Genomic DNA, 53,477 nt, shown 5'->3' on the forward strand with positions numbered 1-53,477 from the left:
GATCCGGGCGCGAGTTCGATGCACGAGAAAGACTGGCAGTCCGCCGACCTCGTCTTCGACCTCGACGCCGACCATCTGCCGGGCGTCACGCTCGGCGAGGACAGCTACGCCGAGATGCTCGCCCAATGTAAGGACGCCCTGCTCCGACTGCTCGACTTCCTCGAGGACGACTTCGCCTTCGAGGACCTCGAGATCGTCTTCTCGGGCGGGCGCGGCTATCACGTCCACGTCCGCGATACGAACGTCTTGCACCTCGATCGGGAGCACCGCCGCGAGATCGTCGACTACGTCCGGGGCATCGGCCTCGAGTTCGACGAACTGATCGAGACCGAGACCGTCGCCGGGCTGGGCCGGAAGACGCCGACGGAACGCCGAACGCTGCGGGTCGAGGGCGGCTGGGGCGCTCGCATCCACGACCACTTCATGGCCTTCATCGACGAGTTGCTCGCGGCCGACGAGGACGACGCCCTCGAGCGACTGCAGGCGTTCGACGGCATCGGCGAGGGGAAGGCCCAAGCCACGCTGAACGCGGCCCGCAACAATCGGGAGCAACTCGAGGCGGGCAACGTCACCGTCCACACCGCGGTCGCGCAGTTAGCCGAGCGGTTCGCGAGCACGGCCGTCGAGCGGGACAACGCACCGATCGACGAACCCGTCACGACGGACACGAACCGGCTCATCCGCCTCCCGGGCAGTCTCCACGGTGGGAGCGGGCTGAAGACGGTGCGACTCGAGCGCGACGAAATCGCCGATTTCGACCCGCTGGTCGACGCCGTCCCCGAGACGTTCGTCGGTCACGAGATCACGGTCGACGTCACTGACGGCGGCGAGGTCGAACTCGGAGGAGATACCTTTACGGTCTCCGAGGGTGACCAGTCACTACCCGAGTACGTCGCCGTGTTCCTGATGGCACGCGGCCGCGCCGAGAAGGAGAAAGAATGAACCTCGACGAACTGCGTTCGGTCCAGAGCAAGGAGCGCCAGAAGGACAGCCTCCAGAACCTGCGTCCCTCGTTCTATCAGGAGGTCGGCGAGTACATCGCCGATCTCGAGGACGAACGCGACCGCGTCGCCGAGCAGGCCGAGGACCCCTTTTCCGCGCCCGAGGTCGGCCGGCTGACCGACGAGATCGAGACCGCCAAGGACGTCGTCGAAGCGATCTACGAGCGCCGGATGGGGAAACTCGTCAAACAGGCCAGCCTCGCCGCGGCCGGGATGGCGGCCGACGACGAGGGGCTGACCGCCGAAGAGGCCGACCTCTTCGACGATCTGGTCGACCGCATCGGTTCGAACAAGAGCCGGGTGCTCGACGTCCTCGAGGGCGTCGAGGGCGCGGCCACCGACCCCGACGCGGGGTCCGACGCTGCGGCCGGTGGACCCGGCGCCCGCGAATCCCGTCCCGGCGACCCGTCACCGTCCGGCGCGGCCGGGGACGAGACTCCGCCGGCACCGCCCGAGGAACCGGTGGGGGACGGAGCCCCCGAAGCGGGCGGGAAACCGGGGACGGACGGCTCGAGCGCCGTCTCCCCCGCCGATGTGATGGGCGGGAACGGCCCGTCGGCGGCGGATGCGCCGGAGACGGACGCCGTCGATCGGAGCGAGCCCGCCGACCCGTCGAACGGTCCACCGGACGGCTCCGGCGACTCGCAGGGCGACAGTGTGCCCGACGGGGCCGCTGGGCCGGACTCCGACCCGGTCCCGCCGAACCCCGACGCGGAGCCAGCGGCCGGCGAGCAGGACGCCGGTGCAACCGCCGACGTCGATCGGACGACGGTTCGGATCACCAGCGACATCGGCTCGATTCTCGGCGTCGACGACCGCGAGTACACGCTGACGAGCGACGACGTCGTCACCCTTCCGGAGCAAAACGCGGCTCCCCTCGTCGAACGGGAGGCCGCCGAACGGCTCGAGTGAGTCGGCCTCGACCCACTCGCCGTTTTCTCAACCCCGCTCGGTTTTCGTTCTCGAACTGTTTCCCTCGGACGCGTAGCCGCGTGAAATCGCAACGTATACGGCAGCGGTCGCTAACTCGCATCCATGCTCGATGTCGGCGACGAAGCGCCGGAGTTCGAACTGCCAAACCAACACGGCGAGACGGTCAGCCGCTCCGATTTCGAGGGGCGGCGGCTCGTCGTCTACTTCTATCCCCGCGCCAACACGGAGGGCTGTACCACCGAAGCCTGCGGGTTCAACGACGCGCTGTCGCAGTTCGAGGACCGCGACGTTTCCGTCGTCGGTATCAGCGACGATCCCGTCGACGACATCGCCGACTTCGCCGACGACTACGACCTCGCGTTCGATCTCCTCTCCGACGAGTTCGGCGAAGTCGCGACGCTCTACGACTCTTACGGCGAGAAACGGATGTTCGGGAACACCTTCGACGGCGTCTTCCGGAACACCTACGTCGTCGGTCCGGACGGCCGGATCGAGGCCGCCTACGAGGGCGTCTCGCCGGACGGCCACGCCGACGACGTCCTCGCGGACCTCGAGCCGGCGGACATCGCCCACTGACGGGGATCAGCCCGCGTTCCGCTCCCGTTTCCGTTACCCGTTCGATTCCCCCTCGGAATCGGTCGGGCCCAGAACGCGAACGCAACCGCGGTCGGAAACGCGGAGCAGGTGCTCGTTCAGCGATAGTTCGACGGTAACGCCCGCGTCCTGCCGATTCTCGTCCATGAGCGCGTCGAGGGCCTCGGGATCGACGTGGTCGTACAGCGTGAATCCGTGCTCGGTCGTACACTCGATCGGATCGGTATCGAGCGCGGCAGAAATTGCGTAGACGACGGCGATGCTGGCCGGCGTCGTTTCGTCGTGGGACCGTTCAACGAGGATCGGTCGCTCGTCCGAGGGATCGCGATCGGGTCCAGGCATTATCCGCTCGCCCTCCTGCGTCTCTCTCGTCGATCGTCGATTCCCCCGCCCCGGTCGATCGGTTGTCCGACCATTACCAGTGGTAGCTGATCATTCACTACGAAGCTTTGGCTTGAATAGGAGAGTTCGATCGACGTACCAGTGGTGTCACGCCGGTCGTGACACGCGCAGTCCGCCGATTCGAGTAAGCAGATGCTACTCCCCGTTCGCCGGGCGCACGTCCCGATTTTACCGGACTGAAGAAGTGGAATACCTTTTCCGTATTTCGCACCGATTACCCCCACACTATGGCTCCCTCAACGAGCGGTCGGTTCACCCATGTCTGAAGCCGATGCCATCGAAGCACTGGAGGAGCTGGGGCTTCGCACCTACGAGGCCCGGTGCTTCGTGGCGCTGACGCAGCTCTCTGAGGGAACGGCAAAGGAAATCAGTCAGGTCGCCGACGTTCCTCAGTCGCGCGTCTACGATGTCGTCGACCAGTTACACCGCCTCGGCCTCGTCGACATCCAAGAGTCCGACCCGCGAAGATATGCCGTCGTCTCCGTGGACATCGCCCGGAAACGGCTCCGACAGGAGTACCGCGACCACCTCGAGACCGCGACGACGAACCTCCGTGAACTCGAGCGGCGGACGACCGACGACGACGGTGTCTGGAAGGTCGCCGACCATCAGGACCTGTGCAATCGGACGGTCGCGGCTGTCGAGGACGCGACGAGCGAGATCTACCTGCTCGTGGCGGATGCGGACCTGCTCGAGCCCGCCCTCCTCGAGCGACTCGCCGCGGCGCACGACCGAGGCGTCGCGGTGTTCGTCGAGGTGCCGTCGACATCGGCCCGGGGTACCGTTCGAGAGGCCGTCCCGACGGCTCGCGTCTCCGTCACCGACTTCGAGTTCGATTCGCAGGGGCCGGCGGATCGGTCGCTGGGTCGTCTCCTGCTGGTCGATCGGGAGACGGTCGTGTTGAGCGCGCTGACGGAAGGGATCGTTCCGCGCGAAACCGCGGAGACCGGGATCTGGGCCAGCGAACGCGGCCACGGACTGATCGTCTGGTTTCGATACGTTCTCGAGGAGCGGCTGGCGACGGTCGAGTTCGAAACCGGCGATCCGGTCGAGCCGCGCGATCCGAACGCGGAGTGTACGGCCTGCGAAGAATAGGGAGAGAAGACGTTTCCGACCCGGTCAGCGGTCCGGGCGTGGTGACAGCGGGCGGCGACCTTACTGGAAGGTCCGTCCGAGCTGTTCGTCCTGTCCGGGCTCGGCCTGCTGGAACTCCTCTTCGAGGTCCTCGTACTGCTCGCGGGTCTCGGGGGTGACGCTCGGGTTGACCTCCTCGAGGGCCGTCTCGAAGTGTTCGCGGCTGATGCGGACGTTGCCGATGGTGTCGCCCATGTCCTCGGGGTCGACCGAGTTGATGAACTCGCGGCTGGCGGCCATCGACGCCTCGCGGCAGACCGCTTCGATGTCGGCACCGACGTAGCCGTCCGTCCGACTGGCCAGCCACTCGAGGTCGACGGATTCGGCCAGGGGCTTGTTGCGGGTGTGGACGTCGAAGATCGCCTTGCGCGCGTCCTCGTCGGGGACCGGCACGTGGACGTGGCGGTCGAGCCGTCCGGGACGGAGCAGGGCGCTGTCGATCAGGTCCGGCCGGTTGGTCGTGGCGATCACGACGACGTCCTCGAGTTCCTCGAGGCCGTCCAGTTCCGTCAGGAGCTGGGAGACGACGCGTTCGCCGACGCCGGAGTCACCCTGACGCTGCCCGCGTTCGCCCGCGATCGAGTCGATCTCGTCGAAGAAGATCACGGTCGGTGCGTTCGACCGCGCCTTCTCGAAGACCTCGCGGACGCCCTTCTCGGACTCCCCGACGTACTTGTTCAGCAGTTCGGGGCCCTTGATCGAGATGAAGTTCGACTGGGCCTCGTTGGCGACGGCCTTGGCGAGCAGGGTCTTCCCGGTGCCCGGCGGGCCGTACATGAGGACGCCCTTGGCGGCCTGCATGTCCATCTGCTCGAACACCTCGGGGTAATCGAGCGGCCACTGGATCGTCTCGCGCAGTTGCTCTTTGGTGTCGCCTAAGCCGCCGACATCGTTCCACGTGACATCGGGGACTTCGACGAAGACCTCGCGCATCGCCGAGGGCTGGATGCCCTTGAGCGCCTCCTTGAAGTCCCGTTCGGAGACCTCGAGTGAGTCGAGCACGTCGGCATCGATCTCCTCGGACTCGAGGTCGAGTTCGGGGCGGATGCGCCGGAGCGCGTTCATCGCACTTTCGCGTGCGAGCGACTCGAGGTCGGCACCGACGAAGCCGTGGGTGTTCTCGGCATACTGATCGAGGTCGATCCCCTCGTCGAGGGGCATCCCGCGGGTGTGGACCTGCAGGATCTCCTTGCGGCCCTCCTTGTCGGGGACGCCGATCTCGATCTCGCGGTCGAAGCGACCGCCGCGCCGGAGCGCGGGGTCGATGGCGTCGACGCGGTTGGTCGCCGCGATGACCGTGACGCGGCCCCGTTCCTCGAGGCCGTCCATCAGCGAGAGCAGTTGGGCGACGACGCGTCGTTCGACGTCACCGCCGGCCTCCTCGCGCTTTGCCGCGATGGAGTCGAGCTCGTCGATGAAGATGATCGAGGGGGCGTTCTCCTCGGCCTCCTCGAAGACCTCGCGGAGTTGCTCTTCGGACTCGCCGTAGTACTTCGACATGATCTCCGGCCCGGAGATCGTCTCGAAGTGAGCGTCGATCTCGTTGGCGACGGCTTTCGCCATCAGCGTCTTCCCGGTGCCCGGCGGGCCGTGCAGGAGCACGCCCTTCGGCGGCTCGATGCCCAGCTGCTGGAACAGCTCGGGGTGGCGCATCGGCAGCTCGATCATCTCGCGGACCTGATCGAGTTCGTCGTCCAGACCGCCGATGTCCTCGTAGGCGACGTTCGGGACGCCTTCGGCGGACGCACCGCCGCCGGACTGGACCTGTTCGGCGGGCGTCTCGGAGATCTCGATGCTCGTCGAGTCCGTGATGACGACGGTGCCCGACGGCGAGGTGCTCGCGATCTTCAGCGGCACCGACTGGCCGGAGCTGGCCATGGGACCGAACGAGAGCGAGAACGGTACGGTCTGGCCCTCGGTGACGGCCTGTCCGGAGAGCTTGTCGCGGACGAGCGGCCCGATGTCCCCGCGAATGCGGAGATTTTGGGGCAGCGCGACGGTGACCGACGTGGCGGGTTTGACGTCGGCGGGTTCGATCGTGACGTTATCGTCGATCCCGACGTCAGCCTCCTGGCGCAGGCGACCGTCGATGCGGACGATGCCGCGTCCTTCGTCTTCGGGGTAGCCGGGCCAGACGCGAGCGACGGCCTGACTGTCTCCCTTCCCCTTGATGACGATGTAATCGCCGTTCTCGAGGTCGAGTTCGTTCATCGAGACGCGGTCGATCGCGGCCAGTCCGCGGCCGGCGTCTTTCTGTTTCAGTGGTTTGACGGTGAGCTTCATAGTTCCTCCTCCAGTTCGACAGTGAGCACGCCGTTTTTCATAAACGTGTGCGCGTCGTCGGCGTTCTCGGGCAGTTCGATTTCGTACTGATCGTCCGCGAGGACGACGATAACGGTCCCGTCGACGACGTCGACGGAGGCGTCGGTCTCCTCGGTTCCGAAGTCGACGGCCATCACCGTACCGTCCTCGTACTCGTATCGGCGGGCCACCTGCCCCTCTTCGCGGGTGAATTGTTCGAGAGTCATGCTGTAACTAACCCAAGGTAAGCACTGCTACTATATAAGCCTTTCTACGGTTAATCGCAGTAAGGCGCGATGGTCACTCACGAGTCCATTGTTCGTAGTTCACAGCGAGAGTATCCGCGCTCGATCGATCGAGCGGTACTCAGTATGTAACCCGGAACGAGCATAGTCCCGTTGCTGGCGTTCTCCAGTCGGCTCGAATCGAGTCTTTATGCCCGCCCCGCTCGTGTCCATTCGTATGGACACGGTATCACACCACGGACGGGAGACGGCCTACGACGTCGTCGACCGCGGCGGCGACGGCCCGCCGATCTGCTGTATCCACGGCAGCGGCGGCTCGAGCGATCTCTGGACCGGCCAGCACCCGCTGGCGGACCACCACCCGATCGTCTCGGTCGACCTCAGCGGACACGGGGAGTCGGACGACATCGATGCGAGCGCCGGCTACACGACGCTGTCGGCCTACGCCGACGACGTACTGGCCGTCGCGGAAGCGACCGACGCGGAGATCCTCGTCGGGAACTCCCTCGGCGGTGCCGTCGTCCTGCAGATCCTGCTCGAGCGCGACTTTTCCCCCGAGGCGGCCGTTTTGACGGGAACCGGTGCCCGGCTCGGCGTTCTCGAGGACCTGCTGTCGTGGCTCGAATCGGACTTCGAGCGGGCGGTCGAGTTCCTGCACGGCCCGGATCGGCTCTTTCACGACCCCGATCCCGAGATCCGAGAGCGGTCGATGGAGCGGATGCACGACTGCGGACAGGCGGTAACGCGGCGGGACTTCCTGACCTGTCACGGGTTCGATGTCCGCGACCGCGTCGGCGAGATCGATGTCCCCGTCCTCGCGATCTACGGGGAGTACGATCAGCTGACGCCGCCGTGGTTCCACGAGTATCTGGCCGACGAGATCGACGGGGCCGGACTCGCCGAGATCGAGGACGCGGCCCATCTGGCGATGGTCGAGCAATCGACCGCGTTCAACGCGGCCGTCGAGGAATTTCTGGCGACCGTCGGCGAGGATCGCGACCGGGACTGGTACTGAGAGTCGACTGGCCGCCGTTTCCGGACGATGGTCTCAGTAGATGTCCTCGAGGTCGCGCTCCTCGTGGCTGTGTTCGTCCGCGGGAAACTCGCCGGACTCGACCGCCGACACGTACGCGCCGATCGCGGACTCCATCTCCCCGCGGACGTCGCCGAACTGTTTCGAGAACGAGGGCGCCCACTCGCTGAGTCCGATCGCGTCGTCGACCACGAGCACCTGCCCGTCGCAGTCCGGGCCGGCACCGATCCCGATCGTCGGGATGTCGAGCGCCGCCGTCACGTCGGCCGCGAGGTTCGACGGCACGTGCTCCAAGACGAGCGCGAACGCGCCCGCGTCCTCGTGGGCCTCGGCTAACTCGAGGATCCGCTCGGCGGCCTCTTGGTCGGTCCCCTGTCGCGGGTAGCCGCCGTACTGGTTGACGTGCTGGGGGGTCAGCCCGAGGTGGGCCATCACCGGAATCCCGAGCTGGACCAATTTTTCCGTCAGATCGACGGTGTGGGGGCCACACTCGAGTTTGACCGCGTGGGCGTCCTCCTCTTTGAGCATCCGTCCGGCGTTCTCGACGCTCGCTCGCTCATCGACGCCGACGGAGAGAAACGGCATGTCGGCGACGACGAGGGCGTCGTCGGTCGCCCGCGCGACCGCGCCGGTGTGGCGAGCCATGTCGTCGACGGTCACCGGGAGCGTGTCCTCGTAGCCCAGACTGGTGTTTCCGAGGCTGTCTCCGACGAGGATGATATCGACGCCGGCCTCGTCCACGATCGACGCCGTGGGCGCGTCGTAGGCCGTCAGCATCGTGATCGGTTCCTCGCCCGCCTTCGCTCTGAGATCCCGCACGCTAGGCATACCCACAGGTCGGTCCCCCGTGATTAAACCTCGTTGCTCTCCGGCAATCGTCAGTTCGAGCGCCGCGTGCCCTCCTCGGCGCGCCGACCCGGAGCAACCCGGCGCGCTTAAGAGGGGCCGGTCGCCATACTCACGCGTGCCAGAACGCGTCGAGACGAGTTCGCCCGACGGGGTCGACTACGGCTGGGTCATGCAGACCACGTTCGTCGCGACGATCCTCGTCGGCGCGCCGCTCGTCGCCGCGCTGTCGACGACCGCGACCCTCCCGACGTGGGCCGACCGCGTCGAGTTCGCGATCCGGGTCGGGGCCCCCATCTGGTTAGTCACGTCGATCGCGGTGTTCGCCTACGCGAAACGAAACCAGACGTAGCCGACGCGGCTGCTCGAGGACCGTTCGAAACGTCGATCGACCGCAACGAGTTCACACGCCCGACGGTCCATCGCCGACGTACTCGAAGTCGACGCCGGCCCGTTCTGCCGTTTGCTGATCGCGCGCGGAGTCGCCGATAAACAGCGCTCGCTCGGGTTCGGCCCCGAGTTCGTTCACTGTCGCGAGCAACGGTTCCGGATCCGGCTTCCACGTCCCGACCGAGTCCCGGCCGACGACGACGTCGACCGCCGCCGTCAGCGCGTGTTCCTCGAGCGCGATCCGACACGCCCGCTCGCAGTTCAGCGAGCAGACGCCGGTCGGCAGCGACCGCTCGAGGAGGTCGTCGGCGTGGGCGAGCCGATCTGCGGTCCGCGCACCGTCGTGTTCGTGGGCGGCGATCGCGGCCTCCACGTCTTCGGCTAACCCCGCGTCGGCGGCGGCCTCGAGCATGTCCCAGAGCCCGTCGCTCGGCGGGTCGACGGCCGCGCTGTCGTACACCTCGCGGACGTCGAGGGCGACGGCGTTCCAGTCGACGTCGAGATCGACGAGGGTGCCGTCCAGATCGTAGACGACGGCGTCGTAGTCGGTCACAGCCGGCTCTATGGGCGGCAGGAGAATAGGAACTTCGATCACACCAATTACCGGTACGATCGCGGATCGATGTCGTGTAGCTCGAGGAGTTCGCGGAGCGACACGCCGTCGACGAGTTCGACGGCAGTCGCCTCGGCGGCGAACCGCTCGGCCGGCCCGGTAAAGGACGCGGTCGTCACGAGCGCGGCGCGGTCGAAGTCGAGTTGGAGTTGGCCGGCGATCTGCCGGGTGTCCGGGCTACCGACGGGGCTCGATAAGAACCGTTTCGCTTGAATCGCGACCCGCTCGTCGTCCGTCGTCGCGATCACGTCGATCCCACCGTCGCGAGACGCGGGTGTCACCTCCGTCCGATACCCCATGGCGTCCCAGAGGTCCGCGACGAGCGCCTCGAACGCCGTCGGCGACACGTCCTCGAACGCCGCGGCGGTCCACGAGTCGGCCGGATCCGCCCCCGTCGATTCCCCCTCGAGGCGATCGAGTGCCCACGCCGCCGCCTCGCGGACGTACTGCGACTCGTCGTGCAGTCGATCCTCGAGCGCGGACTGCGCGTCGCCCGCAGTGAGATACCCCAGTGCGAGACACGCGGTCCCCCGAATCCGCGGGTTCAGATCGTCGAGCGACGCCCGGAACGCGTGGGTCGCCCCCGCGACCGCTCGCGGCCGCCTCGCGGCGAGGTGATAGAGCGTTCGGAGCGCGAGCCCGCGCTTGAGTTCGGAGCCGTCGGCGAGGAGGGCGAGCAGTTCGTCGACGTGCGCTTCGAAGGCCGCGGGCGGCTCCTCGGCGACCGCGCTGAACGTCTCCAGCATCCCGTCGTCGAACCCCTCGGTCGCGAGTAGCTCGTCGAAAAACGTCTCGGGATCGGCCACGAACAGCGCCGGCTCGTCGTGGAGCCACGCGTAGATCTCTTTCGTGAGCCGTTTCTCGAGGTCCGGATCGTCAACTTCGTCGGCGAGACGGTCGAGTTCCTCGAGCGTCGCTCTGGTCCGTTCTTCCTCCTCCCCCTCGAGACCGTCGAGGAGCGCTTCGGCCCGTCGATCGGCGTCCATCGCGTCGCGGTTGTCACTCGCGACGAATGAATCTCCCGACTGCCTCCTCGAGGTGCTCGCGGCCCCCGAGCCGGCACGATCACTCGAGCAGTTCCCGCGCGATGACCGTTTTCTGGATCTCCGTCGTCCCCTCGTAGATTTCGGTGATCTTCGCGTCGCGGTAGAGCCGTTCGACCTCGCCCTCGGTGACGTAGCCGTAGCCGCCGTGGATCTGTACCGCTTCGTTCGTCACGAACATCGCCGCCTCGCTCGCGAAGTACTTCGCCATGCTCGCCTCGAGCGCCGCGCCGCCGCCGGCTCGTTTTTGGGCTGCATCGCGGGTCAATAGCCGCGCGGCGCGGGTCCGCGTCGCCATCTCCGCGAGTTTGTGCCGGATCGTCTGGATGTCCGCGATCGGGCCGCCAAATTGATCGCGCTCCTGACTGTAGGCCGTCGCTTCCTCGAGCGCGCGTCGTGCGAGCCCGACGGACTGGGCGGCGATGGCGATCCGGCCGCCGGTGAGGATGTGGAACGCGGCCGAGAGTCCGTTTCCTTCCTCGGTGAGCCGGTTTTCGGCCGGAATCCGTACGCCGTCGAAGGTCAGGCTCGTGGTGTCGCTCGCGCGCAGGCCGAGTTTGTCCTCTCTCTCGCCGACGGTCAGGCCGTCTGCGTCGCCGGGGACCAGAAACTGCGTGACCGAGTCCGGATCGTCCCGGTCGGTCTTCGCGAAGAGGACGTAGACGCCGGCGCGCTGCCCGTTCGTGATCCACTGCTTCTCGCCGTCGATGACGTATTCGTCGCCCTTCCTGCGCGCCTCCGTCGACATCTCCGCCGGGTTCGACCCCGCGTGGGGTTCCGAGAGCGCGAAGGCACCGACCGGCCGCCCCGCGGCCATCTCGGGGAGCCAGCGCTCCCGCTGGTCCTCGCTTCCGAACTCCGCGATGCAGGACGTGGCGAGCGAGTGGACTGACAGCGCCGTCGCCACGGCCAACATCCCGTAGGCCACCTCCTCGTTGACCACGGCGGCCGTCACCGGATCCGCGTCGTAGCCGCCGTAGTCCTCGGGGACCGTCAACCCGGTCAGATCGAGGTCGGCGAGCCCGTCCCAGACGGCCTCCGGGAACCGCTGGTCCCTGTCGGCCTCGAGCGCGGTCGGCTCGATCTCCTCGCGCGCGAACTCCCGGACGACATCGCGGACCGCCGCCTGTTCCTCGGTGAGTTCCATGGCGGCCATTCGACGGCCGTGGCAAAAATCTCCGTGTCGGACTCGCGTTCGGTCTCGGTCCCGGAATCGTCGGCGAAGCTCAGAGTCCCTCGAGATCGAGCGCCCGAAGCGATTCGCGCAGTTCCGCCGCGCCCTCGTCGTCTTTGAGTCGCAGCGGGCTCCGCAGCGGGCCGGCATCAAAGCCCCGTATCCGGAGCGCGGTCTTGACACCGGACATGTACGCGCCGCCGGCCTTGAACGCGTCCCGAACCCGGAAGATCTCGCTTTGCAGTTCTTGCGCGCGGTCCTCGTCGCCCGCGTCGTAGGCCTCGTAACAGTCGACGACGAGTTCCGGGAACGCGTTCGCGACGGCGCTGACCGCGCCCGAACAGCCGACCTCGAGCCCGGTGAAGATCAGCGAGTCCGAGCCGGCGAGGAAGGTCAGATCGGGGTGGGCGTCGATCCCCTGTACGAGCCACGGCACGTCCTTGCTCGAGTCCTTGACGCCGGCGATGTTGTCGATCTCGGCGAGTTCGGCGAGGGTATCCAGCGAGAGTTCGTTCCCGGTCTTGCTCGGGATGTGGTAGACGTAGACCGGTAGGGAGACGGCCTCGGCCACCCGGCGATAGTGCTCGAGGGCACCCTCGCGATCCAGCGGGTAGTAGTAGGGCGTGACGACGACGATACCGTCCGCGCCGACGGACTCGGCGTGCTCGGCGTGGCCGACGGTCTGGTGGGTACTCGGCGCGCCGACGCCGGCGATGACCGGCACCTCGCCGCCGACCTCGTCGACGACCGCGTCGACGACCCGGTCGCGTTCCTCGCCCGACAGCAGCGGGAACTCGCCGTTGGTTCCGAGCGGGAAGACGCCGTGCGCCCCGCGGTCGACGACGAACCGGGCGTGTGCGGCGGTCGTTTCGTAATCGACGGACTCGTCCTCCTGAAAGGCGGTGACTGTCGGCGGAACGATGCCGTGAAGCGACAACGGATCGGCCGCACCGGGGTCGTGATTTGCCATGAACGCCCCTCCGCCGGGCACGGTCAAAAAACGTCCGTCGTCGGCCCACCGTTGGCCTGCCTCGGACGGGCAGTTGGCCGGAGCCGATCGTCACACGCGGTACTCGGACCGGGTCCGGATCAGTCGGGGTCAGATCGGGGTCGGAGTCAGGGCCGAACCGGTCGTCGGATCAGTCTGGCGTCGCCATCTCGCCCGTCGGCTCGTCTAACTGTTCGCCCGCGAGCACGCGGTTCGCCCGGCGGAGCCGCTCGGAGAGGGCCTGATGGGAGATATTGAGTTCGTTCGCGAGTTCCTCGAGCGAGATCTCGCGGGGAACGTCGTAGTAGCCCTGTCGATAGGCCTCGGCGATGGCCTCCTGTTGGGGTTCGGTCAGCGCCGCCGTCGTCTCGAGGTCCTCGTCCTGCCCGGCCTCGACCATGCGCTTGACGTCGATCCGGACGCCGCGCTCTTCGATGTCCGAGACGGCGCTCGAGAGCTCCTCGCGGTGGGGGAAGAGCAGTCGGAGCGTCCACTGGCCGTCCGACACGTGGGCGTCGAGCACCGTCCCGCCGTGTCGGTAGACGCAACAACAGACCGAGCCGACTTCGTCGGTGTACTCGAGCCGGTAGAACAGCTCGCCGTCCTCGGTGTTCTCGAGCAACTGGCGGTGCTCGGCGACGGTCGGATCTCCCTCGAGAACCGGCTCGAGGTCGTCGCGGTCGACGTTCGAAAACCAGACGAGCGGGACCGTTCGGGACGGCCCCTCCGCGACGACGCTTTCGACGCGGACCTCGAGGGCCGGTAGTTGCTGGAAGGTCTCTGCGAGTGCGAACTCGGTCGTCGAAAGCGAAAGTTCTGCGATCGTCGTCATTGGTATCACCTCGTAGCGCTGGCTCGAGTCCGATCCGCGACCGATACAGCCGTGGGAGTGCCGGGACTCGATCGGTATCATAAGTATCCAGCCGATCCGCTCGGTCTCGTCGCGAATGGGCCGCCACAGCGACCGTGAGGCCGCCGCTGACGACCCCGCTCGCTCGGATCGTGCTGATAGAAGGGAGGACTCGAATACGCTTGATGAGCGGGCCTTTGTGTTCCGGCCGTTTAAGTGAGCACGTCACCCCTGGCGACGGTCAGAATCCCGTGACGGAACGGCGATTCAGACGGTCACACTCGGCGTCGTCGGCTCACCCGAGGCGGGCTAACCGATTGAGCGCGTACACCGTCCGGAGCACGTCCACGCTTTTCCCCCGATCGAAGACGAGTTCGTCCGTCTCGAGGACGTGCTCTAAGGTGTCCTGTGAGGCGTGTTCCGGGGCCGCTGCGATCCCGGCGTCGGTGTCGGCGACCCACTCCATGACGCGCAGATCGCTCTTGGAGTCGCCCATCACGAGCGCGAACGGGTCGTCGACCCCCAGCACGTCGAGCGCGCGTTCGACGCCGACGACCTTGTTCAGTTCGAGGCTGCCGATCTCGGCCGCGTCGGCCTCGTAGTAGGCGACGTCGATTCGCTCGAGGACCGCCGCGAGTCGCTCGGGTACCCCATTGGTATCGATGTCGGGATACGCGCCTTCGCCCTCGAGGACGGCCCTGATTTCCGGGTCCTGTGCGGCGTAGAACGCGCGGGTCCAGTCGACGACCGTCTCGCCGTCCAGTTCCGCGCCGCCGTTGCCGTTGCTGCCGTCGCCGTCGAGCGTCGTCCCGACGGCGTCCGCGAGCAGATCGATGAGATAGACCAGTGCCTCGTCGATGACCTCGCGAGCGTCCGCGGAGCCGGTCTCGTAGTTGGGCTTCATCGTGACGTTGAACTCGTTGCCCTGCAGGTGACAGCCCCGGCGGAGTTCCTCGGGCGCTTCGGGGAGCACGCGCGAGCGAACGTCGTCGAAGACGGTCCGGATCGACTCCTCTAAGTCCTCGTAGAGCAACTGCTTCGTCTCCGCGCCGTGGCCCGGCGTGAACACGCCGGTTCCCGCCTCGTAGACGATCGAGAGGTCCCCCGAGTGGACGATCTCGCTGCCCAGCCCCTGAATCGCGAACCCCTTGACGTTCTCTAGGGTCTGGCCCGTACAGATGACGATCGGGACCCCGGCGTCGTAGAACTCGGTCAGGAGGTGCAGCGTCTCCCGGGGAATCTCGTTGTCGGTTCCGCCGGCCGAGCGCAGCGTCTCGTCGACGTCGAGCACGAGCACGTTCACCGCGCGGCCGTACTTCGCCTCGAGGTCGAGCGCGGTAAAGGCCTGATCGCGGGTCGCCCGCGCGGCGACCTCAGCGAACGTCTCGCCGGCCGCAAACGCCGAGCGGATCTCGTCCTTGCGGTCCTCGAGTTCCTCGGTCGCGCCCTGCCAGTGCTCCAAGGCGACCCGCGAATCGACGGCCGGGAAGATGTCGACGAACTCCTGGTACTCCCGCAGCGTCTTCGTGTCGTACTCGTCGTAGAGCCGATAGACGAGATCGTATCGTTCCATGTCAGCTACAGACAGGGGCAGCCGGATAATCGTTTTCAGTATCGGTCGTCCGACGACCGCCGGCGGGCACGGGGCTGTCGAACGGCGGCCCGAATCGCACAGCTATTTACTCGAGTGGGAATAAATATTTAACATCACGGTTCCTACCGGGTGCGTATGAAAGCCATCGCAGTCGCGCCCGGGGCGGGTGTCCCCGAAGTCGTCGAGCGGCCCGTTCCCGAACCATCTCCTGGCGAGGCGCTCGTTCGGATCTGTCGCGTGGGCGTCGACGGGACCGATTACGAGGTCATCGAGGGGTCCCACGGCGGGGTCCCCGACGGCGACGACCGGCTGGTTCTCGGCCACGAGGCCGTCGGCATCGTCGAGGACGCAAATGGGACCGATCTCGAGGAGGGCCAGTACGTCGTGCCGACGGTTCGACGGCCCCCCGCCGGCGTCGAGACCAACGCGTACTTCGAGCGCGGCGAACCCGACATGGCACCCGACGGCGAGTACGTCGAACGCGGGATCGTCGGTGCTCACGGCTTCATGGCGGAGTACATCACGAGTCCGGCTGCGGATCTCGTCCCGATCCCCGCCGACTTAGCCGAGTGGGGATTTCTCGTCGAGCCGATCAGCATCACCGAGAAAGCGATCGAACACGCTCGCGCGACGCGCTCGGCGTTCGACTGGCAGCCCGAGTCCGTCCTCGTCCTCGGCACCGGTTCGCTGGGGCTGTTGACCGCCGCGATGTTCACCGAGACGCTGGGATACGAACGGGTCTACTGCCTGGGCCGGTCGGACCGGCCGGACCCGACCATCGACATCGTCGAGCAACTCGGCGCGACGTACATCGATTCCCGCGAAACGCCGGTCTCCGAGATCGCGACCGCCTACGAACCGATGGACATCGTTTACGAGGCGACCGGCTACGCGAAACACGCCTTCGAGTCGATCGACGCGCTCGCCCCCAACGGCGTCGCGGCGCTGCTCGGCGTCCCCGGCGACTGGGAGTTCGAGGTCGACGGCGGCCGTCTTCACCGCGAACTCGTGCTCCACAACAAGTCCCTCGTCGGCAGCGTCAACTCGAATCGCGGCCACTTCGAGGCGGCCATCGACACCCTCGCCGGACTCCCCGACTGGGTGCTCGAGGGGATCGTCTCCGGCGTCTACGGCCTCGAGTCGGTCGAGCGAGCGTTCCCGGAAGCGACCGCACGCGTCCCGGCGGGCGGCCGCGGGGCGGCAGGAACCGTGGATGACGACACGACTATAAAAACGGCGGTCGAATTCGAAGGCATATGAAAAACGTCGACGACCTGATCGAGAGCGCGGCCGAGCTCGCGGCCCGGGGCCTCTCGAAGGGCGAGATCGCAGACGAGTTGAACGTTTCTCGAGAGACCGCGAGCTGGCTCGTCGAGCGCAGCAGCACGAGCGCGCAGCCGACCGACCAACCGACGCAGCGACCGGACAACGGCGGGAGTAGCCCGCAGGACATCCACGTCGACTGGTCCGCGATCGGCCGGGACAGCAAGCGGATGAGCCATATCGCGTCCGCGATGGCAGACATGCTCGCCAAACACGGCGACGACGTCGACCTGACGATCGGAATCGAGAAGGCCGGCGGCCCCATCGCCACCCTCGTCGCCCGCGAACTCGAGACCGACCTCGGGACCTACACCCCCGCGAAACACCAGTGGGAGGAGGGCGACATCGACGAACTCGGCGGCACGTTCTCGCGGAACTTCGCCGGCATCCGCGACCGCGAGTGCTACATCGTCGACGACACCGTCACCAGCGGGACCACCATGCGCGAGACGATCGAAGCGATTCGCGCCGAGGGCGGGAAACCGCTCGCTTGCGTCGTCCTCGCGGACAAGCAGGGCCTTGAGGAACTCGAGGGCGTCCCCGTCTACTCGCTGTTGCAGGTCATCAGCGTCGGCAAGGACGAGTGACGACTGATCGCCTGCCGCCAGAACGTGCTGGCTGAAGGCTGAAAGCGCTGGTTGTCAGTTATTCGCTCGAGCGGCCGTCTTCCGGCTCGATGGCCCGCTATCGTCCGGTTAGTTGCCGTTCAAACGCCCGTACCAGAAACAGTATACCTGTCTGTGAGAAATCACGTGTACCCTCCCGACTATGATCGATACCGACCGGACGACAGTGTTGCGGCGGCGATTTCTGGAAGCGACGGGTGCGATCGGCTCGCTCGCAGTCGCGGGCTGTTCGCAACTGGACTCGAGCGACGACCCGAATCCGACGCAGGAAAACGAGCGGGACGGTACGGAGACGGGTGACGACCCTTCGCCCGCCGTTTCGGTTCGCGAAGACGTCACGTACGCGGTTCGGGATGCGGGCGAGATGAAACTGGACCTGTACGTTCCGGAACGGACAGAGACCGACGGCGAGCCACCGCTCGTCGTCTACGTCCACGGCGGCGGGTGGGTCTTCGGGACGCGGAAGAACGCCCCGGATCTCGAGCGATACGCCGCCGAGTGGGGCTGTGCGATGGCGAGCGTGAGTTATCGCTTAGCGGTGGTTCCGGACGACGCCGACTTCCCGACCGACGGCATCGCGGACAATCCGACCCCGAGAGGCGTCTTCCCGGACCAGATCGTCGACGTGAAGGCCGCGATCAGGTGGCTCCGCGCGAACGCCGACGAGTACGGGTTCGATCCGGACAGCGTGGCGGCGTGGGGCGCATCGGCCGGCGGCCATCTGGCGGCCCTCGCCGGCACCCTCGAGGACATCGAGTCTCTCCCCGGAGATGCCTATCCCGACACCGCAGTCGCGAAAGATGTCGCACCTGACCAGTCGGGTGCCGTACAGGCGGTCGTCGACTGGTACGGCATCAGTGATATCCTCGAACTCCCGAGCCAACCGGGCGGGCTCGAGTCGTTCCTTTTGGGCGGCGACGTCTCGGAGAATCAGGACAAGGCCAGACGGGCGAGTCCGACGACCTACGTCGATCCGGAGACGCCGCCGTTTCTCGTCATGCACGGCCGCGAGGACCAGGTCGTTTCGATCCAGCAGAGCCGGCTGCTGCTCGAGTCGCTGCAGACGGCCGGCGTCGGTGTGACGATGTACGAACTCCACGAGCTGGGCCACGTCTTCGACGCGGAGTCGGAACGGACGGCGATGGCACAGCTCACGGCGGAGCCGCGTCCCGCACAGACGGTGACCGCGACCGCCCACCTCGAGTCCGGTGGCGAGACGGACGACCTGTTCGGGAGCGTCCCGCCGGCGGGCCCGGACGCGATCGACCGGTTCCTCGAGCGGACGATCGCGTGAGGCCGTCGTCCGCCCCGCTGCGATCGATGGAGAAGCGGACACGTCACTAGATCTCTGGTCGCAACTGGGTCCGAGCGACTGGGCGGCGAGATTGCGGTAAAAAAGCCGAAGTGGTCGAAGTCGGCGTCGAGCGGCGTCGGCGAGCGGAACTTAGCCGTGAATGCCCATCGCTTCGATCTGTTCCTGATACCGGTTCCGGATCGTCACCTCGGTCACCTGTGCGACATCGGCGACCTCTCGCTGGGTCTTCTTCTCGTTACAGAGCAGCGACGCGGCGTAGATCGCGGCCGCGGCGTAGCCCGTCGGTGACTTGCCCGAGAGGAGCCCTTCCTCGGCCGTCTTCTCGATGATCTCGTTGGCCTTGGTCTGGACCTCTTCGGAGAGTTCGAGTTCGGAACAGAAACGAGGGACGTACTTTTTCGGGTCGACGGGTCGCATCTCGAGGCCGAGTTCCTGCGAGATGTATCGATACGTGCGACCGATCTCTTTGCGTTCGACGCGGGAGACTTCCGAGATTTCCTCGAGGCTTCGCGGAATCCCTTCCTTTCGACAGGCGGCGTACAGCGCGGATGTCGCGACGCCCTCGATCGAGCGGCCGCGGATGAGGTCTTCCTTGAGCGCGCGGCGGTAGATGACCGACGCGACCTCGCGGACCGAGCGCGGGACGCCGAGCGCGGAGGCCATCCGGTCGATTTCGCTGAGTGCGAACTGCAGGTTCCGTTCGCCGGCGTCTTTGGTGCGGATTCGCTCCTGCCACTTGCGCAGTCGGTGCATCTGACTGCGCTTTTTCGAAGAAATCGAGCGTCCGTAGGCGTCCTTGTCCTTCCAGTCGATCGTCGTCGTCAGTCCCTTGTCGTGCATCGTCTGCGTCGTCGGCGCGCCGACGCGGGACTTCTCCTGTCGTTCCTGGTGGTTGAACGCCCGCCACTCCGGGCCAGGATCGATTTGTTCTTCCTCCACGACGAGCCCACAGTCTTCACAGATGAGCTCACCCCGGTCGGAGTCCTTAACGAGATTATCCGATTCACACTCGGGGCAGGCACGTACCCCTTCCTGATCCTCGGTCTCGTCCGTCTCGCGCGTTCGCTCCCGCTGGCGGGTGGACCGTGTCATCGCACTTTTATAGTAGTATCACCACACTATATAAATTTTGGGCGGCGGTTTTGCACCACCGAGAGGTATCTGCCGAAAACAGCGAGTACAAGAGTTGAAGGTCGAGGTTTACGATTCGGTACCGGAAAGTCTTTATACGGATATGGCCGATCACGGAGACGAATGCCGGTTATCGAGTGCGATGTCGAGACGGCTCGCGAACGGCTCGAGGCGGCGGACGTCACCGTCGACTCGGGAAACACTGACCACGAGCGCTGGCGAGCGAGCCGGGGCGGCGCGACCGCCGTCGCCTACGACGACAAGGTCGTGATTCAGGGCTCGGACCCGCGGGACATAGAGGCGCTGCTCCGCGAGGACGGCGGGCGCGCACACGTCTACTTCGACGGCGGCTCGCGGGGCAATCCCGGCCCGGCCGCGATCGGCTGGGTGATCGTCACCGGCGACGGAATCGTCGCCGAGGACGGCGAGACGATCGGGACGGCGACGAACAATCAGGCCGAGTACGAGGCGCTGATCGCCGGACTCGAGGCCGCTCGCGACTACGGTTACGACGAGGTCCACGTCCGCGGCGACTCCGAACTCATCGTCAAGCAGGTCCGCGGCGAGTACGACACCAACAACCCCGAACTCCGCGAGAAGCGTGTGACCGTCCACGAAATCCTGCAGGCGTTCGACGAGTGGACGCTCGAGTACGTCCCTCGAGAGGTCAACGACCGCGCGGACGGCCTCGTCAACGAGGCACTGGATCAGGCCTAGGGTCGCTCAGACGGAGTCCCGCTGACTCATTCCGGACTGAACGACTGCGGTGCGGGGGCGTGCGCTGTGGCCGGCCGAGCGAGGGCGATTCCCGCTGCCACGAGAGCAGAACACGCGTCTTCAACACCGTTTTCTGCGAATTCGGCCGTTCCGTTTCCTAGTTCACTCGCCGGTCGATCGACTAATCGGGATGAAACCAGCCCTCGAGCGAACTCGTGACGCGGAATCGGATCGGCAAGGGCAAAACCGCTCGAGTGCATACGAGTTCCCATGACCGATCGGAACGCGATAGATGCCGACGTTGACGGCAGTGAGTCCAGTGGCGCGACGCGACCGTCGGACACCCGCGACGCGTCCGACAGCGAGGACACTGACGCCGAGACGGACGCCGAGCGCCCGGCCCTCCCGCGAGGGGTCGTCGACGAGGTCGAACGGCTGACCCGCCTCGAGCGCAATGCAGTGGACGAAAACGAAATCGAGGCCTACGAGGACCGGCGCGAGGACCTGCTCGACGAGCACGACTTCACGGCACGCATCCGCGACGACGACGGCGACGACGTCCTCGTCTGCCATCCCGCGGAGTGGCACGACGAGGAAAACGGCGTCATCAGGACCGAACGGATCGACGACATCGACCGCGCGGTCGAAATCCCGCTCGAGGGGACGGCCGATCCGGACGATTGGGAAGCCGTCGACGACCACAATCGAGAACTCGTCGCAGCGGTCAGGGAGGCCCACGGCGATGTCCACGGCGATAACGCCGCCATGCTCGCCGATTTCGCGGGCAATCACTACGCGAAGCCGATCGAATCGCTGACGAGCGAGGAACTCGCGGAGTTCGGCACTGACTACGTGGTTCGGAACGCCTGGCCGTCGGCAAAACAACAGGAAGTGATCGCGGAGTCGATCGAACACGTCTTCGAGACCGCTGGTGAGCCGGTCCCGGAGATCCGGTTCTAGTAGCTGTTGTCGACGATCTCGCTGATCTCGTCGGCGCGGTCGTCACCGGTGACGACCTTCGAGAGGGTCCACTGGATGCCGTCGAGGACGGCGTCGTAGCCGTCGTCGGTCAGCGAGTACTGGTTGGTTCGCTTGTCGAGTTCGCTCTTCTCGACCAGTCCGAGATCGACGAGCTCGTCGAGGTTGGGGTAGAGTCGACCGTGATTGACTTCGGTCCCGTAGTAGTCCTCGAGTTCTCGCTTGATCGCCAGGCCGTACATCGGCTCCTTGGCGAGGATAACGAGGATGTTGTTCTGGAAGGCTGTGAGTTCGCGTGCAATACTCTGTTCGCCGGTGATTGATTGTGCCTCTGACATACGTATGCAAATGTTACCAGACTATTTAAGACTTGTCAACTATCCCTTCGTATCAGTCGGTCGGACAGGCCGATACCGACCGCTACACCGCCGGACACCGGTGTACGTGCCCGATTCGTGTCTGTCGGTTATCTGGCAACCGTCGCATAGATAGTGACACTCGATTACGAAAGTACTTTTTGATCGACGGTGGATGCTCCGGTACATGGTCAACCTCTGGGAAGACCTCGAGACCGGACCGAATCCGCCAGAAGAGATCTACGCCGTCGTGGAGTGTCTCAAGGGCGAGCGAAACAAGTACGAGTACGACAAGGACGTCCCCGGCGTCGTGCTGGACCGCGTGCTCCACAGCAACGTCCACTATCCGAGCGACTACGGCTTCATCCCGCAGTCCTATTACGACGACGAGGACCCCTTCGACGTGCTCGTCCTCGTCGAGGACCAGACGTTCCCCGGCTGCGTGATCGAAGCCCGTCCCGTCGCCCTGATGAAGATGGACGACGACGGCGAGCAGGACGACAAGGTCATCGCCGTTCCGAGCGAGGACCCGCGCTACGACCACATCGAGGACCTCGAGGACATCCCCCAGCAGGAACTCGACGAGATCGACGAGTTCTTCTCGAGCTACAAGAACCTCGAAGAGGGCAAGGAAGTCGAGACGCAGGGCTGGGAGGACAAGCAGGCGGCCTACGACGCGATCGAGCACGCACAGGAGCTCTACGACGAGAACTTCTAGAGCCGATCGACGGCAATACGGTCACCGACGGACCCATCGCGTCTGCGGTGGGCTTTTCTCGCGGTCGCCGGCGACTCGAGTGGATTCCCGAGAGTTATCCGCGCCCGTCCGGGACATGCATTATGAGCATGGGTAATTTTATCCCCGAGACTGCCGTAGTCGTTTCCGTATGGTAGCACCCGATCCGTCCCCGCGACCGTCATCGTCGGCCGACGACGCAACCGAGTCCGCCGCCGGCATGGCCCACCCCACGGTCGTCCCGGCCAACTTCGACCCCGAGGACTCGGGTGACCGCGACGAATAACTGTCCGCGTCCACGGACCGTCGGAGAGTCCAGCGATCGCCGTCCGTCACTCAGTTCGCCGATACTGTAAGAAAACAACCATTATTGTAGCGCCGGGCGGATGGTAACTTGACGCATGGAGTGTCAGCCGTTCGCAAAACACTATCTCGAAACGAACCTTCTTGTATGCGGTCGAACTACGTCCGTCCATGGGTCTGTTCGATCGATTGCGGGGCGACGGCGACCCCCGGGTCGCATTTATCGGGGTCGACGGCGTACCGTATAGTCTCCTCTCGGAGAACGAGGAACTGTTTCCGAACTTCGCTGCGATCGCCGACGACGGGACCGCCGCGGAAATCTCGAGCATCGTCCCGCCGGAGTCGAGCGCCTGCTGGCCGTCGCTGACGACCGGCATGAACCCCGGTGAGACGGGCGTCTACGGCTTCCAAGACCGAGAGGTCGGCACGTACGACACCTACGTCCCGATGGGCCGGGACGTCCAGGCCGACCGCGTCTGGGACCGCGTACAGGAGGACGGCCGCAAGGCCACCGTGATGAACGTCCCAGTCACGTTCCCGCCCCAGCGCGACGTCCAGCGGATGGTCTCGGGCTTCCTCTCGCCCGGCCTCGACAAGGCCGCCTACCCCGACGACGTCCGCGACTACCTCGAGACGCTCGATTACCGGATCGACGTCAATCCGAAACTCGGCCATCAGGAGGACAAGTCCGAGTTCATCGAGGACGCCCACGCCACGATCGACGCCCAGTACGAGGCCTTCCAGCACTACATCGAGGAGGACGACTGGGACCTCTTCTTCGGCGTCTTCATGACCACCGACCGGGTCAACCACTTCCTGTTCAAAGACTACGAGCGCGACGGCGAGAACAAGGACGCGTTCATCGAGTTCTACCAGAAGGTCGACGACTACATCGGCCGTCTGCGCGAGTCGCTGCCCGACGACGTCACGATGATCGTCGCCTCCGACCACGGCTTTACCAGCCTCGACTACGAGGTCCACTTCAACGAGTGGCTCCGAGAGGAGGGCTGGCTCTCCTTCGGGACCGACGACCCCGAGGAACTGGGCGACATCTCCGACGACACCACGGCCTACTCGTTCATCCCCGGCCGCTTCTACATCAACCTCGAGGGCCGCGAACCCCGCGGCTCCGTCCCCGAGGAGGAGTACGACGCAGTTCGAGACGAACTCAAAGCCGATCTCGAGGCGCTCGAGGGGCCGAACGGCAACAAGGTCGTCGAGCGCGTCGTCGAGAAGGAAGAAGCCTTCCGCGGCGACCACGACGACATCGCGCCGGATCTGGTCGCGATCCCGAACAAGGGCTTCGATCTGAAGTCCGGCTTCAAGGCCGACTCCGACATCTTCACCAGCGGGCCGCGAAACGGGATGCACAGCTTCGACAACACGTCGCTGTACATCGACCACCCCGAGGCGACGATCGACGACGCCGACCTGTTCGACATCACGCCGACGATCCTCGACCTGATGGATGTCGACTACAGCCGCGGCGATTTCGACGGCGCGAGCCTCGTCTGAGCGGCGGCCTCGAGCGGCGGTAGCTATTTCTCCGCTGACAGTCTCGTGCGGATATGAACGATTCCCTGATCGTCGGGGGCAGCCTCGCTGTCGCAATCCTGCTCGCCGGCATCACCGGCACACTCACCGAAAGTCCCGCGGTGCTCGGGATAACGGCGGCCGGAATCGCGATCTATCTGGCCGTCGGTGTCGGCCTCCCGCAGTCCCTGCTCGCGCGCCGGAGCGGGTCGACGCTCCAGTTCGGAGTGGCCGTCCTCGCGATCGGCGCTGCGGCGATCGTGGTGATCGCCGGCGTCGCGACGGGAAGGCTCCACGAGGACTCGGGTCCCGGGTTCGTCGCGATGTTGCTCGTCGTCGTCCTCGGTAACGCCGTCGGTGCCGGCGTCCGCGAGTTCCGGTCCGGCTACCGCTCGGCGTCGTAGTCTGCCCGATCGCATCGCGACGCAGACTGGATCGCACCGAACGCGAATCGCGACACTGCCATCGCGCGACGACCGCGATTCGATCCCGTTTTCCGCCCGGCAACGAACCGCCGTCCATGGACGAGGTCATTCGCGCTCGCGGCCACGAGAACGTCAGCGCCGAGCACGCGAGCACGTTCGAAGTGACGACCGACGACTATCTCACTCCCGCGGGCGACTGCATCCTCGCGATCGAGGCCGACCGCGCCCCCGCCGATTTCGACCCCGAGTTCGTCGCGGCCTGTCGGGACGAAGCGGCGACGATCACGGTCACCATCGAGGCCGGCGACTACACGGAGACCGTCGAGGGACGCGGCGATCCCGACCTCGAGTTCGAAAACGAGCGCAGCGCGGTCGGGCGCACGAGCGACTACGTCGACGACCGGACGATTGTCGTCGGTGCCGAGTTCGCGGCCGAAGGGTTCGACCGCGATCTCGTCGATGCGCTGGCCGATGGGGCCGAAGCGACGGTGACGATTTCCGTCGAGTGATCCCGTAGCAGGGAACGGCCGCGGGCTCGATCCTCGGGTTCCGTCGCGGTTTTGACCCCGCGGCCCCTACGCGGCGATATGAGCGACGATCCGGAGCCCGCGGTCAACATCAGCGGCGGGGCGACCGGCGGCGGCGTCGCGGCCGAGTTCGATCCCGCGACCGCGGACACCCGCGCGGAGGAAGTCGTCGACCGACTCGGAGAGCTGTTCTGGCAGAAACAGTACGGCGGTCGAGACGCCTTCACTTGCCTCGTCCGAACGATCCTGAGTCAGAACACCAGCGACAAGGCGAGCCAGCCGGCCCACGACGCGCTAATCGATCGGTATGACGGCCCCGATATCGACCTCGCCGAATCGCTCGCGAGCGCCGAGCAATCGACGCTCGCCGAAACGATCAGCGGCGCGGGACTGTACAACCAGAAGTCCGAGACGCTCATCGACACCGCCGAGTGGGTCCTCGCGGAGTTCGGTTCGGCCGCCGCGTTCGATACCTTCGTCAAGGACGAGGAGCCGTCGGTCGTCCGCGAGACGCTGCTTTCCGTCCGCGGCGTCGGGCCGAAGACCGCCGACTGCGTCTTGCTCTTCGCGGGCGGTCGCGGCGGCGTCTTCCCCGTCGACACTCACGTCCACCGGATCTACCGCCGCATGGGGATCGCGCCGCCGGACGCGGACCACGAGGCCGTTCGGGCCGTCCTCGAGCGCGACGTGCCCGCCGAAAAGTGCGGGTTCGGCCACACGGCGACCATCCAGTTCGGCCGCGAGTACTGCAGGGCGCGCAAGCCCGCCTGTCTCGAGGACCCGGACGCCTGTCCGATGGCCGATATCTGCGATCAGGTCGGGGTCTATCCCGCGACGGACGAGGTCGTTGATCCCGCCGCCGCTCCCGAGGGCGAGTGACTGCTCGAGGCGGCCAGCGAACGCGGTACTGGCCGTAATTTTACGAAGGGTGTGACTGTCGCCGACTGGAGTTCCGGCTCGCAGGATGCGAATAGAAGAGCGGTTCCGCTACTGCTCCGCGAGCCACTCTAACGCGTCCGCTTCGCTTCCGAACGTGCGGTATTCGAAGTCGGGATCGATCGCGTTCAAACTCGATTCGATGCGCCCCATATCTAGACTCGAGATCGCGGAGTCCGCGTACACGCCGGCCCCTGCCCTGACGCCGTGGTCGATCAGGTTCGGCAGCCAGGTCTCGCCGAGCCACTGCTTGTCCTCCTCTTTGTGCGCCATGAACTCCTCGGTGTTGACGACGTACCGTTCGACGCCCGCCGCTTCGATGACTGCCTCCCATCTGCGGGCGACGGCCCGTAGCTGTTCCCCCGAGAGGTATTCGTTGTACGTGAAAATCGGCACGCCGAGCCGCTCGTCTCGTTCGATCGTGTATTCCTCGGTCTCTTCTACTATTGTCGCAGTCATGTAATACAGCGTTTCTATACGCTGTGTTTAACTGTTCGGACTACTATCGGATGTGAGACGCTCGTCGCCCGTGCGGAGACTCCCGATATCGAAATCAGTGTCGACACGAACGATCCGGAGAGGGCGAGCAAACTCTACAGCAGCGGTACGGGTTCCGTCCGCGTGTAGCCGAGAGTCGCCGACCGCCTGACGATGCTCTCCTTCTTTCACGAGGACGCGATGACGCTTCGGGGAGATCCGTCACACTCGAACTCGGGTCGCGGAACTCGACGGTCGGTCGCTAGCCTTATCCAACCGTTCTCGATACGTTGAAATAATGGTCGACTTCACGGCCGCCGAACGGGACGCGGTGTACAAAACGATATACGCTCGGCGCGACATCCGGCGGTTTCGCGACGAGCCGATTCCGGACGACGTTCTCGAGCGAGTCATTGCGGCCGCCCACCACGCGCCGAGCGTCGGCTTCTCGCAGCCGTGGGACTTCGTCGTCGTCAGGGACGAGGGGACGAAAGCCGATATCGCCTCGATCGCGGAGCGAGCGATCGCGGCCGCCCGCGAGGGCTACGAGGAGCCGAAGCGGGCCGCGTTCGCCGACCTGAAACTCGAGGGGATCCGCGAGTCGCCGGTCAACGTCTGCGTGACCTGCGATCCGACGCGGGACGCGCCCCACGTGCTGGGACGGAGTTCGATGAAGCGAACCGACGTGTACTCGACGTGTCTGGCCGTCCAGAACCTCTGGTTGGCCGCTCGAGCGGAGGGCGTCGGCGTCGGGTGGGTGAGCGTTCTTTACCCGTACGAAGTACAGGAGATATTGGGCATTCCGCCCCACGTCAAGCCGGTTGCGTACCTCTGTCTGGGGTATCCGGCGGACGGTTTCCCTGACGAACCGGTCTTGCAACAGGAGGGCTGGCGTGACCGGCTCGATGTGGACGCCCTCGTCCACGAGGAGCGGTGGAACCCGGACCGTACGCCCGTGGCCGATCGCGACCCGACGGCGGAGTCGGCGGAGTCGTCGTGATCGGCGACCGACTGCGACCGCGACGGGTTCAGCGCGTGGTCTCGGGGGCGAAACGGACGCCGGATGCACGGAGAGTAGACAGACATGCGAGTGGTTCACAACGAGGCGTTCGTTCGCTCGTGCGGCCGAGCCGATCCGAGTCGCTGCTCGAGGAGACTGACCGCTGATTCGACGCTGTCACCCTCGATACGGCATGGGTTTCCGTGCCATTAGTTCGGACGGGAAGTCGAATCGCGGAGGAGATCGATCCAGCTGCAGTCGGGATCTTCGAATCACTATGCACGATTCGTGACACGTTTTCCTGACTTCACAACGGTTATATGTCGGTATCGGGGTACACCCGGGGTACCAATGCCTGCAGGCCCAGATCGGGATGCAGAGACGAGCGGGTCCGAGTCGAAGCCATCGTCGCCGGGCGAGCGAGCGCGCAACGCCGTCTCGCGCCGACGGCTGTTGTCGACGACGGCGGCCGGCTCGGCGACCGCCCTCGCCGGTTGTACCGAACTGCTCTCCAGTGGGAGCGACGATCCGCTGCGCGTCAGCGTCTGGAGCGGAAACTACGCCGATCGGTTCGAGGAATCGGTCGTCCAGAGATACGAGGAGGAGTTCGACGCGGAAATCGAGATCCAGCCCGGCTGGAACAACATCCTCAGCGACATTCAGACCGCGCCGGACGACGACCCGCCGTACGACGTGACGATCACGGAAGGGAACTTCTACTACTACGGCCGACAGGACGATCTCTTCCACGAGATCAGGACCGAAAACGTTCCCAACTTCGACGAGGTCATCGACTACTACGCGGAGTTCCGGAACACGGAGTACGGGATGCCGGTCGACGGCGCCCCCTGTACCATCATCCACCGCGAGGGGCTGGAGTCCGAGATCGGGTCGTGGAGCGACCTCTCCGGCTCGGCCGTCGCGGCGAGCAACGGCGTCGGTGTCGACACCGGCTTCTGGTGGTTCCCGATGTACGCCGCGGCCGTCGGGATGGACGAGGCCGAACTCGGTGAGGAGATGCACGACGCCGATCTCCACGACGACGTCCTCGAGACCGTCCGCGAGTGGCCCGTCGAGAGCTGGGCGAGTTCCGGCCAGGACATCTGGCAGGCGTTCCAGAACGACGTCATCGACGTCGCCCAGTGGTACTACGAGCAGACGGCATACGACATCGACGACTACGACGGCCTGACCCACACGATGCCGGAGGAGACGACCGGCTACCTGAACCACTGGTGTGTCGTCAAGGGCACCGACAAGCGCGATCAGGCCGAGGAGTTCATCAACTTCCTCATGGATTCCGAGGTCCAGACGGCGTGGTCCGAGGAGATGCCCACGCTGTTCTGTAACGAGAACACCGAGTACGCCGGAGATCTGGCCGACGACCTGCCGAGCAACAGCGAGGAGGCACGGAACATCGCCTTCCCGGACTGGGAGTTCCTCGCGGAGCACAGCGGCGACCTCTCCGACGACTTTACCCAGATGCAGTCGAACGCCTAACGGGTCGCCACCGCCACAACATTCATGTCTGAAATCACGCTTGCCGGACTCGAGAAACGGTACGGAGACACGCTCGCCGTCGAGGACGTCTCGGTGACGATCGACGACGGCGAACTACTGTGCCTGCTCGGGCCCAGCGGCAGCGGCAAGTCCACGACGCTGCGGATGCTCGCCGGCCTCGAGACGCCGACCGACGGCGAAATACGCATCGGCGACGAGGACGTGACCGACCGTCCCGCCTACGAACGCACCACCGCGACGGTGTTCCAGGACTGGGCGCTGTTCCCCCACAAGACGGTCCTCGAGAACGTCGCATTCGGGCTGAAGATGCAGGGCGTCGGGAAAGACGAGCGCCGCGAGCAGGCCCGCGAGATGCTCGAACGCGTCCGGATGGCCGAGTACGCCGACGACGACCCGATGAACCTGAGCGGCGGGCAGAAACAGCGCGTCGCGCTCGCGCGGTCGCTCGCCGTCAACCCCGACGTGTTGTTGCTCGACGAGCCGCTGTCGAACCTCGACAAGCGGCTCAGCGAGGACATGCAGATCGAACTCCGAGAGATCCACGAGGAACTCGAGGAGACGTTCGTCCACGTCACGCACGACCAGGACGAGGCCTTTACCCTCGCCGATCGGATCGGCATCATGGCCGACGGGAACCTCGTCCAGGTCGGCGAGCCGAACGAGGTCTACGAGAACCCGAAGAACCGGTTCATCGAGGGCTTCCTCGGCGATACGAACTTCGTCGCCGGCGAAGTCGGGCAGACGACGGCGGACTCGGTCCGCGTCGAAACCGAACTGGGTCGTGCGGTCGTCCTCCCGACGACGGACGACGGAGATGCGGACGCGCTCGCCGATGGCGATTCGGTGGACCTGTCACTTCGTCCCGAGGTACTCTCGATCGAGCCGGCGGACTCGGGTGCGTCCGACGGCCCAGAGGCACAGCCCGTTCGCACCGACGGGAGTACGAGGAACGCCGTCGTCGGCACGGTCGAGAACGTCCTCTATCGAGGCTCGACGGTTCGCTACTCCGTCGCGGTCGACGGCACGTCGGTGTTCGTCGAACGAACCGTCGCCGACTCCGGCGCGTTCGACGCCGGCGACGAGATCCGGATCAGCTGGGACGGCGCGGACGTCCTCGCGTTCCGTGACGACGGCTCGAGGGTCGACCTGTAACGATGTCCGGAACGCAATCATCCTCATCGCTTCCGGCCCCGATCGCGCGACTCTGGGAGCCGCTGCGGGAGCGGTCCCGCTCGAACCGGGCGTTGCTGTTGATGGCGCCGCTACTGGTCTTCGAGTTGCTGCTGTTCGTCGCGCCGTTTCTGATCCTGCTGCGGATCAGTCTCACGGCCGGGTCACAGGATCTCCGCTACGCCCCGGGAACGTGGTCGATCTCCGGGTACACCGAGGTGTTTACCACCGACGTACTGCTAAACGCCATCACCTACTCGATCAAGATGGGGCTGGTAGCGACGGCCATCACGGTCGTGATCGCGACGTTTTACGCCTACGCGATCTGGCGAGCCGAGGGCGTCGTCAAGTCGGCGCTGCTGTTCTCGGTCATCTTGCCCCTGCTGACGACGCTCGTCATCAAGACGTACGCGTTCTGGCCGCTGCTCTCGCCGAACGGAACGGTCAACGGGATACTCACCTCGTTGAACTTGGTTTCGGAGCCGATCCAGTTCGTTCCCGGGACGGTCGGGATGGTCGTCGGCCAGGTCTACATCGTGTTGCCCTACGCCGTGCTGGCGATCTACAGCGTCCTGTCGACGATGGACTGGGGAATCGTCGAAGCCGCCCGCGACCTCGGAGCGAGCCGACCGCGCTCGGTCCTCGAGGTCGTCGTACCTCAGGCGATGCCCGGCATCATCGTGGCGACGGTGATCTCCTTCGCCTGGAGCGTCGGGGCCTACGCCGCGCCGGGGCTCCTCGGCGACGGACAGAATCAGGCCAAGGCGTTCGCGCTCGTGGTCGAGAAGCGGTTGTTGTCGAACCTCCAGTGGGAGGTCGCGACCGCGTACGCGGTCGTCATGTTGCTCCTGATGCTCGTGAGTATCGTCCTTCTCACTGTCACACTCAACCGATTCGGAGGTGAGTTCGAATATGCATAGAGAGCGACTCGAGAACGTCGTCTTCCGGGCGGGCTATCTGGCGATCCTGACGTTCATGCTGTTGCCGCTGGTCGTGGTCGTCGTGACCTCCTTCGCGGAGTCGGGGAACCTCGCCTTCCCGCCCGAGAACTACTCGCTGGTCCACTACCGCGCGTTCTTCGAGGAAACGCGCTGGCTGTCGGCGTTCGATAACAGCCTCTTCGTCGGCGTCGGGACGACGGTCGTCGCGACGACGCTCGGCGTCACGGCCGCCTTCGGGCACGAAATCGACGACGGCCGCGCCGGACAGGCGCTCGCGCCGCTCGTCCTCGTCCCGCTGCTGATCCCGCCGATCATCCTCGGGATCTCGATGCGCGTCTACTTCGTCAGAGCCGGCCTCGAGGCCTCGTTCCTGAGCCTCGTCCTCGCGCACACGCTGTGGGCGACGCCGCTCGTCTACTTCGTGATGCGGTCGGTGTTCAGCCGGTTCGACTGGCAACTGCTCGACGCCGCGAAAGACCTCGGCGCGGGGCCGATCCGGTCGTTCGTCTACGCCGTCCTCCCCAACGTCAAACACGGGATCTTCGTCGGCGCGCTGCTGGCGTTCATCATCAGCCTCCAGGAGTTCGTGATGGCGCTGTTCCTCTCGAGTCGCAGCACCGAGACCATCCCGGTCGTCGCGTGGACCGAGATCCGGCAGTCGCTGGATCCGATGGTGAGCGTCGTCTCGACGTTCCTGATCGTCATCTCGCTCATCGCGATCGTGATCGCGACGATCGCCACGAACTTGGACTGGCTCTCGAAACAGCTGTCCTGATCGGCTAACCCCATTCGGTTCTTTCTTCGACGCTCTCACCGACTCGAGGAGCCGGTCGCGTAGTGAACCCGAACAGACGGGAGAATTCTGGGGCAGTGACTACGAACAGTGCAACGGCTACGCAGTGCAGTGGCCGTCTCGAGCGCTCGCCGAATCGGTGAGCGCTCGAGTCACGGGGGAGGGCAGGCGACCGCGCGGCGCGCGAACCTGCGCGCCGCGCCAGTGCGGTCCTGGCGGCCTGCGGAAATCGAAGATTTCCGGGCGACCGGAGCGCCGCAGGCGCTCCGGTAGAAATGAAAAGGGCGAGTGAGGCCTGCCAAGGCCGAACGAGGGCTTTTTAGAGGAAGCGGAAGGTCTCGAGGTTCTTCGGCGCGAAGGTGCGCATGTCGTAGTCGTGGTACAGCGCCGACGAGAGGTCCTGCGTGGAGCGCTCGTCGCCGTGGACACAGAGCACCTTCTCAGGGCGCGGATTCATCGTCTTGACGAAGTTCTCAAGGCCGGCGCGGTCGGCGTGGCCGGAGAAGCCGTCGACGGTCTCGACGTCCATGTTCAGCGAGAGGGTGCCGCGGCCGCCGCCGTTGCCCATGGCACCGACTTCGCTGGTGGGGATCTCGTCCCAGCCGTTCTGGATGCGTCGACCGAGGGTCCCCTGTGCCTGATAGCCGACGAAGACGAGCGTCGAGTCCGGATCGGGGCCGATGTGGGAGAGCCAGGACATGATCGGACCGCCGGTGACCATCCCGGAGGTCGAGAGGATGATACAGGGTTCGCCGTCGGCGACGTCCTGTCGCTCCTCCTCGCCGCCGTCGATGTGGTTGAACTCGTCGGCGAGGAAGGGGTTCTCATCCTCGTGGAAGATGCGGTCGCGCAGGTCGTCACGCAGGTACTCGGGGTAGGTGGTGTGGATCGCCGTCGCCTCCCAGATCATGCCGTCCAAGTGGACCGGCATCGAGGGGATGTCGCCGTTGCGCATCGCCTCCTCCAGGACGAGCATGATCTCCTGTGACCGGCCGACCGCGAAGGCCGGAATGACGACTTTGCCGTCCTGCTCGTAGGTCCGGTTGATGACCTCCTTGAGTTTCTCCTCGGAGTCCTGCTGGTCGGTCTGGTAGTCGTTGCGACCGCCGTAGGTCGACTCGAGGACGAGCGTCTCGACCCGCGGGAAGTCGTTGACCGCGCCGTTGAACAGGCGCGTGTCGTCGTAGTGGATGTCGCCGGAGAAGGCCACGTTGTAGAGGCCGTCGCCGATGTGGAAGTGCGAGACGGCCGAGCCGAGGATGTGACCGGCGTTGTGGAAGGTGAGTTTGACGTCCGGGGCGATGTCCGTGACGTCGCCGTACTCGAGCGGGATGCAGTGTTTGATCGCTTCGCGGACCTGCTCGCTCTCGTAGGGCGGGCTGCGGCCCTCCTTGGCCGCGACGTCGAGGTAGTCCAGCGTCAGCAGCCCCATCATGTCCCGCGTGGGCTCGGTACAGTAGATCGGGCCGTCGTAGCCGTACTTGAACAGGAGCGGGATCAGTGCGGAGTGGTCGAGGTGGGCGTGGGTCAGCACGACCGCGTCGATGGTCTGTGGCCCCGCGCCGAGGGCCTCGGGCGCGTGGAGGTAGGGGACCTCGCCCTCTGCGCCGGGTTTGTCGCCGCAGTCGATGAGGATCCGCGTCTCGGGCGTCGAGAGGATAAAGGAGGCCCGCCCGACTTCGCGACAGCAGCCCAGCGTCGTGATGCGGACGTACTCGTCGTCGGACATCTCCTCGCGGTGGATCTGTCTGCCGACCTTCTCGAGAATGTCCCGTCGCTCGTCGCGTTCCTGCTTGAGGAAGCTGCGAACGTTCGAGACCGTCGAGGATTCGATCGGCGGCGTGCGGACGACTTCCGGCGTCCAGCCGACGTTTTTGGTGATTTCGCGGAGCGTCGACCCGTGGCGCCCGATGACCATGCCGGGCTTTTCGGCCTCGATGACGACCTCGCCGGTGTCGGCGTGGAAGTCGAGGTCCGTGACCCCCGCGTCCTCGGGGATGACGTTCATGATCTCCTCGCGAGCCTGTTCGGGTCGCGAGAGGACGCTCGGGTCCGGTCGGACGGTGATCCGTTTGCGAAGCTTGCTCGCGAGCTGCCGAATCAGATCGCCCTGCTGGGCGAACTTCTTCGGGTCGCGCGTGTAGACCACCAGTTCTGGGCCTTCGTATTTCACCGAGGAGACCGAGATATCGCTCGGTAACTCGCTCGTGATCTGTGCTTTGAGATCGTCGAGTTGCTGCTCTACAGTGCTCATAGGTCGCCAATGTGGCTTGCGTGAACTCGCCGTCCGGAACCGGACACGATGTCAGGACAGGAGTCGGAGATCGGAGACGGCCGAGAGAGATCGGTGCGACGACCGCCAAACGACGGCCGCCGCGCCGGAATCGAGAGCGCGCCTCGTCGCCCGCGCTGGACGACGGCGCTCGTCTGCCGGTTCGTCTCCCGAATCATCGTATCCGACTCCGTGTCGTGACGAACATGCTCCCGGATCGGTTATCCTGGTTCGTGCGGGACAATTCCAGGGAGAACCCGCTTACCCGACGCTATTCTTTGCGTGGTATAAAAGCCTTCGCAAAAACCAGGGCCGTGGGGACGGTAGTCGTCACTCGCAGATGTACATCTCACCCGCTCGAGTCGCCGAGGAACGTGATTGGGTCGTAAATCGGGCCGAAACCGTCGTCCCACTCATCAACGACGTCCGCGACGACCTCGGAGAGGTCTTCGGAACCGATGTCGACGCGGTCGCCGAGTCACGGTATCGCGAGGAAGTCGACGCCGTCTTCGCGGACGGCGATCTGGCCGTCAACGTCGCCGCGATGGTCGCGATTCTGCGAGACCTCGACGTGGAGGGGGACTATCCCGGGTTCGTGGTCGACGAACTCCTCGGGCGCGAACTGGCCGCGACGATCGCCGGCCCGCAGCCGCTGCGGACGCTCGGCGAGGCCACCTTCCACTACGCCGACGTTCGGGTCCACGGCGAGGCCGACGAAAACGCCGGTATCGACGACTGCGAGGCAGCGCTGGCTGCCGGCTTTCAGGAGCGACTCCCCGGCTGGAACTGGACGGAGCGGGAGAGTCCCTTCGCCCTCGAGCGTTGAGCAGCCGAGAAGAGCGTCCGTCCGTCGGCGAGGTTCCGAGCTACTCGGTCGTTTCGTTTCCAGTGTCGGAGTCGTTCGTTTCGTTTCCAGCGGTGGAATCGTTAGTCTCGTTGCCCTCCTGTGCTTGCTGCCGTTGTTCGAGCATCGCCTGTCGTTGCTCGCGCTGTTGCTGTTGCTGGACGAGCAGGTCGTACCGCTCTCCGGGATAGATTCCGCTGATATCCCCGTTTCGGAGCGCATCCATGATCGCCTCGTCGGGTCCGGTGACGCGGAAGAGTCCGTAGTCGGTCTCGGACGACTCGATCGTGAACTCGCTCTCGCTCGCCGATTCTTCGAAATCGGTCGCGGCTTCCGCGACCAACTCGCGCTGTCGCTCCCGATATGCCTGTTGGGCCTCCTGCTGGCTGAGATTGTTGTTATCGACGTCGCTCTGGACCTCCTCCTGGAGAGCCGTCAGATCGTCCTGGTCGGGCCGTACTGTCACCGTAACCGCCTCGTCGCTGTCTCCCGATCCGTTCTGCGTAAGCGAGTCGAGTTGGGAACAGCCGGCAAGCGACGCGGCCGCGCCGGTACCGGTGAGTGCGAGGAACCCGCGGCGGGTCGGTAGCTTCGACATTGTCTCTGAAGCGCGGGGACGAACGAAAATATACCTTCTGCGTTGTCAAGCGCGAGCGCGAGTCGACGAACCGACGCGGAATCCCCGGATAACGGGTAACAACCGCGGAGTATGCGCCGGGGGAGTCGCCCGACAGCGGGCACCTTTTGTCCGTCCCCGCGCTAGGGCCGTCCAGTGACGGATTCAGAGTACGGCCAACGGACGGAAACCCTGCAGGGGCCGACGCCGACGGCCGCCCGCGACGTGATCGCACGCGGGATCGACCGTGACGCGATCGTGACCGCCTACGGCCGCTGTACCGTCGACTACGAGGGGCGCGCCTCGAGCCGTCTCGAGGCGGGCGATCGCCACGTCATGCTCAAGCCCGACGGCGCGGCGCTGGTCCACACCGACGAGGGCCAGCAGCCGGTCAACTGGCAGCCGCCGGGCTGTGACCACGAGGTCTCCTGTGAGGACGGCGCGCTCGTCCTCGAGAGCCTGCGGTCGACGCCGGACGAGCGGCTGTGCGTTCGGTTTCAGGAGGTGCTGCAGGTGTCGGCGTTTTCGGGCTCCGACGAAAACGAACTCGCGCTCGTCGGTACCGAGGAGGACCTCCGCCAGCGGATCCTCGAGGAGCCCGCGCTGCTCGAGACCGGGTTTACGCCGCTTGCGACCGAGCGCGACACGCCCGCGGGTGCGGTCGACATCTACGGCGAGGACTCGGCGGGCCGGGCGGTCGTCGTCGAACTGAAGCGCCGGCGGGTCGGCCCCGACGCAGTGGGCCAGCTTCGGCGCTACGTCGACGCGCTCGAGCGCGACCTCCACGCCGACGCCGCCGTGCGCGGGATTCTGGTCGCCCCCTCGGTGACCGACCGCGCGAGCCGGCTGCTGGCCGACCACGGCCTCGAGTTCGTCTCGCTCGAGCCGCCGGCCGAGTGAGTTCGTCGCAGTTCTCGTCTCGCGACCTCGTCGGTTCTCGGGCTCAGGCCGGATACGTTCCCTCGAGCCGCGTCTGCGCGAGGACGTGGCCCTCGATCGCCGACTCGAGGTCGTCCGCGCCTGCCTTGGTGCCGAGCTCGAGTCCCGTGTCCAGCGCGTACAGTTCGAACCGGTAGGTGTGTTCCGTGTCCGGTGGGTTCGGACCGCCGTAGCCGTGATCGCCGAAGTCGTTCGTCCCTTCGGACGCGTCCGCGGCGTCCCAGTCTTCCGGAATCGTCGCCGTCTCGGGCGGGACGTTCCAGACGACCCAGTGATCCCAGACCTTCCCGGCGGGTTCTTTCGCGTCCGGATCGTCCACGATCAGCGCGAGCGATTCGGCGTCGTCCGAGACGCCGTCGATCTCGAGCGGCGGGTTGACGTTCGCGTCCGTGTAGCCGTACGTCTCGGGGATGCGTTCGCCGCCGTCGAATGCGGGGCTCTCGAGCGTGAGGTCACCCATTTCGATCACCACCGTGTGAGGCTCGTCTCGAGAGTTCGCCAGCCAGATAAAATAATCTTACAGGCGCGGTCACGCCGGCGAACCGGGAGACCGGCTACCGCCGACCCACGAATATTACGATCCCCAAGATCAGGAGCCCGATTCCCCACCACAGCGAATCGCCCGGCAGGAACGCGAGCAACAGCGTGACGATACCCGAAGTGATGAGCGACCAGCCGATCGTCGATCGATATGTCATACGAATATCTCGTCACGGCCCCAGTTGTGTGTTGTGCCGGGAATCTCCACCACTATTTTTTACAGATCTATTATACTGGTTAAGATAGGTGCTGTACTGACCTGCCGTCGCTATCGCCCGGACGACGGCCCCCGAGTTCGAGGGTCGATCCGGACTATCAGCGGCGAGGCGACGGCCAGCGGCTCTACACGACCCTCGAGGAGCGCGCTCGAGCGCGTGGCTATCGGAGACCGTCCTCGACACCATGGCGAAACGGACCGCGACTCGCGGGCTTTACGAGACGACCGGATTCGAAGAAGTGAGCCGCAAGACCGTCGAGGCGTTCGAGGAACCGTTCGATCTACTCGTGTATCGAAAGTCGCTGTCTGAACCGGCGGAGACGCCGTGAGTCCGGTCGCCGACCGACTACTCCTCGAGCAACTGCTTCAGCCGATCGAGTTCCGTCAGCGCCTCGACGGGGGTGAGGTGGGCGAGGTCGAGCGCGCGGAGTTCCGCGGCCACGTCGGTCGGCACGTCCCCGCCGTCCGCGGTCGCCGGCGATTGCGTACCCTCGTTCGATTCGGGAGCCGTGCCCGCGTTCATGCCCTCGCTCGAGTCGGGACTCATCGCTTCGTCGTCACCGGTCGTCTCGAGCCCCTCGCCGTCCGCGTCCGCGACCAGCTCCCGCGACCGCTCGACCACGTCCTCGGGGACGCCGGCCGCGGTCGCGACCTCGACGCCGTAGGAGCCCGTCGCCGCGCCGGGCGCGATCTCGTGGTGGAAGACGACCTCGCCGTCTCGCTGCTCGACCTCGAAGTGCAGCGTGAACGCGGCCGCGAGATCGTCGGCGAGTTCGGTCAGCGGGTGGTGGTGGGTCGCAAAGAGCGTCGTCGCGCCGACCTGATCGTGGAGGTGCTCGGTGATCGCCTGCGCGATGGCCATCCCGTCGGCCGTCGAGGTTCCCCGGCCCACTTCGTCCAGCAGGACGAGCGAGTGCTCGTCGGCCTCCCGGAGGATGGTCGCGAGTTCGTCCATCTCGACCATGAACGTCGAGCGCCCGCCCGCGATGTCGTCGCTGGCCCCGACGCGGGTGAAGATCCGGTCGACGGGGGTGAGCCGGGCGGCGCTCGCGGGTACGAAACTCCCGACCTGTGCGAGCAGGACGATCTGGGCGACCTGCCGCATGTAGGTCGATTTTCCGGACATGTTCGGCCCCGTGATCACTGCCAGCCGCCGATCGCTCGCGAAGCGGGCGTCGTTCGGCACGAACGACTCCTGGGTGCGCTCGACGACGGGGTGACGACCGCCCTCGATCTCGAGGGTCTGACTCCCGTCGCGCTCGAGGATCTCGGGCCGGCAGTAGTCGTACTGGGCGGCGGCCGTCGCGAGCGAGACGAGGGCGTCGAGGGTCGCGAGCGCCTCCGCGAGCCCTTGGACGCGTTCGACCTCGTCGGCGATTTCGCGGCGTACGTCACAGAAGAGCTCGTACTCGCGTTCGTCCGCGCGCTCTTCCGCGCCGACGATCTGGTCTTCGCGCTCCTTGAGTTCCGGCGTGACGAACCGCTCGGAGTTCTTGAGCGTCTGGCGGCGCTGATAATCGTCGGGCACCGACTCGAGGTTCGGGTTCGTCACCTCGATGTAGTAGCCGTGGACCGAGTTGTAGCCGACCTTCAGCGAGTCGATCCCGGTCCGGTCGCGTTCCCGCGCCTCGAGATCGTCGATCCACTGCTTGCCGTCTCGAGCGGTGCCGCGGAGGTCGTCTAAGTCCTCGTCGTACCCCTCGGCAATGATGTCGCCCTCGGTAATCTCGATCGGCGGGTCCGAGACGATGGCGTCGTCGATCAGTTCGCGGACGTCTGCCAGCGGGTCGAGGTCGTCGTGAAGCCGCCGGAGCCGGTCGCAGTCGGCGTCGGCGAGTTCCTCCCGAACGTCGGGCACCACGGCGAGGGTGTCCCGCAGCGAGCGCAGGTCCCGCGCGTTCGCCCGCTCGCGAGAGATCCGGCCGATCAGCCGCTCGAGGTCGTAGACGTTCCGCAGGCGCTCGTGCAGTCGCTCCCGGGTCCGGACCGCGCCCGTGAGTTCCTCGACGGCGTCGAGTCGCGCCTCGATCCGGTCGGGTTCGAGCAGCGGCCGCCGGAGCCAGTCCCGGAGCTTTCGGCCGCCGAGCGCGCTGGCGGTCTCGTCGAGCACGCCGACCAGTGTTGCCTCGTCCCGCCCGTTGACGGCTCGGGGTTCGAACAGTTCGAGGCTTCGCAGGGCGACGGCGTCGAGCAGCAGGTACTCGCGGGGATCGTACCGCGTGAGGTGAGTGAGGTACTCGAGGTGCGCGTCGTCTTCCTCCGACGGTGCTTCGCCCTCGGCGCTGTCGGTTGCGTCGCCATCGTCCGTCTCGCCGCTCGCACCACCGTCGTCCGTCTCACCGTCGTCGTCCTCGCCGCGTTCGCCCTCGTGCGTGCCGCCGCGGACGTACTCCGCGTAGGAGAGCAATGCGCCGCAGGCCCGAATCTCGGCGTCGCTCGCGAGCAGGGCGTCGGGGTTCCGGAAGTACGTCGAGAGCTTTGCGCCGGCGCGGTCGCGGTCGAACGCGCCAGCGTCGTACGGCGTGACCATGCAATCCTCCGGGAAGATATCGGCGGGTGCGTCCGGTCCGACGACTGCCTCCGCGGGTGCGAACCGGCTCACCTCGTCCGCGATCGACTCCCTCGAGGTCGAACTCGTCGCGAGGAAGTCGCCGGTCGACACGTCGAGCAGGGCCAGCGCGAGGTCGTCCTCGCCGGCGGCCCCCTCGCCGCGGGCGACCGCCGCGACGAAGTTGTTGTCGTCGCTCGCGAGCAGTTCGTCCTCGGTGAGCGTCCCGGGCGTAATCACGCGCGTCACGGCGCGCTCGACGACACCGGAGGTCTCGCCGGGCTCCTCGACCTGATCGGCGACGGCGACGCGATAGCCGGCCTCGAGCAACTCCTCGATGTACGATTCGGCGTTGTCGATCGGGATGCCGGCCATGGGATACTCGCCGGTCGAGTCCTCGCGGCTCGTCAGGGCGATCTCGAGCAGGCGCGCGGTGCGTTCGGCCGCGCCACAGAACGTCTCGTAGAAGTCCCCCACCTGAAAGAGGACGATGGCGTCGTCGTAGCGCGCACAGAGGTCGTGATACTGCGCCATCATGGGCGTCAGCTCGTCGCGCTTTTCGGCCATCGCGGCGGGCGGGCCAAGCGCCGGGTCCATACCCGAATTCGGCCGGCCGGCGCTGAAATACCTTGCTGGATCGGCCCCGCCGCCGGCTCGAGGCCCCGCTTCTCAAGTTGCGTGACTGTCAGGAAACGGAAAAAGCGTATTACGGTCGATCACAGATAGTCGGACGATCGGGATGGAAGGGGAATTGTCGATCGGAACGCGCGCGGTCGCCAGCCTCCTCGTCGTGACGATCCTCGGCAGCGGGCTCGCGGGTGTCGCAGCGGGAGCGTCGAGTGCCGAACCGGCACTGACGGGTACGGCTGCGGCCTCGATCAGCGACTCCCTCGAGACCGACGGGACGACGGGGACGCTCGAGGACGCGACCGACGAAACGACGGATACCGTCGCGGAGACGACCGACAACACGACCGGTGCCGTCGAAAATACCACCGACGGCACCACCGATACGGTCGAAGGCACGACCGATCGCACGACGGACGAACTCGAGAACGCGACAAGCGACGGGGACGACTCCGATAGTGCGATCGACGCGACCGTCAACGAGACCACGGAGGCGGTCGATGATACCGTCTCGGACGGGACCGACGCAGTCGACGGAACAGTCAACGAAACCGGAGACCCCGTCGATGACACCGTTTCGAACGGAACCGACGCGGTCGACGGGACAGTCAACGAAACCGGGGATGCCATCGACGACACCGTCTCGAACGGAACCGAGACGGTCGACGAAACGGAGGACCTCGTCGATACCACTCTGAACGAGACCGGGCTCAATGCTTCGCTCGAGGCCGAGGCCGGCGTTGACGGCCAGTCCTCGAGTTCCGACAGCGATGACGACGGCGGCGCGAGGGAGAACGAGTCCGCAGCCGACAACGCGAGCACCGGGAGCGGCAACGGCGACGGGTCCGACGCGTCCGAGATGCCAAGTCCCACCGAGACGGCGACCGACGCAGTGCTAGTTGGGATGCTGGGGGCGATCACCGCGTCCGGCGCGGCGGCCGGCAGTGCGGCGGCGGGCGGCGCGGGGGCCTCCGGAGCCGCCGGGAGCGCGGGCGCGGCGTCGGCCGGGTGGCTCAGCGAGTTCCGCAACGTGGGATCGCTCCGGCGGGCCGGCACCGACCTCTGGAAGGTCCTCCCGCTGTTCAGGTACAGCCAGTACGACGATTCCGATCCGCTCGAGCACGACCGCCGCCGGGCGATCTACGAGACGATCGAGGCCGACCCTGGCTGTTACCTCTCGCGGGTCAGCGACCGGGCCGACATCCCCCTCTCGACGGTCCGCTACCACGTCCGGATTCTCGAGGACGAGGACATGGTCACCGCGATCAAGCGCAACGGGAAGCGCCGCTACTTCCTCGAGGAGACGGACGCCGAACTCCGGGCCGCCCTCGCGGAGCCGGCCAAACGCGACGTACTCGAGGCGCTGTCCGACCTCGGAGCGGCGCACAACGGCCGGCTCGCCGAGGAACTCGAGCGCGACCCCAGCACGGTTTCGCATCACCTCGCCGCGCTCGAGGAGGACGGGCTGGTCGTCCGCGAGAAGGACGGCCGATCGATCGTCAACCAACTGCCCGCGCGGGTCGAGGCGGCGCTGCGCGACGAGCCGACACCCGAGGCTGACTTGCAGCCGGCTCCGGCCGACGACTGATACGGGCTGCTGTGACTCTGTTAGAACCCCTAGAAAGTGGTAAGTTCAGTACTCTCTGCGATCAGTACAGGTGAGGTAAGTAATGCAGTGTTGGCTGGCCTCTTCCAACACTCCCTCGGTTACATTGAGACGATTCCAAGAAGGTCGAGGATCATCCAACTTGCCCAGAATACCGCCCACAGGACGACACCAATTGCTACCCACTTAGGGACGTTTCCCGACAAACCGGGAGTCTCAGATGGATAGTACGGTGAAAGCGGATTGTTCGGCTTCCTGTCACCCATACTCGATATTATGCTTCGAGAGAAGTTAAATCCCACACATTACATGAATGATGATAGTGTATAGATCGCGGTACGTCCGCAGGTGTAGTGAACGTGCATTTCACACAAAACACACCTGAAGAATGGGGTTTCAACAGAGCCGTTGCTGTACCGATTTACCGGCGCAACTCCAACGGTCGGGATTACGCCGGCAGTGACTTACAGCGGGCCGTATGATGTTGTCCGCGGGTTCTCTCGAGTCAGTTTTCACTCCGAGTCCGAATCGGCCGTCTCGAAGTACAGCTCCGCGTGGTTCGCACAGCCGGGATTGAACGGGGCGTCACAGGCCGGACAGTTGTAGTCGGCTGCGCGGTAGTCGGGAACGGTGAGTTCAGTTCCACAGGCACCACAGAGTACGGACGGCTCGTCGAACCGCCCGCGAGGCCACGGCACGGCCTCGTGGGCCGTCGATTCCTCGTGGCAGCGAAAACAGGGGTAGTAGCGCTCACAGCAGTCGAATTTGAACGCGACCACGTCGCGGTCGGTGTCGTAGTGGGCACACCGCGTTTCCGGACCGACCTCGACGCCGTAGACCGTGTGGCTGCCGATCGATTGCACGCGTGACTCGAGGGCCGGCGGGTGCTTCGGTTTTGTGGTGGGTTGAAACACATGAAACGGGGAGTGTTCCTACCTGTCGGGATCACCTTTGCGTTCCTCAATCTTTTTCACAAGCTCCACCACTTCATCCTCGGTCAATATGTCGAAAAGAACGTAAAGATATGCTTCAAGTTCGTCATCGGTGCAGTTCTCGAAGACGAGATGGGCTACATCGTAGGAGTCATGTCCGTGCTTGTCGATCCACCAATCAATCTTGTCTTCTTTGGTGTGATTCATCAATGTCAATTGATTATCTGCCACTTAAAGAATTGTGGGGCTGCCAGTAATTCCGTGAGCTTTACGCGATTTGACAGAGGAAAGCGCGAAGAACTCTCTGAGTATTGGGTTTAGAACAGAGACAAGGTTCTTCGTCAATAGTTCAATGTCAGCTAGTGGCGGCACTGACTCCCCGTTGGGTTGCACGTCGACAAAATCGGTTTCCGAATATGCACACGAGCCATCGGTCGACCTGTGTAAACCGACTCGAGCACCATCTGATATCCGACCGTTGCACTGAGTCTGACGACAGCATTTATAAGCAAATATCGCTCGGATAACCCGAAAATCTGAGGAATAGCGTGCTGTGTTCACGAGTATTGCCGCATCGATAAGACGACCCTGCGACGAGAAGAGACGCTAAGAGTGAGCGACAGCGTTACCACTCGAGCCGGGACGAAACCAACCCGCGCTCGAGCACACTACACTTACTCGAACTCGGTGGTGTCGCCGCGGCGGTAGCGGTCGAGTCGGCGGTAGCCGTGGACGGTGGCCTCCGTGTCGAGTTCGATCACGTAGCGGCCGATGATGTCTTGGGTGTCGGGGACGGCGCGGCGTTCGACGACTTCGACGACGGCGCGCCAGCCGTCGTCGGTCGGCGAGATTTCGCTGACGCCGTCGAACTCGTGGCCGATGAGTTGGCCGGCGGTCGACTGGACCGTCTTGCGGACCGCGAGGATGCCGGCGATCTCCTCCTGTTCGACGTCGACGTCTTTGTCGACCTCTTCCGGATCGGTCACCTCGTCGGCGGTCATGCTGACCGTCCCGCGGGACTGTGGCTCCTCCACGTCGTTTTCGCCCTGTTCCTCCTCCGGCTCCTGTTCGGTCGCTTGACTGTCGCTCACTGTTGGATCACTCTCGTCGTGTTGGTAGCAGAACCCGTCGTCTCGGGCTGGCCGCGAGCAGCGCTCGCCGTCCGTCGTCAGGGCCTTGCACTGCTCGCGTGATTGCGCGTCGGCTTCTGCCATTGGTCTGGATTCGGTTCGTTATGTGGACCGTACGGTTCGATTGATCGCCTCCGTGTCGGGTCAGATGGTCTCGTCGATCTGCGATCGCAGTTCGTCGACGTCGCCGCCGTTCTCGCCGGCGATTTTCGGGACGAGAACGTCCGTGAAGACGTGGGTCAACGTCTCGTCGTCGAACTCGCCGCTCCCGTCGTGGCCGTCGAAGACGGCGAGTCCCTTCGCGGCGGTGATCGCCGCGCGGGTCCCGACGACGATGTCGAGTTCGTCCCGGAGCGCTCGCGTCTTCGCGACGATCGTCGCGATGTCGTCGTCCGAGAGGTCGACGTGTGCGCCGACGATCTCGCGCTCGGTCTCCTCGTCGTAGTAGTTGACGTGGACGCCGATGAACCGGTCGAGCAGCGCGTCCTGCTGTTCGTGGACGCCGGCGTACTCCACGTCGTTCGACGTGAGGATCGCCCGGAACTCGGGGTGGACGTCGATCGTCCGATCCGCGCCCCGTTTCCCCGGTCGCTCGAGGACGCCCTCCTCGAAGACCGAGAGCAGGACGTTGTGGGCCGCGGGATCGCTGCGCGAGAACTCGTTATAAACGAGCGTCGCGCCCTCCCGGACCGCGACCGAGAGCGGGTTATCGACCCACCGTTCGCGGACGATCTGGGTCTTCTTGTCGACGCCGCTGACGTACCGGTCGTGCTCTTCGTAGCGTTCGCCGCCGGCGTGGGAGCCGACGAGCGCGGCGGTGTCGACCGCCTCGTCACCGTTGAGCCAGACGACCGGCCGTCCGCGTTCGGCGGCCGCCGAGAGCGCGAGCGCCGTTTTCCCACAGCCCGTCGGCCCGATCAGGTGGACCGGCTGGTCCGCCTCGAGCCAGCCGTTGATCCGGCCCCGGAGCGATTCGACGGCGTCGGTCTCGACGAACGGCTCGGGAACGACCTCTCCGGGATCGGAGAGGGGACTGTCGCCGTTGCGTTCGCTGTCTGTCGGTGCCTTTCGCGCGAGCTCTTTCTTCGCTCTGCGACCCTCCTTCTGCTCGCGACTGGCCCTGATCTTCGTCCCGCGGACCTTGCGCTTGCGCGACGTGTCGTCGGCCATCGAGAGTTACTCCGATGCCGACTTCGGCGACGATTCGGGACGCGGCTCGACCTCGAGTTCCTCGAGTTCGTCGAGGTCGCCCTCTGCGGTGGCCTGTTCAATTTTTGCGATCTCCTCCGCGTAGTGCAGGAACGTGTCGACCGACGCGACGACGACGCGGGCTTCGATCGTCAGCAGCTCGATCCCGACGACCGAGATGCGGGCCCAGACGTCGATGACGACGCCTTTGTCGAGGACACGGTCGAGTACTTCCGCCAGACTCGAGGAATCGGGTGTTCGTTGTGCCATAACACCTCCCGTTTACCCGCCGTCTCGTAACACGACTGGGACTGCGACTGCAAGCCGACCCGAATGCGGTCGCCGTCGGCGCGGCTATCGCGGGTTCACTGCGAATCGACGCAGCGGGCTGCGACTGCAAGCACCACGGTAACCCACCGCGGTGACGAACAGTCGCTGACGATACTCGAGTGCTCGTCGCGGTCCCCTCGGCCGTGCGACACGCGACTGCCGTATCATAGTCCCATGTCATCCACCCGTCCCAGCGTCGACCGAGACGTATTACGCACGCGTTTATCGACCCGTAGGTCTCGGCGACGGATCCGTAACGGGCGTCGACTAATGAGCGCGGGGCAGGGAGGATCGAACCACATGCACACCACGCGAGTGATCCATCGATGAGTAACCGGTACGTCTACGGCATCGTCGACTCCGATACCGTCGAGTTCGAGACCGACGCCGTCGCCGGTGCCGACCGCGTCTACACGATCTCCCACCGCCGGCTCGGTGCCGTCGTCTCCGACATCGACACGACCGATCCCGAGGAGACCGACGAGGACGCCCAGATTCACGACGAGGTCCTCCGCGAGATCATGGACTACGACGGCGGCACGACCATCGTGCCCATGCAGTTCGGCATGGCCTTCGAAGGCGACCGGGAGCTGAAGAACGTCCTCCGCGGGGCGCGACCGGCGTTCCGGCGCGCGATGAACGACATCGAGGGCAAAGTCGAACTCGGCCTCAAACTCGTCCGCGAGGAAGACGCCGACGTCGACCGCGAGGCCCTCGAGGACGACGTCGCGGAGCGCCTCGAGCCGATCGCCGACCAGTCAGTCGAGAACGACCTGTTCAGCGACCGGCTCGTCCTCAACCGCTCGTATCTCGTCGACGAGGACGAGCGCGAGACGTTCGACGACGCGGTCGCCGAGTTCGAGGACGACCGCGACGAACTGATGGTCCAGTACACCGGTCCGTTCGCGCCGTACAGCTTCGTCGACGTGAAAATCGGAGCCCAGCAATAACCATGTTCGTCCTCGACGACCTCCTGCTCCGGCCGTTCGTCGGCATCGTCGACGCGCTCCACTCCATCGCGCTCGACGAGATGTACGACGTGGAGGCCCTCGAGGACGAACTCAAGGAGAACCAACTGCTGTACGAACTCGGCGAGCGCTCCGAGGAGGAGTACCGCCGCCGCAAAGAGGAACTCGAGGCGGAGCTCGAGACCGCCCGCGACGTCCACGAGCAGCTCTCGAGCGGCCGCGTAGAGGTGAAACGATAAATGAGCGACACCAACCCCGACGACGACCGCGACGAATCGGCCGACGACCGCGCCTACGAGAACGACCACTGGCTCTCGAGCCTGCTGTCCGCGCTGGAGTCGCTCGAGAGCGGCCCGGCGTCGACTTCGGGACGGCGGCGGGGCGACCGGGCGATCTTCGATTACGACATCTCGATCCGATCGGCCGACGATCTCTCGGGCGATTCGCCGCTCGATCGAGCCCGGTTCGGCGACGACCGCTCGGGTGATCGAAACCGCAATCAGGCCGGCGACGGCGACAGCAACCGATCGCGAAAGCGCCGGGTTCGGTCCTCCGGCCCCTCGAGCGACCACCACGTGGCGACCCGGACCCACGACGACGAACTGCTCGTCACCGCGGATGTCGCCGGTGCGGACCCGGACGACGTGACGGTCGGCTTCGACGACTCGACGCTCGTCGTCGCCGTCGAGGGGAACGAACTCGACCGCGTCGACGTTCCGTGGCGGGAGAGGACGGCCGAGGCGGTGCTCAAGAACGGCGTGCTCACCGTCCACGTCCAGCCGGAACGATCGGAAACTGACCAACCGGATGAGACGGAGGACGACGAATGAGCGACGCCGAGGCGGGCGACTCGTTCGACGCGCTGCTCGAGGACGCGACCGAGAGCCTCGGCCGGCTCGAGGAGACCCTCGGCGAGAGCGACGCGATCGACGACCTCGACGACGACACCCTCGAGACGGTCGTCGGCGACCTCGACAACCTCGTGCGGGTCGCCGAGGAGGTCGGCGAACTGCTCGAGGCGATGGATCTCAGCGAATTGCCCGAGGCAGTCGACGGGGACGAACTCCTCGACGCGATCGAACTCGGCGAGATTCCCGACGTGCTGGCCGACGACGACCACGGCGTGACCGACCTCGTCGACTTCACGGAGCTGTTCGACGCGATCGACCTGCTGAACGCGTGGAACGCCGCGGACCTGACCGACGTGTGGCAGGAGAAGCGCGAACTCGACGACGCTATGGACGCCCTCGAGGACGGCGACGACGCCGGGATGCTCGAAGATACGGTGTCGGACGTCACGAACGGCGACGGCGAGGACGGCGATGGCCTGCTCGGTGACGACGAGGACGGCGTCCTCGACACGGGGATGGACGCCGGCTCCGCGGCGAAGGAGGCCCTCGGGGACATCGACGTCGCGGAGGATCCGGAGGCCTATCAGGCGGCGATCCAGCAGCAGGCGATGGAGGGGATCGACGCCTTCCGATCGGCGCTGCTCGAGACCCACGAACAGTTCGAGAAGCTCTACGAGTTCAACCGCGAGAAGATGCGCCGACAGGACACGAGCACGAACTCGCGGAACCCGACGGCGGCGGCGACGATCCCGACCGAACGGCGCGACCTCGGCGGCGGTGCCCGCTATTCGACGGTCCCACAGGAGGTCAAACTCTCGACGGCACCGACCCGGAAGCGGATCTACGGCCGCCGGTTCGAGATCGAGCGGGAACGACAGCGGAGGAACGACAATGACTGACACACAAACAGGACGACAGAACGGCTGTGCGACGCGGACGAGCAACCAGCGGCCGGCCTCCCTCGGAGGTGAGCGCAGTGCCGGATGACTTCCAGCCCAGCCGGCAGAAGGCCGACCTCGCCGAAGTCGTCGAGATGCTGCTCGACAAGGGAATCGTCATCAACGCCGACATCGCCGTCTCGATCGGCGACACCCAACTGCTCGGCGTGCAACTGCGCGCCGCGATCGCCTCCTTCGAGACCGCGGCGAAGTACGGCCTCGAGTTCCCGGAGGGGACGGACATGCGGCGGGTCGCCGAAGCGGTCGACGAACCCGAACTCGCGGAGGGAGACCGACCGAACCCGGTGATCGATCCGACCCGCGGCGTCAACGTGACCGCGGAAGACGACGCGGCGACCGACTCGGGTGCCGACAACGCCGATAGCACCGGAAGCGACGGCGAGGGTGGCGAGTCGGGCGAAAGCGATCTGGCCGTCGGCGACGAGGAACTGGTGAGCGAACGCCTCGGTGCCAGACCGAACCCCGACCGGCCCACCAGCGGCGGTTTCGACCTGCTCAGTGACGATTCGGAGTCGGACGCGAACGCGGGCGACGATTCGAGTGGGGCCTCGAGCGGGGACGGGGCGGAATCCGACGAGAGCGACGCCGAGGAAAACGAGGCCGCCCCGGAGGCCGAGACGGAGGGTGAGGAGTCGTGAGCACGATCGACGTCGGCGACGGCGAAGACGCGCGTCAGGGGCTCGTCACCCTGGTCATTACCGTCGTCGAGATCCTGATCGAAGCCCTCGAGCGCGAGGCGGTCCGCCGCATGGAGTCGGGGAACCTCTCGGACGAGGAGATCGAACGCCTCGGCGAACAGCTCGCGACGATCGAGGCCGAGATCGAGCACCTCAAGGAAGACGAGGGGATCGAGGACGGCGTCGACGACCTCCGCGGCGATCTGGACGGACTGGTCAACGACGCGATCGAGCAGCTTCACGGCGAGCCGACGGCCGTGCGCGAACCCGGCTACTCCGTCTTCGGAGGTGAGGACGAATGAGCCGCGACGGCTCCGGCGGTCCCGCCGCGGAATCCGAGCAGCGCCCCCTCGAGAACCGCGAGGCGGGCGAGTCGGCCGAGACGCCGTCGATCGACGAGGGACGATACCTCTACTGCATCGTTCGGACCGACGCGGAGGCCGACCTCGAGACGACCGGCGTCGACGGCGAACCCGTCTCGGTCGTCGTCGAGGACGGCATCGGCGCCGTCGTCCACCCCTGTGACGGCATCTACGACTCGGCGAACCTCGCACAGGTTCGCCGGTGGCTCGTCCGCCATCAGACGGTCGTCGACGAGGCCGGACAGGCCTTCGGGACCCCGATCCCGTTCCAGTTCGACACCATCCTCCGGGGCGACGACGACCGCGTCCGCGAATGGCTCCGCGAGGAATCGGACACCCTCGAGCAAGCCCTCGACGGACTCGCCGGCCACTGGGAGTACCGGGTCGAGGTCGTCGAGATCGACCCCATCAGCGACGAGTCGCTGATCGAGCGCGACGAGCGCCTGCGCGAACTCGACGAACAGATCGGCGACTCCGGAGAGGGGACCGCGTTCCTGCTCGAGAAGAAGTTCGACCAGCGGCTCACGGAACTCCGGGCCGCGCGACGGGAGTCGCTGACCGCCGACGTAGAGGAGCGATTGGCCGCCGAAGCGCGGGAGGTCCACGCCCTCGAGCGCTCGCCGAGCGCGAAACTGTCCGACGACGTGGCGGACGGCTCGGGGTCGGACGACTCGAGTGCCGGTGACGACGACGGCGAAACGCTCTGTCGCCTGACGCTGCTGGCCCACGAGGACGACGAGGGGGCGATCGGCTCGATACTCGACGACGTGGCCGCAAACGAGGGCCTCGAGGTCCGGTTTACCGGGCCGTGGCCGCCGTACACGTTCGCACCGGAACTCGGCGGCGGTGACAGCAATGGTGACCCGACCGCGAGCGATCCGAACCCACAGCCATGAGACCGCGAAAGGACGACGACGCGCTCGTCGACGTGCTCGACGTGTTGCTCAGGGACGGCGCGATCCTCCGCGCGGACGTGATCGTCTCGGTCGCAGAGATTCCGTTAGTCGGCATCAAGCTCACGGCGGCCATCGCCGGGATGGAGACGATGACCGAGTACGGCCTCTTCGAGGAATGGGACGCCGAGCGCCGGCGCGCGGCCGTCAGCCGCCGTCAGTACGACGAGCCGGATCCGGAGCCGGAATTCGAGGAAGTGACCGAACTCGGCGTCGGCAGTTCTCACGAAGACGGACAGAACCGAGACGACGGGGCGGAATAAGCGGGCGACTCGAGGCGGCGAGGCCGGAGCCTGCGAGACGCGAGGGGTGGCTGTCGACCGAAGCGATTCGATCCTCGGGCCGGCGGTCGGCCCTGCCCGAGGCCGACGGTCAGGCGTACTTCGGGCGCTCCGTCGTGTGCTCGACGTCGCCGGTGACGGTTTCCTCGTCGCTGTCGTCGTCGTAGACGTACTGGCCCGTCCCGCCACAGAGGGTGCACTCGTAGGTCTCGGAGATTTCGTTGATCATCTCGCCGTCCTCGAAGTAGACGCGACTCTGCGTGATCTGCAGGAACTGGGCCGTCTCGCAGTTAGTGCAGGTGATCATACCCGTTCGATAGCCACGACCGGTTGTAGTTATCCGGCTTGTAACCGAAAGGGGCGCGCGACTATCACAGCCTTACCGCCGCCGCAGTCGTCGCGGGTCGAACGGTCGACCCCGGTCGACGCCGGCCGCCGTTCGGACGCGATCGACCGCGGGTAACAACTCCATAACCGCAGGACGGAACCGGTGTCCGCGAGCGGAGTTTATGGAGTGGTTGGGCCGACGAAAAACCGTCTTTCCTGCTGAAACGCCGATATTAATATCTACCGCCACGGCCGTCTTTCGACCCGATTCGACCGACAGAAATCGGGACATCTCCGGCCGCTCCGAACAGTGAAATCCGGCGGTCAGTCGCCGGCCTCGAGGCGGCCCTCAGCGGTCGACCGCGATCCGATCACCGGTTCTCGCCGCGTCGTACGCCGCCTCGGTCAGCGCCGTCACCCGGAGCGCGTCCCGGACCGTCGCCGGCGGGTCGGTGCCCTCGTCGAGGCTCTGGAGGAAGGCCTCGGCGCGGGACCGCTCGCTTCGAGGGTCGATGTACGGCGCGTATTCTCCCGCGTCGGAATCGATCTCGAGGACGTCCCGAGAGCCCCACTGTGTCCCCTCGAGATAGACCGCTCCCTCGTCGTCCCAGAGGTGGGCGTGCTCGCGGACCGACGGCGCGTCGCCGTGAAACGAGAACGTCCCGGTCGCCCCGTTCGCGAACTCGACATCGAGGTGGGCGCGGCGGTCGACCCGCTCCTCGTCGTCGTGGAAGTCCATGCTCGCGGCGACGGACTCGGGCTCGAGCCCGGTCGTCCAGAGGACGCCGTCGAGGACGTGACTCCCCGTATCGTACAGGAAGCCGCCGCCGGAAAGCTCCGGATCGAGCCGCCACGTCCCCCGCGAGTCGTCGATCCAGCCCTGCGTGATCGAGGCGGTCAGCCACGTCGGGTCGCGGTCGGCGAACCGGTCGCGGGCCGTTCGGAACGCCGTCTGGAGGTGGCGCTGATAGCCGACCATAACAGTCTGATCACTCCGTTCGGCCCGGCTCGCGAGGTCGCGGGCCCGCTCGAGGTCGGTCGTCAGCGGCTTGTCGCAGTAGACGTGGCAGTCCCGCTCGAGGGCGGCGACGACCTGCTCGTAGTGCAGCGTGTGGGGCGTCCCGACGAGGACCGCGTCGATGGCTCCGTCCTCGAGCATCGCCGCGTACTCGGCGTACCGGCGGTCGCCGGGCACGTCGAACTCCCGACCGACCCGCTCGAGGCGATCCGAATCGAGATCGCAGATCGCCCGGACGGTCGCGTCCGGATGGCGGTGGAACTGGCCGCCGACGGTGGTTCCGATGTATCCCAGACCGACGATACCGAGCCGAAGCGGACGTGTCGTCGCGCTGTCGCTCATACGGTACTCCACGAGTTCCACTGCCATCCCTCTGGAGTCGTCGCAGGCAAGCACCGCCGGCGACCGGTGGCAGTCTCCGGCCCGTCGCGGCGAACCGCCGCTAACCCTTTCCGTCCGCACCGGGAACGTCCCCGTATGGCAAGCAACATCACGATGTACGTCCTCGAGGGCTGTCCGTACTGCGAGGCCGTCACCGACCGTCTCGAGGAAGCGGACATCGAGTACGAGCGCGAGGAGGTCCCGGCGCTCCACTCCGGCCGAGACGAGGTCAAGCGAGTCTCGGGACAGCGGGCCGTCCCCGTGCTCGTCGACGAGGACCACGGCGTGACGATGGCGGAGTCGGAGAACATCCTCGAGTACGTCGAGCGGACACTCGCCTGACCGCGATTCGGCACGCGAGGGATCGATCCGTAGCACGGGGCTACGGCCGGGTTAGACGCCGCCTGCGACCGGTCCGGTGACGCTACCGGGAGCCAAACGTCCGCATAACAATACCCGGAACGCCCGTTGGCCAACGTGCGGGGAGGAACGACCCCGCCGGGTACGCGCTCGGCCTACACGACGCGCTGACCAGCCGATTGCGTGCGTTCATGCCCGGATCGCTCGGACGTGGTCTCGCCCCCACTTCGAGTACGCTCATGTCTCTCACGCCCAGGGCGGTTCCCGCCCCGCCCGGGTTTCAGAATCGACCGACGAGCGACGGCTCGCGGATTCTCATGTGCTCGCACCAGACAGCCAGCGGCTCGCATCGGAAAAAACGGTGCAGTCGGTCGCAGTCGATTGATTCTCGTCCTCGAAGCCCGCTCAGAACTCCGTGATGACCGGAATGCCGACCGTCTCGTAGTCGTCCATCGAGGCCAGCGTCTCCGGCGCCTCCTCGAGCGACAGCGTCTCGCCGATGATCTTGCTCGGCTCGAGGGTGCCCTGTGCGATCAGGTTGAACAGTTCCTCGTAGCGGACCAGCGGCATGCCGAAGGAGCCGTGGAAGTCGATTTCCTGCA

The 53,477-nt window shown here is 65.8% G+C and carries 62 protein-coding genes (2 of these 62 running past the window's edge); 36 read left to right on the forward strand and 26 right to left on the reverse strand.

All coding sequences use genetic code 11. The features are described 5' to 3' along the window. The 3 genes from priS to bcp form a co-directional block, all read left to right on the forward strand. Positions 1-942, forward strand: partial view of a DNA primase small subunit PriS gene (gene priS, locus ACT4ML_RS13830; protein ID WP_444721387.1) — the 3' portion only. 234 nt of this gene lie to the left of the window's left edge; the window shows 942 of its 1,176 coding nt (coding positions 235-1,176); its start codon lies off the left edge, out of view; the stop codon is at positions 940-942. Further along, positions 939-1,913, forward strand: coding sequence for a DNA replication complex subunit Gins51 (locus tag ACT4ML_RS13835; RefSeq protein WP_444721388.1), 975 nt, complete (start codon positions 939-941; stop codon positions 1,911-1,913). The genes priS and ACT4ML_RS13835 overlap by 4 nt, the downstream gene beginning before the upstream one ends. Before the next feature lie 123 nt (positions 1,914-2,036). Beyond that, positions 2,037-2,510 carry a thioredoxin-dependent thiol peroxidase gene (gene bcp / locus ACT4ML_RS13840; RefSeq protein WP_444721389.1) on the forward strand — a complete coding sequence of 158 codons (474 nt, stop codon included), beginning with the start codon at positions 2,037-2,039 and terminating at the stop codon, positions 2,508-2,510. 33 nt (positions 2,511-2,543) lie between these two features. Here bcp and ACT4ML_RS13845 read toward each other — a convergent pair whose 3' ends face one another. After that, entirely contained in the window at positions 2,544-2,870 is a 327-nt protein-coding gene (locus ACT4ML_RS13845) for a HalOD1 output domain-containing protein (protein WP_444721390.1), read from the reverse strand. Positions 2,871-3,188: 318 nt separating this feature from the next. Here ACT4ML_RS13845 and ACT4ML_RS13850 point away from each other — a divergent pair, with 318 nt between their 5' ends. Next, positions 3,189-4,025, forward strand: coding sequence for a TrmB family transcriptional regulator (locus ACT4ML_RS13850; protein WP_444721391.1), 837 nt, complete (start codon positions 3,189-3,191; stop codon positions 4,023-4,025). A gap of 60 nt (positions 4,026-4,085) precedes the next feature. Here the strand turns inward: ACT4ML_RS13850 and ACT4ML_RS13855 are convergent, their stop codons facing one another. After that, positions 4,086-6,347 (reverse strand): CDC48 family AAA ATPase, encoded by a 2,262-nt coding sequence (locus ACT4ML_RS13855; RefSeq protein WP_444721392.1) that lies wholly within the window; start codon positions 6,345-6,347, stop codon positions 4,086-4,088. Then, positions 6,344-6,592 carry a DUF7127 family protein gene (locus ACT4ML_RS13860; RefSeq protein WP_138244894.1) on the reverse strand — a complete coding sequence of 83 codons (249 nt, stop codon included), beginning with the start codon at positions 6,590-6,592 and terminating at the stop codon, positions 6,344-6,346. Before ACT4ML_RS13860 ends, ACT4ML_RS13855 begins: the two co-directional genes overlap by 4 nt. Before the next feature lie 235 nt (positions 6,593-6,827). Between ACT4ML_RS13860 and ACT4ML_RS13865 the strand changes: the two genes are divergently transcribed. Beyond that, on the forward strand, positions 6,828-7,625 hold the full coding sequence (locus ACT4ML_RS13865) for an alpha/beta fold hydrolase (protein WP_444721393.1): 798 nt from the start codon (positions 6,828-6,830) through the stop codon (positions 7,623-7,625). A 33-nt stretch (positions 7,626-7,658) separates the two neighbouring features. Here the strand turns inward: ACT4ML_RS13865 and panB are convergent, their stop codons facing one another. Next, complete coding sequence (gene panB / locus ACT4ML_RS13870; protein WP_444721394.1) at positions 7,659-8,471, reverse strand: 3-methyl-2-oxobutanoate hydroxymethyltransferase; 813 nt, start codon at positions 8,469-8,471, stop codon at positions 7,659-7,661. Between the two features lie 136 nt (positions 8,472-8,607). Between panB and ACT4ML_RS13875 the strand changes: the two genes are divergently transcribed. After that, positions 8,608-8,841 carry a DUF5822 domain-containing protein gene (locus tag ACT4ML_RS13875; protein ID WP_444721395.1) on the forward strand — a complete coding sequence of 78 codons (234 nt, stop codon included), beginning with the start codon at positions 8,608-8,610 and terminating at the stop codon, positions 8,839-8,841. A 51-nt stretch (positions 8,842-8,892) separates the two neighbouring features. On the opposite strand, the gene ACT4ML_RS13880 is transcribed toward ACT4ML_RS13875, so the two are convergent. The 6 genes from ACT4ML_RS13880 to ACT4ML_RS13905 all read right to left on the reverse strand — a co-directional run bounded on the left by ACT4ML_RS13880 (position 8,893) and on the right by ACT4ML_RS13905 (position 15,120). Continuing rightward, entirely contained in the window at positions 8,893-9,432 is a 540-nt protein-coding gene (locus tag ACT4ML_RS13880; protein ID WP_444721396.1) for an HAD family hydrolase, read from the reverse strand. Positions 9,433-9,479: 47 nt separating this feature from the next. Next, the gene (locus ACT4ML_RS13885; RefSeq protein WP_444721397.1) at positions 9,480-10,478 is read right to left on the reverse strand and encodes a restriction endonuclease; all 999 of its coding nucleotides are present in this window, start codon (positions 10,476-10,478) and stop codon (positions 9,480-9,482) included. Positions 10,479-10,557: 79 nt separating this feature from the next. Then, complete coding sequence (locus ACT4ML_RS13890) at positions 10,558-11,682, reverse strand: acyl-CoA dehydrogenase family protein (RefSeq protein ID WP_444721398.1); 1,125 nt, start codon at positions 11,680-11,682, stop codon at positions 10,558-10,560. A 79-nt stretch (positions 11,683-11,761) separates the two neighbouring features. Beyond that, the gene (locus ACT4ML_RS13895; RefSeq protein WP_444721399.1) at positions 11,762-12,679 is read right to left on the reverse strand and encodes a dihydrodipicolinate synthase family protein; all 918 of its coding nucleotides are present in this window, start codon (positions 12,677-12,679) and stop codon (positions 11,762-11,764) included. 169 nt (positions 12,680-12,848) lie between these two features. Then, positions 12,849-13,529 (reverse strand): helix-turn-helix domain-containing protein, encoded by a 681-nt coding sequence (locus ACT4ML_RS13900; protein WP_138244887.1) that lies wholly within the window; start codon positions 13,527-13,529, stop codon positions 12,849-12,851. Positions 13,530-13,842: 313 nt separating this feature from the next. Next, positions 13,843-15,120 carry an HAD family hydrolase gene (locus ACT4ML_RS13905; protein ID WP_444721400.1) on the reverse strand — a complete coding sequence of 426 codons (1,278 nt, stop codon included), beginning with the start codon at positions 15,118-15,120 and terminating at the stop codon, positions 13,843-13,845. 156 nt (positions 15,121-15,276) lie between these two features. On the opposite strand from ACT4ML_RS13905, the gene ACT4ML_RS13910 reads away from it, so the two are divergent. The 3 genes from ACT4ML_RS13910 (at position 15,277) to ACT4ML_RS13920 (ending at position 18,384) form a co-directional block, all read left to right on the forward strand. Continuing rightward, entirely contained in the window at positions 15,277-16,401 is a 1,125-nt protein-coding gene (locus ACT4ML_RS13910) for a glucose 1-dehydrogenase (protein WP_444721401.1), read from the forward strand. Next, the gene (gene gfcR, locus ACT4ML_RS13915) at positions 16,398-17,051 is read left to right on the forward strand and encodes a transcriptional regulator GfcR (protein WP_138244884.1); all 654 of its coding nucleotides are present in this window, start codon (positions 16,398-16,400) and stop codon (positions 17,049-17,051) included. Before ACT4ML_RS13910 ends, gfcR begins: the two co-directional genes overlap by 4 nt. A 181-nt stretch (positions 17,052-17,232) precedes the next feature. Beyond that, positions 17,233-18,384, forward strand: a complete 1,152-nt coding sequence (locus ACT4ML_RS13920; protein ID WP_444721402.1) for an alpha/beta hydrolase fold domain-containing protein — start codon at positions 17,233-17,235, stop codon at positions 18,382-18,384. A gap of 150 nt (positions 18,385-18,534) precedes the next feature. Here the strand turns inward: ACT4ML_RS13920 and ACT4ML_RS13925 are convergent, their stop codons facing one another. Continuing rightward, the gene (locus ACT4ML_RS13925; protein WP_006184711.1) at positions 18,535-19,497 is read right to left on the reverse strand and encodes a transcription initiation factor IIB; all 963 of its coding nucleotides are present in this window, start codon (positions 19,495-19,497) and stop codon (positions 18,535-18,537) included. 162 nt (positions 19,498-19,659) lie between these two features. On the opposite strand from ACT4ML_RS13925, the gene rnhA reads away from it, so the two are divergent. Together rnhA and ACT4ML_RS13935 are read left to right on the forward strand one after the other, a co-directional pair. Continuing rightward, positions 19,660-20,253: a ribonuclease HI gene (rnhA, locus tag ACT4ML_RS13930; RefSeq protein WP_444721403.1), complete on the forward strand. Its 594-nt coding sequence runs from the start codon at positions 19,660-19,662 to the stop codon at positions 20,251-20,253. A 270-nt stretch (positions 20,254-20,523) separates the two neighbouring features. Beyond that, positions 20,524-21,213 carry a DUF7108 family protein gene (locus ACT4ML_RS13935; RefSeq protein WP_444721404.1) on the forward strand — a complete coding sequence of 230 codons (690 nt, stop codon included), beginning with the start codon at positions 20,524-20,526 and terminating at the stop codon, positions 21,211-21,213. Here the strand turns inward: ACT4ML_RS13935 and ACT4ML_RS13940 are convergent. Beyond that, complete coding sequence (locus ACT4ML_RS13940) at positions 21,210-21,569, reverse strand: PadR family transcriptional regulator (RefSeq protein WP_444721405.1); 360 nt, start codon at positions 21,567-21,569, stop codon at positions 21,210-21,212. The two genes, ACT4ML_RS13935 and ACT4ML_RS13940, sit on opposite strands and share 4 nt — an antisense overlap. Positions 21,570-21,774: 205 nt before the next feature. Here ACT4ML_RS13940 and ACT4ML_RS13945 point away from each other — a divergent pair, with 205 nt between their 5' ends. From ACT4ML_RS13945 to ACT4ML_RS13970, 6 genes are all read left to right on the forward strand, one after another. Then, positions 21,775-22,305 (forward strand): inorganic diphosphatase, encoded by a 531-nt coding sequence (locus tag ACT4ML_RS13945; RefSeq protein ID WP_138244879.1) that lies wholly within the window; start codon positions 21,775-21,777, stop codon positions 22,303-22,305. Between the two features lie 169 nt (positions 22,306-22,474). Next, entirely contained in the window at positions 22,475-22,609 is a 135-nt protein-coding gene (locus tag ACT4ML_RS13950; RefSeq protein ID WP_444721406.1) for a hypothetical protein, read from the forward strand. A 188-nt stretch (positions 22,610-22,797) separates the two neighbouring features. After that, positions 22,798-24,141 (forward strand): alkaline phosphatase family protein, encoded by a 1,344-nt coding sequence (locus ACT4ML_RS13955; RefSeq protein WP_444721407.1) that lies wholly within the window; start codon positions 22,798-22,800, stop codon positions 24,139-24,141. Between the two features lie 53 nt (positions 24,142-24,194). Then, positions 24,195-24,563 (forward strand): hypothetical protein, encoded by a 369-nt coding sequence (locus tag ACT4ML_RS13960; protein ID WP_444721408.1) that lies wholly within the window; start codon positions 24,195-24,197, stop codon positions 24,561-24,563. Between the two features lie 116 nt (positions 24,564-24,679). Then, the gene (locus tag ACT4ML_RS13965) at positions 24,680-25,093 is read left to right on the forward strand and encodes a DUF371 domain-containing protein (protein ID WP_444721409.1); all 414 of its coding nucleotides are present in this window, start codon (positions 24,680-24,682) and stop codon (positions 25,091-25,093) included. Between the two features lie 78 nt (positions 25,094-25,171). Further along, complete coding sequence (locus tag ACT4ML_RS13970) at positions 25,172-25,990, forward strand: endonuclease III domain-containing protein (protein WP_444721410.1); 819 nt, start codon at positions 25,172-25,174, stop codon at positions 25,988-25,990. A gap of 108 nt (positions 25,991-26,098) precedes the next feature. Here the strand turns inward: ACT4ML_RS13970 and ACT4ML_RS13975 are convergent, their stop codons facing one another. Continuing rightward, positions 26,099-26,506 carry a hypothetical protein gene (locus ACT4ML_RS13975; protein WP_138244874.1) on the reverse strand — a complete coding sequence of 136 codons (408 nt, stop codon included), beginning with the start codon at positions 26,504-26,506 and terminating at the stop codon, positions 26,099-26,101. Positions 26,507-26,822: 316 nt separating this feature from the next. Between ACT4ML_RS13975 and bluB the strand changes: the two genes are divergently transcribed. The 5 genes from bluB to ACT4ML_RS14000 all read left to right on the forward strand — a co-directional run bounded on the left by bluB (position 26,823) and on the right by ACT4ML_RS14000 (position 31,931). Then, positions 26,823-27,524, forward strand: coding sequence for a 5,6-dimethylbenzimidazole synthase (bluB, locus tag ACT4ML_RS13980; RefSeq protein ID WP_444721411.1), 702 nt, complete (start codon positions 26,823-26,825; stop codon positions 27,522-27,524). A 351-nt stretch (positions 27,525-27,875) separates the two neighbouring features. Continuing rightward, entirely contained in the window at positions 27,876-29,024 is a 1,149-nt protein-coding gene (locus tag ACT4ML_RS13985; RefSeq protein ID WP_444721412.1) for an ABC transporter substrate-binding protein, read from the forward strand. Between the two features lie 24 nt (positions 29,025-29,048). Then, positions 29,049-30,197: an ABC transporter ATP-binding protein gene (locus tag ACT4ML_RS13990; protein ID WP_444721413.1), complete on the forward strand. Its 1,149-nt coding sequence runs from the start codon at positions 29,049-29,051 to the stop codon at positions 30,195-30,197. Between the two features lie 2 nt (positions 30,198-30,199). Beyond that, positions 30,200-31,135 carry an ABC transporter permease gene (locus ACT4ML_RS13995; protein WP_444721414.1) on the forward strand — a complete coding sequence of 312 codons (936 nt, stop codon included), beginning with the start codon at positions 30,200-30,202 and terminating at the stop codon, positions 31,133-31,135. Further along, positions 31,128-31,931, forward strand: a complete 804-nt coding sequence (locus tag ACT4ML_RS14000) for an ABC transporter permease (protein WP_444721415.1) — start codon at positions 31,128-31,130, stop codon at positions 31,929-31,931. The genes ACT4ML_RS13995 and ACT4ML_RS14000 overlap by 8 nt, the downstream gene beginning before the upstream one ends. Positions 31,932-32,268: 337 nt before the next feature. On the opposite strand, the gene ACT4ML_RS14005 is transcribed toward ACT4ML_RS14000, so the two are convergent. After that, positions 32,269-34,203 (reverse strand): beta-CASP ribonuclease aCPSF1, encoded by a 1,935-nt coding sequence (locus ACT4ML_RS14005; RefSeq protein WP_444721416.1) that lies wholly within the window; start codon positions 34,201-34,203, stop codon positions 32,269-32,271. A gap of 358 nt (positions 34,204-34,561) precedes the next feature. Between ACT4ML_RS14005 and ACT4ML_RS14010 the strand changes: the two genes are divergently transcribed. Continuing rightward, positions 34,562-35,047 (forward strand): hypothetical protein, encoded by a 486-nt coding sequence (locus ACT4ML_RS14010; protein WP_444721417.1) that lies wholly within the window; start codon positions 34,562-34,564, stop codon positions 35,045-35,047. Between the two features lie 40 nt (positions 35,048-35,087). Here ACT4ML_RS14010 and ACT4ML_RS14015 read toward each other — a convergent pair whose 3' ends face one another. Beyond that, on the reverse strand, positions 35,088-35,663 hold the full coding sequence (locus ACT4ML_RS14015) for a hypothetical protein (RefSeq protein WP_444721418.1): 576 nt from the start codon (positions 35,661-35,663) through the stop codon (positions 35,088-35,090). Positions 35,664-35,837: 174 nt separating this feature from the next. Here ACT4ML_RS14015 and nucS point away from each other — a divergent pair, with 174 nt between their 5' ends. Further along, entirely contained in the window at positions 35,838-36,581 is a 744-nt protein-coding gene (gene nucS, locus ACT4ML_RS14020; RefSeq protein ID WP_444721419.1) for an endonuclease NucS, read from the forward strand. 43 nt (positions 36,582-36,624) lie between these two features. Here the strand turns inward: nucS and ACT4ML_RS14025 are convergent, their stop codons facing one another. Continuing rightward, entirely contained in the window at positions 36,625-37,080 is a 456-nt protein-coding gene (locus ACT4ML_RS14025; RefSeq protein ID WP_444721420.1) for a YbhB/YbcL family Raf kinase inhibitor-like protein, read from the reverse strand. 94 nt (positions 37,081-37,174) lie between these two features. Continuing rightward, complete coding sequence (locus ACT4ML_RS14030) at positions 37,175-37,318, reverse strand: hypothetical protein (protein WP_222918703.1); 144 nt, start codon at positions 37,316-37,318, stop codon at positions 37,175-37,177. 101 nt (positions 37,319-37,419) lie between these two features. Between ACT4ML_RS14030 and ACT4ML_RS14035 the strand changes: the two genes are divergently transcribed. Further along, positions 37,420-37,620, forward strand: coding sequence for a GNAT family N-acetyltransferase (locus ACT4ML_RS14035; protein WP_444721642.1), 201 nt, complete (start codon positions 37,420-37,422; stop codon positions 37,618-37,620). Continuing rightward, positions 37,563-37,706 carry a hypothetical protein gene (locus ACT4ML_RS14040; protein ID WP_444721421.1) on the forward strand — a complete coding sequence of 48 codons (144 nt, stop codon included), beginning with the start codon at positions 37,563-37,565 and terminating at the stop codon, positions 37,704-37,706. The genes ACT4ML_RS14035 and ACT4ML_RS14040 overlap by 58 nt, the downstream gene beginning before the upstream one ends. Positions 37,707-37,723: 17 nt before the next feature. Here the strand turns inward: ACT4ML_RS14040 and mutS are convergent, their stop codons facing one another. Next, complete coding sequence (gene mutS, locus ACT4ML_RS14045) at positions 37,724-40,522, reverse strand: DNA mismatch repair protein MutS (RefSeq protein ID WP_444721422.1); 2,799 nt, start codon at positions 40,520-40,522, stop codon at positions 37,724-37,726. Between the two features lie 142 nt (positions 40,523-40,664). Between mutS and ACT4ML_RS14050 the strand changes: the two genes are divergently transcribed. Beyond that, on the forward strand, positions 40,665-42,140 hold the full coding sequence (locus tag ACT4ML_RS14050; protein WP_444721423.1) for a helix-turn-helix domain-containing protein: 1,476 nt from the start codon (positions 40,665-40,667) through the stop codon (positions 42,138-42,140). A 530-nt stretch (positions 42,141-42,670) separates the two neighbouring features. On the opposite strand, the gene ACT4ML_RS14055 is transcribed toward ACT4ML_RS14050, so the two are convergent. From ACT4ML_RS14055 to gvpA, 5 genes are all read right to left on the reverse strand, one after another. Continuing rightward, positions 42,671-43,021, reverse strand: coding sequence for a CHY zinc finger protein (locus tag ACT4ML_RS14055; RefSeq protein ID WP_444721424.1), 351 nt, complete (start codon positions 43,019-43,021; stop codon positions 42,671-42,673). Positions 43,022-43,090: 69 nt separating this feature from the next. Beyond that, the gene (locus ACT4ML_RS14060; RefSeq protein WP_444721425.1) at positions 43,091-43,297 is read right to left on the reverse strand and encodes a hypothetical protein; all 207 of its coding nucleotides are present in this window, start codon (positions 43,295-43,297) and stop codon (positions 43,091-43,093) included. Between the two features lie 467 nt (positions 43,298-43,764). Beyond that, positions 43,765-44,304 carry a gas vesicle protein GvpO, halophile-type gene (gene gvpO / locus ACT4ML_RS14065; protein WP_138244858.1) on the reverse strand — a complete coding sequence of 180 codons (540 nt, stop codon included), beginning with the start codon at positions 44,302-44,304 and terminating at the stop codon, positions 43,765-43,767. A gap of 60 nt (positions 44,305-44,364) precedes the next feature. After that, positions 44,365-45,390 (reverse strand): gas vesicle protein GvpN, encoded by a 1,026-nt coding sequence (gvpN, locus tag ACT4ML_RS14070; RefSeq protein ID WP_444721426.1) that lies wholly within the window; start codon positions 45,388-45,390, stop codon positions 44,365-44,367. 6 nt (positions 45,391-45,396) lie between these two features. Next, positions 45,397-45,678 carry a gas vesicle protein GvpA gene (gene gvpA / locus ACT4ML_RS14075; RefSeq protein WP_138244856.1) on the reverse strand — a complete coding sequence of 94 codons (282 nt, stop codon included), beginning with the start codon at positions 45,676-45,678 and terminating at the stop codon, positions 45,397-45,399. A 386-nt stretch (positions 45,679-46,064) separates the two neighbouring features. On the opposite strand from gvpA, the gene ACT4ML_RS14080 reads away from it, so the two are divergent. From ACT4ML_RS14080 to gvpM, 8 genes are all read left to right on the forward strand, one after another. Beyond that, entirely contained in the window at positions 46,065-46,688 is a 624-nt protein-coding gene (locus ACT4ML_RS14080) for a GvpL/GvpF family gas vesicle protein (protein WP_444721427.1), read from the forward strand. 2 nt (positions 46,689-46,690) lie between these two features. Next, the gene (gene gvpF, locus ACT4ML_RS14085; RefSeq protein WP_138244854.1) at positions 46,691-46,945 is read left to right on the forward strand and encodes a gas vesicle protein GvpF; all 255 of its coding nucleotides are present in this window, start codon (positions 46,691-46,693) and stop codon (positions 46,943-46,945) included. Next, entirely contained in the window at positions 46,946-47,536 is a 591-nt protein-coding gene (locus tag ACT4ML_RS14090; protein ID WP_444721428.1) for an Hsp20/alpha crystallin family protein, read from the forward strand. Continuing rightward, positions 47,533-48,456 (forward strand): hypothetical protein, encoded by a 924-nt coding sequence (locus tag ACT4ML_RS14095; RefSeq protein ID WP_444721429.1) that lies wholly within the window; start codon positions 47,533-47,535, stop codon positions 48,454-48,456. The genes ACT4ML_RS14090 and ACT4ML_RS14095 overlap by 4 nt, the downstream gene beginning before the upstream one ends. 77 nt (positions 48,457-48,533) lie before the next feature. After that, complete coding sequence (gvpJ, locus tag ACT4ML_RS14100) at positions 48,534-49,154, forward strand: gas vesicle protein GvpJ (protein ID WP_444721430.1); 621 nt, start codon at positions 48,534-48,536, stop codon at positions 49,152-49,154. Next, entirely contained in the window at positions 49,151-49,495 is a 345-nt protein-coding gene (locus ACT4ML_RS14105) for a gas vesicle protein K (protein ID WP_444721431.1), read from the forward strand. Before gvpJ ends, ACT4ML_RS14105 begins: the two co-directional genes overlap by 4 nt. Continuing rightward, a complete protein-coding gene (gvpL, locus tag ACT4ML_RS14110; protein ID WP_444721432.1) occupies positions 49,492-50,451 on the forward strand; it encodes a gas vesicle protein GvpL in 960 nt (319 codons plus the stop codon). The genes ACT4ML_RS14105 and gvpL overlap by 4 nt, the downstream gene beginning before the upstream one ends. Continuing rightward, a complete protein-coding gene (gene gvpM / locus ACT4ML_RS14115; protein WP_444721433.1) occupies positions 50,448-50,771 on the forward strand; it encodes a gas vesicle protein GvpM in 324 nt (107 codons plus the stop codon). Before gvpL ends, gvpM begins: the two co-directional genes overlap by 4 nt. Before the next feature lie 109 nt (positions 50,772-50,880). Here gvpM and ACT4ML_RS14120 read toward each other — a convergent pair whose 3' ends face one another. Both ACT4ML_RS14120 and ACT4ML_RS14125 read right to left on the reverse strand, forming a co-directional pair. Further along, on the reverse strand, positions 50,881-51,096 hold the full coding sequence (locus tag ACT4ML_RS14120; RefSeq protein WP_006432768.1) for a hypothetical protein: 216 nt from the start codon (positions 51,094-51,096) through the stop codon (positions 50,881-50,883). Between the two features lie 369 nt (positions 51,097-51,465). Continuing rightward, positions 51,466-52,476, reverse strand: a complete 1,011-nt coding sequence (locus tag ACT4ML_RS14125) for a Gfo/Idh/MocA family protein (protein ID WP_444721434.1) — start codon at positions 52,474-52,476, stop codon at positions 51,466-51,468. Positions 52,477-52,611: 135 nt separating this feature from the next. Between ACT4ML_RS14125 and ACT4ML_RS14130 the strand changes: the two genes are divergently transcribed. Continuing rightward, entirely contained in the window at positions 52,612-52,857 is a 246-nt protein-coding gene (locus ACT4ML_RS14130) for a glutaredoxin family protein (protein ID WP_444721435.1), read from the forward strand. A 423-nt stretch (positions 52,858-53,280) separates the two neighbouring features. Here the strand turns inward: ACT4ML_RS14130 and ACT4ML_RS14135 are convergent, their stop codons facing one another. Continuing rightward, positions 53,281-53,477, reverse strand: partial view of a zinc-dependent alcohol dehydrogenase family protein gene (locus ACT4ML_RS14135; RefSeq protein WP_444721436.1) — the end only. Its footprint extends 865 nt past the window's final position; only the last 197 of its 1,062 coding nucleotides appear in the window; its start codon lies beyond the right edge, outside the window; its stop codon occupies positions 53,281-53,283.

It is taken from the genome of Natrinema sp. LN54, assembly GCF_052439245.1.
Classification (GTDB): Archaea; Halobacteriota; Halobacteria; order Halobacteriales; family Natrialbaceae; genus Natrinema; species Natrinema versiforme_A.

What these genes read in the sequence shown, in the direction of transcription:
- ACT4ML_RS13950 (WP_444721406.1), top strand. Translation starts at nt 22,475, where the DNA reads ATGGTAGCACCCGATCCGTCCCCGCGACCGTCATCGTCGGCCGACGAC.
- ACT4ML_RS14080 (WP_444721427.1), top strand. Translation starts at nt 46,065, where the DNA reads ATGAGTAACCGGTACGTCTACGGCATCGTCGACTCCGATACCGTCGAG.
- ACT4ML_RS13855 (WP_444721392.1), bottom strand. Translation starts at nt 6,347, where the DNA reads ATGAAGCTCACCGTCAAACCACTGAAACAGAAAGACGCCGGCCGCGGA.
- ACT4ML_RS13985 (WP_444721412.1), top strand. Translation starts at nt 27,876, where the DNA reads ATGCCTGCAGGCCCAGATCGGGATGCAGAGACGAGCGGGTCCGAGTCG.
- rnhA (WP_444721403.1), top strand. Translation starts at nt 19,660, where the DNA reads ATGCCGGTTATCGAGTGCGATGTCGAGACGGCTCGCGAACGGCTCGAG.
- ACT4ML_RS13910 (WP_444721401.1), top strand. Translation starts at nt 15,277, where the DNA reads ATGAAAGCCATCGCAGTCGCGCCCGGGGCGGGTGTCCCCGAAGTCGTC.
- panB (WP_444721394.1), bottom strand. Translation starts at nt 8,471, where the DNA reads ATGCCTAGCGTGCGGGATCTCAGAGCGAAGGCGGGCGAGGAACCGATC.
- ACT4ML_RS13970 (WP_444721410.1), top strand. Translation starts at nt 25,172, where the DNA reads ATGAGCGACGATCCGGAGCCCGCGGTCAACATCAGCGGCGGGGCGACC.
- ACT4ML_RS13895 (WP_444721399.1), bottom strand. Translation starts at nt 12,679, where the DNA reads ATGGCAAATCACGACCCCGGTGCGGCCGATCCGTTGTCGCTTCACGGC.
- ACT4ML_RS13905 (WP_444721400.1), bottom strand. Translation starts at nt 15,120, where the DNA reads ATGGAACGATACGATCTCGTCTATCGGCTCTACGACGAGTACGACACG.
- ACT4ML_RS14130 (WP_444721435.1), top strand. Translation starts at nt 52,612, where the DNA reads ATGGCAAGCAACATCACGATGTACGTCCTCGAGGGCTGTCCGTACTGC.
- ACT4ML_RS13835 (WP_444721388.1), top strand. Translation starts at nt 939, where the DNA reads ATGAACCTCGACGAACTGCGTTCGGTCCAGAGCAAGGAGCGCCAGAAG.
- ACT4ML_RS13860 (WP_138244894.1), bottom strand. Translation starts at nt 6,592, where the DNA reads ATGACTCTCGAACAATTCACCCGCGAAGAGGGGCAGGTGGCCCGCCGA.
- ACT4ML_RS14125 (WP_444721434.1), bottom strand. Translation starts at nt 52,476, where the DNA reads ATGAGCGACAGCGCGACGACACGTCCGCTTCGGCTCGGTATCGTCGGT.
- ACT4ML_RS13995 (WP_444721414.1), top strand. Translation starts at nt 30,200, where the DNA reads ATGTCCGGAACGCAATCATCCTCATCGCTTCCGGCCCCGATCGCGCGA.
- gvpL (WP_444721432.1), top strand. Translation starts at nt 49,492, where the DNA reads ATGAGCCGCGACGGCTCCGGCGGTCCCGCCGCGGAATCCGAGCAGCGC.
- ACT4ML_RS14015 (WP_444721418.1), bottom strand. Translation starts at nt 35,663, where the DNA reads ATGTCGAAGCTACCGACCCGCCGCGGGTTCCTCGCACTCACCGGTACC.
- ACT4ML_RS13865 (WP_444721393.1), top strand. Translation starts at nt 6,828, where the DNA reads ATGGACACGGTATCACACCACGGACGGGAGACGGCCTACGACGTCGTC.
- ACT4ML_RS14095 (WP_444721429.1), top strand. Translation starts at nt 47,533, where the DNA reads ATGAGCGACGCCGAGGCGGGCGACTCGTTCGACGCGCTGCTCGAGGAC.
- ACT4ML_RS13940 (WP_444721405.1), bottom strand. Translation starts at nt 21,569, where the DNA reads ATGTCAGAGGCACAATCAATCACCGGCGAACAGAGTATTGCACGCGAA.
- ACT4ML_RS13845 (WP_444721390.1), bottom strand. Translation starts at nt 2,870, where the DNA reads ATGCCTGGACCCGATCGCGATCCCTCGGACGAGCGACCGATCCTCGTT.
- ACT4ML_RS13990 (WP_444721413.1), top strand. Translation starts at nt 29,049, where the DNA reads ATGTCTGAAATCACGCTTGCCGGACTCGAGAAACGGTACGGAGACACG.
- gfcR (WP_138244884.1), top strand. Translation starts at nt 16,398, where the DNA reads ATGAAAAACGTCGACGACCTGATCGAGAGCGCGGCCGAGCTCGCGGCC.
- ACT4ML_RS14060 (WP_444721425.1), bottom strand. Translation starts at nt 43,297, where the DNA reads ATGAATCACACCAAAGAAGACAAGATTGATTGGTGGATCGACAAGCAC.
- ACT4ML_RS13965 (WP_444721409.1), top strand. Translation starts at nt 24,680, where the DNA reads ATGGACGAGGTCATTCGCGCTCGCGGCCACGAGAACGTCAGCGCCGAG.
- ACT4ML_RS14000 (WP_444721415.1), top strand. Translation starts at nt 31,128, where the DNA reads ATGCATAGAGAGCGACTCGAGAACGTCGTCTTCCGGGCGGGCTATCTG.
- gvpM (WP_444721433.1), top strand. Translation starts at nt 50,448, where the DNA reads ATGAGACCGCGAAAGGACGACGACGCGCTCGTCGACGTGCTCGACGTG.
- ACT4ML_RS14025 (WP_444721420.1), bottom strand. Translation starts at nt 37,080, where the DNA reads ATGGGTGACCTCACGCTCGAGAGCCCCGCATTCGACGGCGGCGAACGC.
- ACT4ML_RS13925 (WP_006184711.1), bottom strand. Translation starts at nt 19,497, where the DNA reads ATGACACGGTCCACCCGCCAGCGGGAGCGAACGCGCGAGACGGACGAG.
- ACT4ML_RS14005 (WP_444721416.1), bottom strand. Translation starts at nt 34,203, where the DNA reads ATGAGCACTGTAGAGCAGCAACTCGACGATCTCAAAGCACAGATCACG.
- ACT4ML_RS14090 (WP_444721428.1), top strand. Translation starts at nt 46,946, where the DNA reads ATGAGCGACACCAACCCCGACGACGACCGCGACGAATCGGCCGACGAC.
- ACT4ML_RS13900 (WP_138244887.1), bottom strand. Translation starts at nt 13,529, where the DNA reads ATGACGACGATCGCAGAACTTTCGCTTTCGACGACCGAGTTCGCACTC.
- bluB (WP_444721411.1), top strand. Translation starts at nt 26,823, where the DNA reads ATGGTCGACTTCACGGCCGCCGAACGGGACGCGGTGTACAAAACGATA.
- ACT4ML_RS13975 (WP_138244874.1), bottom strand. Translation starts at nt 26,506, where the DNA reads ATGACTGCGACAATAGTAGAAGAGACCGAGGAATACACGATCGAACGA.
- ACT4ML_RS14120 (WP_006432768.1), bottom strand. Translation starts at nt 51,096, where the DNA reads ATGATCACCTGCACTAACTGCGAGACGGCCCAGTTCCTGCAGATCACG.
- ACT4ML_RS13960 (WP_444721408.1), top strand. Translation starts at nt 24,195, where the DNA reads ATGAACGATTCCCTGATCGTCGGGGGCAGCCTCGCTGTCGCAATCCTG.
- gvpO (WP_138244858.1), bottom strand. Translation starts at nt 44,304, where the DNA reads ATGGCAGAAGCCGACGCGCAATCACGCGAGCAGTGCAAGGCCCTGACG.
- ACT4ML_RS13945 (WP_138244879.1), top strand. Translation starts at nt 21,775, where the DNA reads ATGGTCAACCTCTGGGAAGACCTCGAGACCGGACCGAATCCGCCAGAA.
- ACT4ML_RS13955 (WP_444721407.1), top strand. Translation starts at nt 22,798, where the DNA reads ATGGGTCTGTTCGATCGATTGCGGGGCGACGGCGACCCCCGGGTCGCA.
- ACT4ML_RS13935 (WP_444721404.1), top strand. Translation starts at nt 20,524, where the DNA reads ATGACCGATCGGAACGCGATAGATGCCGACGTTGACGGCAGTGAGTCC.
- ACT4ML_RS14050 (WP_444721423.1), top strand. Translation starts at nt 40,665, where the DNA reads ATGGAAGGGGAATTGTCGATCGGAACGCGCGCGGTCGCCAGCCTCCTC.
- mutS (WP_444721422.1), bottom strand. Translation starts at nt 40,522, where the DNA reads ATGGACCCGGCGCTTGGCCCGCCCGCCGCGATGGCCGAAAAGCGCGAC.
- ACT4ML_RS14010 (WP_444721417.1), top strand. Translation starts at nt 34,562, where the DNA reads ATGTACATCTCACCCGCTCGAGTCGCCGAGGAACGTGATTGGGTCGTA.
- gvpA (WP_138244856.1), bottom strand. Translation starts at nt 45,678, where the DNA reads ATGGCACAACGAACACCCGATTCCTCGAGTCTGGCGGAAGTACTCGAC.
- ACT4ML_RS13890 (WP_444721398.1), bottom strand. Translation starts at nt 11,682, where the DNA reads ATGGAACTCACCGAGGAACAGGCGGCGGTCCGCGATGTCGTCCGGGAG.
- bcp (WP_444721389.1), top strand. Translation starts at nt 2,037, where the DNA reads ATGCTCGATGTCGGCGACGAAGCGCCGGAGTTCGAACTGCCAAACCAA.
- ACT4ML_RS13850 (WP_444721391.1), top strand. Translation starts at nt 3,189, where the DNA reads ATGTCTGAAGCCGATGCCATCGAAGCACTGGAGGAGCTGGGGCTTCGC.
- ACT4ML_RS13885 (WP_444721397.1), bottom strand. Translation starts at nt 10,478, where the DNA reads ATGGACGCCGATCGACGGGCCGAAGCGCTCCTCGACGGTCTCGAGGGG.
- gvpN (WP_444721426.1), bottom strand. Translation starts at nt 45,390, where the DNA reads ATGGCCGACGACACGTCGCGCAAGCGCAAGGTCCGCGGGACGAAGATC.
- ACT4ML_RS14030 (WP_222918703.1), bottom strand. Translation starts at nt 37,318, where the DNA reads ATGACATATCGATCGACGATCGGCTGGTCGCTCATCACTTCGGGTATC.
- ACT4ML_RS13920 (WP_444721402.1), top strand. Translation starts at nt 17,233, where the DNA reads ATGATCGATACCGACCGGACGACAGTGTTGCGGCGGCGATTTCTGGAA.
- ACT4ML_RS14040 (WP_444721421.1), top strand. Translation starts at nt 37,563, where the DNA reads ATGGCGAAACGGACCGCGACTCGCGGGCTTTACGAGACGACCGGATTC.
- gvpF (WP_138244854.1), top strand. Translation starts at nt 46,691, where the DNA reads ATGTTCGTCCTCGACGACCTCCTGCTCCGGCCGTTCGTCGGCATCGTC.